A 57671-nucleotide genomic window follows, 5' to 3' on the forward strand; every position below is an offset into this window, starting at 1 on the left:
GACGCCCGCCGCAACGCGCACGACCTGCCCTGGGTGGAGCTCCACGAGGGCGCCGTCGAGGCAGCGCTCCAGGACACGGTTCCGGGCGTCGCCGACGTCGTCGTCCTCGACCCGCCGCGTTCCGGAGCCGGCCGAGCCGTCGTCGACGCCATCGCCGAGCGTCGCCCGTCGCGCATCGTCTACGTCGCGTGCGACCCGGCGGCCCTGGCCCGCGACGTCGCCTACCTGGCCGGCCACGGCTACACCCTGACCGGCCTGCGCGCCTTCGACCTCTTCCCCCACACCCACCACGTCGAGGCGGTCGCGCTGCTCACGCGCTGAGGCGTGAGGTCTCGCTTCGAGAACGCCATCCGGTATCGCCGCTGCTAGGGTTCCCGTACCCGATGGCGTCCTCGAAGCGGACGGCGGCTCAGCCCGGGTCGTGGGCGCCGGGAGCCGGGTCGTGGGCGGAGGCGGCCGGGTGAGTCTCGGCGACAAGGGTGGCGAGCTCGGCCGCCCGGGCGCGCACGGCGTCGTCGGACAGGCCTGCGGCGCTGGTCACGCCGAGCGCGACGAGGCGCTCGGCCTGCTCGGGCAGGGAGGGCAGGGTGGGGGCTGCGGACGGGGCGGACTGGGCGGGAGCGGGCGTCGTCGTCACGCGGGTCCCAACGGCCGGGCGAGGTCCGGTGTTCCCGCGGTCTCTGGATGTCGGGCAAGTATCTTGACGTCAAGATAAGTGCGCTATGCTGGCGGGAGCAGCCCGGCTTACGCTGGGCGGAGCCCCCAAGCCCCCGTGACGGCGGACGGAGCGCCCCGTTGCGCCACGTCCGCCCAAGCACATCAGCCCCGCAGAAGGAGCCGTAGTGAGCAGCGTGGACACGTTCGGATCGAAGGGAACGCTGGAGGTCGGAGGCAACTCCTACGAGATCTTCCGCCTCTCCGCCGTGGAGGGCGCCGAGCGCCTTCCCTACAGCCTCAAGATCCTCGCCGAGAACCTCCTGCGCACCGAGGACGGCGCCAACATCACGGCGGACCACGTGCGCGCCATCGCCGCGTGGGACCCCGACGCCCAGCCGGACACCGAGATCCAGTTCACGCCCGCCCGCGTGATCATGCAGGACTTCACCGGTGTGCCCTGCGTGGTCGACCTCGCCACGATGCGTGAGGCGGTGGCCGCCCTCGGTGGCGACGCCACGCGCATCAACCCGCTGGCCCCGGCCGAGATGGTCATCGACCACTCGGTGCAGATCGACGTGGCCGGGCGTGCGGACGCGTTCCAGCGCAACGTCGAGCTCGAGTACCAGCGCAACCACGAGCGCTACCAGTTCCTGCGCTGGGGCCAGACGGCGTTCGACGACTTCAAGGTCGTCCCGCCGGGCACCGGCATCGTGCACCAGGTCAACATCGAGTATCTGGCGCGCACCGTCATGACCCGTGAAGTGGACGGCGTCCTGCGTGCCTACCCCGACACCTGCGTCGGCACCGACTCGCACACCACGATGGTCAACGGCCTGGGCGTGCTCGGCTGGGGCGTCGGCGGCATCGAGGCGGAGGCGGCCATGCTCGGCCAGCCCGTGTCGATGCTCATCCCGCGTGTCGTGGGCTTCAAGCTCTCGGGCTCCATCCCGGCGGGCGTCACCGCCACCGACGTGGTGCTCACGATCACGCAGATGCTGCGCCAGCACGGCGTCGTCGGCAAGTTCGTCGAGTTCTACGGCGCCGGCGTGGCCCAGGTGCCGCTCGCGAACCGCGCCACCATCGGCAACATGTCGCCGGAGTTCGGCTCCACGGCCGCGATCTTCCCGATCGACACCGTGACGGTGGACTACCTGCGCCTGACGGGCCGGTCGGACGACCAGGTGGCCCTCGTCGAGGCGTACGCCAAGGAGCAGGGCCTCTGGCTCGACACCGACACGCCCGAGCCGGTGTTCTCGGAGTACCTCGAGCTGGACCTGTCGACGGTGGTCCCGTCGATCGCCGGCCCCAAGCGCCCGCAGGACCGCATCGAGCTGACGAACGCCAAGTCGGCGTTCATGCGCGACCTGCCCACCTACGCGCCCGAGGTCATGGACCTCGTGGACGAGGCCGAGAAGGAGTCGTTCCCCGCGTCCGACTCGCCGGCCATCACGCCCAACGGCCGCAAGCGCGTGCAGGTCACCAACAGCGAGGGCGCGGAGTTCGAGCTGTTCCACGGCGCCGTCGCCATCGCGTCGATCACGTCGTGCACCAACACCTCGAACCCGTCCGTGATGCTCGCCGCCGCGCTCCTCGCGAAGAAGGCGGTCGAGAAGGGTCTCGAGGCCAAGCCGTGGGTCAAGACCTCCATGGCGCCGGGCTCGCAGGTCGTGACCAACTACTACGAGAAGGCCGGCCTCTGGCCGTACCTCGAGAAGCTGGGCTTCCACCTGGTCGGCTACGGCTGCGGCACCTGCATCGGCAACTCCGGCCCGCTCGACGAGAAGGTGTCGGAGGCCGTCAACACGCACGACCTGGCGGTCGTCTCGGTGCTGTCGGGCAACCGCAACTTCGAGGGCCGCATCAACCCCGACGTGAAGATGAACTACCTCGCGTCGCCGCCGCTCGTCATCGCGTACGCGCTGGCCGGCACCATGGAGTTCGACTTCGACCACGACCCGCTCGGCCGGGACGATGCCGGCAACCCGGTGTTCCTCCGCGACATCTGGCCCACCGCCGAAGAGGTCGAGACCACGATCGCCTCATCGATCAACCGCGGCATGTTCGTCTCCGACTACGCCGACGTCTTCAAGGGCGACGAGCGCTGGGCCGCCCTCGAGACCCCCGAGGGCGACACGTTCGCCTGGGACCCCGAGTCGACCTACGTGCGCAAGCCCCCGTACTTCGACGGCATGGGCATCACGCCGGACCCGGTCACGGACATCGCCGGCGCCCGCGTGCTCGCGAAGCTCGGCGACTCGGTCACGACCGACCACATCAGCCCCGCCGGCTCCATCAAGGCGGACAGCCCGGCCGGCACGTACCTGGCCGAGCACGGCGTGGAGCGTCGCGACTTCAACTCCTACGGCTCGCGCCGTGGCAACCACGAGGTCATGATCCGCGGCACGTTCGCGAACATCCGACTCCGCAACCAGCTCCTGGCCGCGGAGAACGAGGGCGCCGGCGTCGAGGGCGGCTTCACGTTCAACTTCGTGAAGGGCGCGCAGGACACGATCTACGACGCCGCGCAGGACTACGCCGCCCAGGGGACCCCGCTCGTGGTGCTCGGTGGCAAGGAGTACGGCTCCGGCTCGTCCCGCGACTGGGCCGCCAAGGGCACCGCGCTCCTCGGTGTCCGGGCCGTCATCACCGAGAGCTTCGAGCGCATCCACCGCTCGAACCTCATCGGCATGGGTGTGCTGCCCCTGCAGTTCCCGGTGGGCGAGAACGCCGGGTCGCTGGGCCTGGACGGCACGGAGACCTTCGACATCAGCGGCATCACCGCGCTGAACGAGGGCACCACTCCGACGACGGTCCACGTGACCGCCGCCAAGGCGGACGGCTCCGTCGTCGAGTTCGACGCCGTGGTGCGCATCGACACCCCGGGCGAGGCGGACTACTACCGCAACGGCGGCATCCTGCAGTACGTGCTGCGGTCGCTGGTCGGCTGACCCGCTCGCGCGATCTTGTGCCCGACGCCGGTCGCTCGCCTCTCCCCGAGGCGGGCGGCCGGCGTCGGCTCGGCTCGGCTCGGCTCGGCTCGTGTCAACTCGCGGCGGCCGCCAGGGCTCCGGCCGACGTGGCGAGGAACGCCAGGCCCGTGACGACCCCGACGGTGGCGGGGCCGCGCGTGCCGACCACCTTCGCCGCCGGGCCGGCCAGGAGACCGGCCACCGTGGCCGCCAGGGCTCCCAGGCCGAGGGCGGGGAAGCTGAGCAGCTCGCCCAGCACGAAGAAGTGCGGGCTGCCGAGCACGGCCACGAGGGTGGGGACCAGGTCGGCCTTGCCGCGCTTCGACGCGAAGCCGGCGCACACCCGGACGACTGCGGCGTGCAGGGCCAGGACCACGAGGTAGACGCTCACGAGGGGGGCGGTGAGCGCCGTCGGCTCGTCCCACCGGGCGATCGTGAGGGCGATGCCGGCCACGGTAGTGGCCGCCGCGAACCCGGCGAGCGCGACGACTCCTAGCTGGCGTCTGCGGGTCGTGTGCGGCACCGCCCACGCGAGCCACAGGAAGGCCGGAAGGCCGAAAGCCGCCGCTGCCGTGGCAGCGTCACGCAGATGTTCCACCATGTCGTACCCCCTGGACGATCCCGGATGAACCGGACACAGGGTAATGGAACTCTCAAGAGACCTGCTGGTGGTTGTGATATCGCCCACGTGATCCGGGGCGGGATTCACCCGTCGTGACCGGGGCCGCGGCAACCACGTGGGCCAGGATCTCCGCGCGGACCGCCGGGGCGTCCAGGACGCGGTTGTGCCCGAGCCCCGAGGTGACCACGAGGCGGCTGCTCGGGTGCGCGGCGTGGAGGCGCCGGGCGAAGCCGAGGCTCACCTCGTGGTCGTCGGCGTCCTGGACGAACAGGGCGGGGACGTGCGCCGGGGCGGGCCGGGCGAGGAGGTCGAACCGGCGCCGGGGGTCCGGCTCGTCGGGGAACACGGCCGTGGCGATGCGCCCCGCGAGCCGCTCGTACAGCGACGTCGGCAGACCGACCGTGGCGGCGAACGTGTCGCTCAGCAGGTCGAAGCGGGCGGCGGAGGCGATACCGACGAAGCCGTGGGCGCCCAGCCCTTCGTGGAGGGCGATCCCGCCGGCGAAGGCGCCGAACGAGTGGCCCACCACGGCCTGGGGCTCGCCGGTGTCGTCGCGCAGCCGCTGCAGGATCTCGAGGAAGTCCAGGATCGTCGTGAACCGGCCGGAGGAGTCGCCGTGCGCGGGGGCGTCGAACGCGACCGGGCGGAAGCCCGCGGCCTCCAGGTCGGTGACGATCGCGGCGAGGCGCGACGCCCGCGACTGCCAGCCGTGGACCACGAGGACGGGGGGAGCGGCGGGGTCGCCCCACGCGTAGGTGGCGACGCGCTCGCCGCGCACCGCCAGCTCGCCCCGTCGCGCGCGGTCGTGCACCGGGCGGTCGGTGGAGCGGACCGGGGTGGGTGGGCCGACCCGGCGGAACGCGGCGACCGACGCCGCGAGCGCGACGGGCGGGGCCACCGTGCCGAGCGTGGCGAACGCTGTGCGGACGAGGGGGTGGACGCGTGGCATGAGGGGCCTCCTGAGGGCGCGGCGGATGCTCTCGTCGCAGAAATCTGTACGACCGTTCGCACACTATACGAACGGTCGTACACTTGTCACCATGTACCCCGAGACGACGCTCACGCCGGACCAGACCTGGGCCAAGGCCCAGGATCCGGGCCACGAGCCGGGCCACGAGCCGGGCCACGAGCCGGGCCACGAGCCGGGCCACGAGCCGGGCCAGGAGCCGGGCCACGAGCGCGAGCACGCGAGCGAGCCGGTCGACGGCCGCCGCGCCCGCGGCGACCGCACCCGCCGGGCCGTGCTGGACCGTGCGGTGCAGGAGGCGTCGGTCGCGGGGCTCGACTCGCTCTCGCTGGGGCGGCTCGCGGCCGCGACGCCGGTCAACAAGAGCGGCATCTCGGGCCTGTTCGGCTCGAAGGAGAAGCTGCAGCTGGCGACCATCCACCGGGCCCGCGAGGTCTTCGTCGAGGCCGTGGTGGTCCCGGGCATCGACTCGGCCAAGGGTCTTCCCCGGCTCTGGCGCATCCTCACGCTCTGGTTGGCGCACTCCCGGGACCGGGTCTTCGAGGGCGGCTGCTTCTTCCGCTCCGTGGCCGCCGAGTTCGACGCCCGGACGACCGGTCCGGTCCGGGACGCCGTTGCGCGCGAGGAGCGGGAGTGGGAGGGCTACCTCCGGTCACTCGTCGTCGAGGCGGTCCGGCGCGAGCACCTCGACGCCGGGACGGATCCCGACCAGGTGGTCTTCGAGGTGGCCGCGCTCTACGCGCGTGCCAACGACGCATCGCTGCTGCACCACGACGAGCTCGCCTACGACCGTGCGATGACCGCCCTCCGCACCGCCCTCACGGCCCGAGGGGCCGACCCGGCGGCCCTGGTCTGAGGGCGCGGAGCGACCGCCTCAGCCCTCCGCCGAGGAGTCCCGCGCCCGCTGTCCGAACGTCTCGGCGGTGACCGTCGCGTACGAGCGGCGCACGATCTCCTCGAGCACGGCCAGGTCGACCTGCTCCAGGTCCTTGAGGTAGAGGCAGCCCACCCCGGTGGTGTGCGGGCCGAGCCGTGCCAGGAGGTCCTCGTGCGCGCCGACGCCCTCCGCCAGGTAGACCGTCGTCGCGGCCTTGCGCGGAGAGAACCCGGCCGCGGGCGCGTGGCCCGAGTGCCCGCTCGCGTAGCGGTACCGGTACTCGCCGAACCCCACGATGGAGCCGCCGAACATGCGCGGCGCGGCGCCCGTCGCCCGCTCCATGAGGTCGAGGAGGGTCAGCGCGTCACGCCGCCGCCCGGCGTGCGCGACACCCTCGACGTAGGCCACGGGATCGCTCTCGGTCCAGTCGGTCAGGTTCGCCATCTGCCCAGTATCGGCCCGGCCGGCAAGCCCGGCGCCGGCAAGCCCGGCGTCGGCGCCCGCCCGTGGCGCCCGTCATGCGTCGGCGAGCACCTGCTCCAGCGACTCCTCGCCCATCCGGCGGATCCAGGCGTTCTCCGGCCCGGACTCGAACATCGACGTCGACATCGTGAGCGCCCAGCCGCGGGCCCGCAGCCACACCGGGTCGTCGGCCGGGTAGAGCGCGGCGAGGGCGGCCCGGAACGCCGAGCGCCCGGCGGGGCCGAGCACCAGCCACGCCGTGGCCAGGTCTGTGGCGGGGTCGCCGGACGTCAGGTCGCCGAAGTCGACGACGGCGGCCAGACCGCCGTCGTCGGACACGAGCACGTTGCCGGCGTGCAGGTCGCCGTGCAGCCACACGGCCGGGCCCGCCCAGGCGGGCGACTCCACGAGGTGCGACCACAGCGCGAGGACCCGACCGGCGTCGGGCAGCAGGCCCTGGTCCGCGCGGCGGCGCACCGCCGCGGTGCGCGTGCCGAGCGGGACCCCGCGCACCGGGTTCGCCGGGGCGTCCGCGGGCGCGGGGACGTGCAGGGCCGCGACGAACCGGGCCAGCGGCCCGGCCAGGCCGTCTCGGGACCCCAGGGGCACGTCGGCGGCGCGCCGCCCGCCGACCCACGGCACCACGCTCCACGGCCACGGGTAGCCGAGCGCGTCGCTCGGCGCACCGACCCGCACGGGGGCGGGGACCACGACCGGCAGGCGCGGGGCGAGCGACGCGAGCCACCGCTGCTCGTTCACCACGAGCTGGGCGGCCACCCCGCGCCGGGGCAGGCGCAGCGCGAGGTCGTCGCCGAGCCGCAGCATCACGTTGTCCCAGCCGTTGGCGACGACGTCCAGCGGCAGCCCGGCCAGGTCGGGGTGCTGCTCGGCCAGCAGGGCGCGCGCGAGATCGACGGTGACGTCGAGTTCGGCGGCGACCATCAGAGCTCGAGCTCCTGCTCCTGGTCCCACTCCTCGGTCCAGCGGAGCTGGTCGAACAGGGCGTCGAGGATCCCTGCGGTGAACCCCCACACGAGGTGCTCGGTCCCGTCGGCGTGCACGAGGAAGCCCGGGCCGCGGTACGTGCGCCCCGACCGCCGCAGCACCACGGTGCGCCGGTTCACCGGGTCGAGGAGGTCGGCCACCGGGGCGCGGAACACGTGCGAGGACTCGGCGACGTCGACCACGCGCACCGGGGTGGGCTTGGCCCACCAGGCCAGCACGGGCGTGACGAGGTGGTTCGAGACGGGCATCGGCAGCGGGTCGAAGGTGCCCAGCACCTCGACGCCCGCGGCGTCCAGGCCTGTCTCCTCCACGGCCTCGCGCAGGGCCGCCTGGACGGCGTCCTCGCCCGGGTCGGCGCCGCCGCCGGGGAACGCGACCTGGCCCGCGTGGCTGCGGAGCGTGGTCGCGCGGGCGAGCAGGAGCACGTCGAGGTCGTGCGACACCGCCAGGGCCTGCGCCTCGTGGGTGCTCGCCAGCCCGTCCAGCACCCCGAAGAGCACCAGGACCGACGCCGGCCGCGCCTCCCCGGTGAACGAGCCACGGGCGTGCTTCCACGGCCCCTCGAAACCCCTCGCCACCAGGTCGGCGAGCTGCGTGCGGGCGGAGAGCATCATCGCCCGACCTTAACGCGTCACCAGCTCGTGGCGACGGGCATGCCCTCCTGATATCCGGCAGCCGACTGGACGCCCACCACGGCGCGCTCGGCGAACTCGCCGAGCGTCCGCGCGCCCGCGTACGTGCAGGAGGAGCGCAGGCCGGACGTGATCTCGTCGAGCAGGTCCTCGACGCCCGGCCGGGCCGGGTCGAGGTACATCTTCCCGGTGGAGATGCCCTCCTCGTAGAGGGCCTTCCGGGCGCGCGCGAACGCGGTCCCGGCACCCGCGATGCGTGCGGCGACGGCGCGCGCGGACGCCATGCCGAACGAGTCCTTGTAGAGGCGGCCGTTGCCGTCCTCGCGCAGGTCGCCGGGCGACTCGTAGGTGCCGGCGAACCAGGAGCCGATCATCACCTGCGAGGCGCCCGCCGCCAGGGCGAGGGCGACGTCGCGAGGGTGCCGCACGCCGCCGTCGGCCCACACGTGCTTGCCGAGCTCGCGGGCCGCGGCCGCGCACTCCAGCACCGCGGAGAACTGAGGCCGGCCCACGCCCGTCTGCATGCGGGTGGTGCACATGGCGCCGGGGCCCACGCCCACCTTGAGGATGTCGGCGCCGGCCGCGACGAGGTCGCGCACGCCGTCCGCCGTGACGACGTTGCCGGCCACGACCGGGACGGCCGGGTCCACGGACCGCACGGCCTCGAGCGCCTGCAGCATCTTGGTCTGGTGACCGTGCGCGGTGTCGACGACGAGCACGTCGACCCCCGCGGCGAGCAGGTCCTTCGTCTTGGCCGCCACGTCGCCGTTGATGCCGACGGCGGCGCCTACCCGGAGCCGGCCGTCCGCGTCGAGCGCGGGGGAGTAGACCGAGGAGCGCAGCGCGCCCTTGCGGGTCAGGACGCCCGCGAGGCGGCCGTCGCGCACCACGGGCGCCACCGACAGGTGGGCGCCGTGCAGGATGTCGAACGCGCGCTCCAGGCCCTCGGCCCCGTGCCCGTCCAGCAGCTCGGCGTCGAGCACCAGCGGGTCCTCGGTCATGACCTGGCGCACCTGGGTGAAACGGTCCACGTCGCGGCAGTCGTCGGCGGTGACGATGCCCACGGGGCGGCCGTCCTCCAGCACCACGGCCGCCCCGTGCGAGCGCTTGCCCAGCAGGGTCAGCACCGTGTGCACGGTGTCGCCGGGGGCGACCACCACGGGCGTCTCGACCACGGGGTCCTTGGACTTCACGTCCCGGACCACCGCGGCCACGACGTCGACCGGGACGTCCTGCGGCAGGATCGCGATGCCGCCACGACGGGCGATGGTCTCGGCCATGCGGCGGCCGGCCACGGCGGTCATGTTGGCGACGACGACGGGGAGGGTCGCCCCCGTGCCGTCGTCGGGCGACAGGTCCACGTCGAACCGCGACGTCACGTCGGAGCGGGACGGGACGAGAAAGACGTCGCCGTAGGTGAGGTCGGTGGTGGGGGTCTGCCCCGGCAGGAAACGCACGTACTTGATGCTAAACAACTACCGGTGCAGAACCTATGGTTCCGGTCACATCGATGTGGAGGAACGATCAAGGGACCGTGATCGTGGCATCGTGGAGGGAGGCGCGCCATTAAGGTGAGCCGATGCGCCCGGGGCGAGCGATCGGCGTCGGGCACCCGTACTTGTGGAAGGACGATGGCATGGGTCTGCTGAGCGGAATCCGCTCGCCGGAGGACGTGCGGGCACTGACGCCCGGCCAGATGCCGGAGCTCGCCGAGGAGGTCCGGCGTTTCCTCGTGGACCGTGTCTCGCGCACCGGCGGCCACCTGGGCCCCAACCTCGGCGTCGTCGAGCTGACCATCGCGATGCACCGCGTCTTCGAGTCCCCGCGCGACACGTTCGTGTTCGACACGGGCCACCAGTCGTACGTGCACAAGCTGCTGACCGGGCGCCAGGACTTCTCCGCGCTCCGCAAGCGCGGCGGCCTGTCCGGCTACCCGAGCCGCGCGGAGTCCGAGCACGACGTGGTCGAGAACTCCCACGCCTCCACCGCCCTCTCCTGGGCCGACGGCATCGCCAAGGCCAACCTGGTGCAGGGCCGCGACGACCGCCACGTCGTCGCCGTCATCGGCGACGGCGCCCTGACCGGCGGCATGGCCTGGGAGGCGCTCAACAACATCGCCGAGAGCCGCGAGCGGCGCCTGGTCATCGTCGTGAACGACAACGGCCGCTCCTACTCGCCCACCATCGGCGGCCTCGCGAACCACCTCGACACCCTGCGGACCACCCGCGGCTACGAGGCGTTCCTCGACTGGGGCAAGCGCACGCTGACGCGTTCCGGGGCGCCCGGCCGGTTCGCCTACGGCTGGCTGCACGGCCTGAAGAAGGGCCTCAAGGACGTCGTCGCGCCGCAGGGCATGTTCGAGGACCTCGGCATCAAGTACATCGGCCCGGTCGACGGGCACGACGTCGCCGCGCTCGAGCACGCGCTCGGCCGCGCCCGGGCGTACGGCGCCCCCGTGATCGTGCACGCCATCACCGAGAAGGGCCGCGGCTACACGCCCGCCGAGCAGGACGTCGCCGACCGCTTCCACGCCGTGGGCGTCATCCACCCCGAGACGGGCCTGCCCGTGGCGCCGTCTCGGTTCGGCTGGACCTCCGTCTTCGCCGACGAGATCGTGAAGATCGGCCGACGGCGGCCCGACGTCGTCGCCATCACCGCCGCGATGCTGCACCCCGTGGGCCTCGCGCCGTTCGCCGAGGCGTTCCCCGAGCGCACGTTCGACGTTGGCATCGCCGAGCAGCACGCCGCCACCTCCGCGGCAGGCATGGCGTACGCCGGGCTGCACCCCGTCGTCGCCGTCTACGCGACGTTCCTCAACCGCGCGTTCGACCAGGTCCTCATGGACGTCGCCCTGCACAAGGCCGGCGTCACCTTCGTGCTCGACCGCGCCGGCATCACCGGCGAGGACGGCGCCTCCCACAACGGCATGTGGGACATGGCCATGCTGCGTATCGTCCCCGGCCTGCGCCTCGCCGCGCCGCGCGACGAGGCGACGCTCCGCACCGCGCTGCGCGCCGCCGTCGACGTCGACGACGCCCCCACCGTCGTGCGGTACCCGAAGGGCGCCCTGCGCGGGGAGATCCCGGCCGTCGAGGAGCTCGACGGCGTGGACGTCGTCGCGCGGTACGACGCCGCGCCGCGGAGTCGGGGGCGGGGTGTCGTGGCCGGGCAGGGCGCTGCGGCGGGTGCTGGTGCTGCGGCGCAGGGCGGGACGACGGCGCGGCGCGTGCTCGTGGTCGGCGTCGGCTCGATGTGCGGCACGGCGCTCGACACCGGCGAGGCGCTCGCGGCCCACGGCGTGGACGTGACCGTGGCCTCGCCCACGTGGGTGCTGCCCGTCCCGGCGGCGCTCGTGAAGCTGGCCGGGGAGCACGACCTCGTCGTCACGGTCGAGGACGGCGTGGTCGACGGCGGCATCGGCGCCATGCTGGCCCAGCGGGCCGGCGAGCAGGGCGTGCGGACGCCGCACGTGCACCTGGGGCTGTCGGTCGAGTTCCTCGACCACGCCAGCATCGACCAGATCGCCACGGCGCAGCGCATGACGGCGGCGGACGCGACCCGCGACGCGCTGAGGGCGCTGGCGCTGGTCTGACGCGCGCCCCGACCCGCCACGTGATCGGTAGTTCGTTGCATGATCGGTAGTTCGAACTGCCGATCATGCAACGTTTTGCCGATCACGCGAGGGCGCACGCGCGTGCAGGGCTCAGGCGAGGGTCTCGTCCGCGGCTCGGAGCGCCACCGCGCCCAGGTCGCCGTCGGCCGCCGCGGCCCACGCGCGCTGCCGGGCGGCCCCGTCGCCCGCAGCCCACAGGGCACCCAGCAGCTCGGTGACCGCGTCGAGGTCGCCGGCGTCGACGAGCGCGTCGCGGACGTGGTCCACGAGCGCCCCGACCACGTCGTGGGCGGGGGCGGGACGCCAGGTCCGCGGGTCCACCAGCTCGCCGGAGAGCCCTGACCGGCCCGCGCGCCAGTGCGCGGTCCGGAGGATCTCGACGGGGACGTCGGGCGCCGGGTCGTCGACGGACCGGGCAGCGGTCTCCACGAGGCCGCGGGCGAGCGCGGCGAGGAGGGTGGCGGTGTCGGCGGAGAGGCACACGTCGGCCACGCGGATCTCGACCGTGGGGTAGGTGGCCGACAGCCGCGCGTCGAAGTACACCATCGCCGGGTCCAGGATCGTGCCCGTGCCGACGAGCGCCTCGACCGCCGCGTGGTAGACCTCCGGGGTGCCGAAGAGCCGTGTCGGCCCGGCTGTCGGCCATCGCGCCCAGACCTGCGACCGGAAGCTCGCATACCCGGAGTCCACGCCCTGCCAGTAGGGCGAGTTGGCCGAGATGGCGAGCAGCGGCGCGAGCCAGGGCCCGATGCGGTCGAGCACCGCGACACCCTCCGCGTCGTCGGCCACCGCCACGTGCACGTGGCAGCCGCTCGTCAGCTGCTCGCGGGCGGTGATCCCGAACGCGGCCCGCGCCGTGAGGTACCGGAGCTTCGACACCGTGGTGCCCGCGAACGGCAGCGGCGACGTGGCGACGGCTACGACGCGGGCGTCCTCGCGGTCGGCGGCGGCCTGCGCGCCCGCTCGCCCGGCGCGGAGCGACGCCGCGATCTCGGTGAGGCTCGCGTGCGGCGGCGTCGCCGTCTCGATCTGCTCCTCCATGAACTCCGCCTCGAGGGGGCCGTCGGCGGGCTCGGCGCCGTCGAGGACCGCCTGGGCCCGCGGGACGGGCGCGCCCTCCCGGTCGACCAGCAGCAGCTCTTCCTCCACACCCATCGTCCGCGTCACGCTGGCAGTCTCACACGGACAGCCGGGCCCGGCTCGGGCCCGCCGCGAGACAGGACCGCCTGTGAGCGACGAGACAATCCGTGGTCTGGCCCCGTCGAGCCATGTGGTCTTACCTTAGAGAGGAAGGGATTTCAGCGGACAAGGAGCGGCAATGACCACGGAGACGACCCGGACCGACGGCGCCTCGCGCACCCAGGGCGACCGACCGGCGTCGGGCACCGACGCCCTGCACCCGGCCTGGGACGGCTTCGTCTCCGGGCCGTGGCAGGACCACGTCGACGTACGGGACTTCATCCAGCGCAACTACACCCCCTACGAGGGCGACGCCGCCTTCCTGGCGGGCCCGACGGCGCGCACCACCCACGTCTGGGGGACGCTGTCGGCGATGTTCCCCGAGGAGCGTGAGAAGGGGGTCTACGACGTCGACCCGCACACGCCCGCGGGCATCACCGCGCACGCGCCCGGGTACATCGACAAGGACGCCGAGCTGATCGTCGGCCTGCAGACGGACGCCCCGCTGAAGCGCGCCATCATGCCGAACGGCGGCTGGCGCATGGTCGAGACCTCGCTCGAGACGTACGGCTACGAGGTGGACCCCGTGCTGCGGGAGACCTTCTCGAAGCACCGCAAGACCCACAACCAGGGCGTGTTCGACGCCTACCCGCCCGCCGTGCGCGCCGCCCGCAGCAGCCACCTCATCACCGGCCTGCCCGACGCCTACGGCCGCGGCCGCATCATCGGCGACTATCGCCGCGTGGCGCTGTACGGCGTCGACGCCCTCATCGAGGCCAAGGAGCTCGACAAGCTCAGCCTGGACACCCGGCCGTTCAGCGAGGAGGTGGTCCGCGCCCGCGAGGAGCACGCGGAGCAGCTCCGCGCCCTGGCCGAGCTCAAGGAGATGGCCGCGTCCTACGGCTACGACATCTCCCGGCCCGCCGTCACGGCGCGGGAGGCCGTGCAGTGGCTCTACTTCGCCTACCTCGGCGCGGTCAAGGAGCAGAACGGGGCCGCCATGTCCCTGGGCCGCACGTCCACCTTCCTCGACGTGTACCTCCAGCGGGACCTGGTGGCCGGCCGCCTCACGGAGGAGCAGGCGCAGGAGCTCGTCGACGACTTCGTGATCAAGCTGCGGATCGTGCGCTTCCTGCGGACGCCCGAGTACGACGCCCTCTTCAGCGGCGACCCCACGTGGGTCACCGAGACCATCGGCGGCATGGGCGACGACGGCCGCACCCTCGTCACGAGGACGTCGTTCCGCTACCTGCAGACCCTGTACAACCTCGGCCCCGCCCCGGAGCCGAACCTGACGGTGTTCTGGAGCGCTGACCTGCCCCGCGGGTTCAAGGACTTCTGCGCGCAGGTGTCGATCGACACCTCGGCGGTGCAGTACGAGTCCGACGCCCAGATCCGGGCCGCCTGGGGCGACGACGCGGCGATCGCCTGCTGCGTGAGCCCCATGGCCGTGGGCAAGCAGATGCAGTTCTTCGGCGCCCGCGTGAACCTCGCCAAGGCGCTGCTGTACGCGATCAACGGCGGGCGGGACGAGGTGTCGGGCAAGCAGGTGTCGCCCGCGTTCCCGCCGGTCGAGCCCGGTCGCGCGCTCGACTACGACGACGTCCGGGCCCGCCTCGACACGACGATGGACTGGCTCGCCGCCACCTACGTGGAGGCGCTGAACGTCATCCACTACATGCACGACAGGTACGCCTACGAGCGGCTCGAGATGGCCCTGCACGACCGCGACGTGCTCCGGACCATGGCCTGCGGCATCGCCGGCCTGTCCGTCACCGCGGACTCGCTCTCGGCCATCCGGTACGCGACGGTCACGCCCGTGCACGACGAGCGCGGCGTCGTCGTCGACTACGTCACCGAGGGCGCCTTCCCCACCTACGGGAACGACGACGACCGGGCCGACGCCAACGCCGTCGAGCTCGTCGAGTCCTTCATGTCGAAGATCCGCAAGCACCGCACGTACCGCGACGCGCTGCCGACCCAGTCCGTGCTGACGATCACGTCGAACGTGGTCTACGGCAAGGCGACCGGCAGCACGCCCGACGGGCGCCGCGCCGGCGAGCCGTTCTCCCCGGGCGCGAACCCGATGAACGGCCGCGACACGCACGGCATGCTCGCCTCGGCCCTGTCGGTGGCGAAGCTGCCGTACGGCGAGGCGCAGGACGGCATCTCGCTGACCAGCACGGTGGTGCCGTCCGGCCTGGGCCGCACCCGTGAGGAGCAGGTGGCGAACCTGACCGGCCTGCTCGACGCGTCCGTGGGCGGCGACGGCTACCACCTGAACGTCAACGTCCTGAACCGGGAGACCCTCCTGGACGCCATGGAGCACCCGGAGAGCTACCCGCAGCTGACGATCCGGGTGTCCGGGTACGCGGTCAACTTCGTGCGCCTCACGCGCGAGCAGCAGCTCGACGTGCTGAGCCGCACGTTCCACGGGGCGGTCTGATGCCGGAGACCCTGACCCGGTCGGACACCCTCGCCCGGATGCGGAGCGGGGAGGTCGGCTCGGTCCACTCGTGGGAGCTGGTGACCGCCGTGGACGGCCCCGGGACGCGGCTCACGACGTTCCTCGCCGGTTGCCCGCTGCGGTGCCTCTACTGCCACAACCCCGACACGCTGCGGATGCGGGACGGCGAGCTGGTCACGGCCGACGACGTCCTGGCACGCGTGCGGCGGTACCTTCCGGTGTTCCGGGCGACCGGCGGCGGGCTGACCCTGTCGGGCGGCGAGGTGCTCATGCAGCCGGCCTTCGCCGCGCGGATCCTGCGCGGCGCGAAGGAGCTGGGCGTGCACACCGCGCTCGACACCTCCGGCTACCTCGGCGCCAACCTCACCGACGCCATGCTCGCCGACGCCGACCTCGTGCTGCTCGACGTGAAGAGCGGCGACGCGGACGTGTACCGCTGGGTGACCGGCCGCAAGCTGGAGCCGACCCTGGCGTTCGGCCGGCGGCTCGCCGCCGCCGTGGACGGGCCGGAGATCTGGGTGCGGTTCGTCCTGGTGCCCGGGCTGACCGACGACGCCGCCAACGTGGAGCGCGTGGCCGCGTACGCGGCGTCCCTGAACCGGATCCGTCCGGGCGCGGTCTCCCGCGTCGAGGTGCTGCCCTTCCACCAGATGGGTCGCACCAAGTGGGCGGCGCTCGGGCGACCGTACGCGCTCGAGGCGACCGTGCCGCCGTCGGCGGAGCTCACCGAGCGGGTGCGCGACCAGTTCCGCGCCCACGGGCTGACCACCTACTGACAGGATGGGGCGGTGACCACCGCCGCCCCCGCCCCGCAGCCGTCGCCGGGCCCCGCGCCCGCACCGCGCAGCACCCGCGGCGCCAAGATCCTCACGTTCGCGGGCGCCGCGGTGCTGCTCGTCGCGCTGGCCGCGGTGGTGGTGGCTGTGGTGCTCTTCCTGCGCGCTGTCCCGACGGGCATCGTCACGGCCGACGGCGGGCCCGGGTCCGCCGCGCTGGCCTCCGGCCCCGTGGGTGGCTCGGCGGAGCTCGAGGTCGCCGAGCCCGGCCGGTACACGGTGTGGCAGGTCTCGGGCGACGAGGACGAGTTCCTGGCGGCCGACGACGTCGCGGTCACCCCGGGCGGCGACGTCACGGTGTCCTCGCCGGCGGTCTCCCAGAGCTTCGGCCGGGGTGGGGCCGAGGCGATCGCCGTGGCGGACCTCGTGGTCACCACGCCGGGCGACTACGTCGTCACGGTCCTGACGCCCGACGCGCCCGCGGGCTCGACCTTCGTCGTGACGGAGGGCACCGGGTTCCGGGAGTTCTTCACCGGGCTCGGCGGCACGATCGCCGCCTGGTTCGTGGCGATCGGCGGCGGGATCGTGGGCGTCATGATGCTGACGGGCGGCATCGTCTGGTGGGCGCTGGCCCGCAGGCCGGCTCAGCCGTAGATCTTCTCCGCGTACGACGGCCCGTAGTAGTCGTCGAGGGTCTCGAGGGCGTCGTCGGGCCGCTCGAGCGACTTCGAGATGACCGCCCGGCGGGGGGCGGCGTCCGGCTCCCACGACGCGGCGTCCCAGGCCTGGGAGCGCAGGAACGCCTTGGAGCAGTGGTAGAAGACCTCGTGGACGTCCACCTCGAGGGCGACGGTGGGCACGTGCCGGCGGACCTGGAGGTCGGCGAGGTACGGGGCGTCCCGGACGACCGTCGCGGTCCCGTTGATCCGGAGGGTGTCGCCGCGTCCAGGGATCACGAAGACGAGGCCCACGTGGGGGTCGGCGAGGAGGTTGTGGAACCCGTCGGCGCGGCGGTTGCCCGGCCGCTCGGGCAGCGCGATCGTGCGGTCGTCGAGGACGCGGACGAGGGACCCGGCGGGGTCGCCCTTGGGGGAGACGTCGAGCGAGCCGTCGGCGCCCGACGTCGCGACGAAGCACAGGCGTGACGCCGCGAGCCACTGGCGGTCGATCTCGTGCAGGGAGCTGCGCGTCTTGTCGCGCGCGGGGGCGAGCGGGCGGCCCACCAGCTCCTCGAGCTCGGTGACGGACGTGACGGGGACACCACCGTGTCTGCTCATGCCGTCAAACGTACCCGCATGGTCGCCACGACGGAACGGTGGAAAACCGGAATGTCACCCCATCCCGGTACAGTGACCGGCCGATGACCGACCAGACCTGGAAGCCCGGACCTGCCCGCCGCGTCCTTGACGACGCCCACGCCCGGCTCGACGACTCACGCCTCGTCCTGACCGCCGACGCCGACCTGCGCGAGCACGTCCGCTCCGCCTACACAGCGGTCCGCGAGGTGCGTGTGCACGCCGAGCTGCGCACCGTCCCCGTCGCGGCGCTGGAGGAGCTGCGCAAGAAGCTCAAGGTGACCGTCCTGGAGAAGTCCGGGTACCGGCACGTGACCCAGGTCCTGGTGGCCGGGACCGACCGGCTCGTCGAGGAGGGCATCGGCGCGGGCACCGCCCGGCTCGCCGTCGCCGCCGCGCGCGAGCTCGCCGACCAGGTGGACGCCGGGCTCCGGTTCCGCATCGACGTGGACCCCGACGACCCCTACGCGACCGTCCTGGTGCAGGCCCTGCACGCCTTCGGCCTCGCCACCGACGCCCGCCACCGGCACACAGACACCGCCAAGCGCCTCGCCGTCGAGGCGCCGCCCTTCCTCGACCCGGCACGCCCCGCGACCAGCTGGCTGCGGCGCCTGTTCGCGCCCGCCCCCGTCCGGACCGCGTCGTTCGCGGCCGTCACGGCGCTCGCGGACCTTCTCGGCCTCCCGGAGGACGGGGTGCGCCGCACGCCGCCGACCGCCACGTCGCACTCCTCGGGCGTCCCGGGGCTGGTCGTCGCCGCGGCGGAGGTGCGCGCCGCTGTCGGGCAGCCGCTGGAGGCCGCCGCCGTCTGGGCCGACTTCGAGCAGCGCTCTGCCGAGTACTACGGGCTGCTGAGCCAGGTCGCCGACCTCGGGGACGACCACGAGGCCGCCGAGGGCTTCCTGCCCGCGGACGTGGTGCGCCGGGTCGAGGACCAGCCGCTCGACCGGACGCTGCTGCGCGCGTCCCTGCGTGGCTATCAGGCCTTCGGCGCGCGGTACGCCCTGGTGCAGCGCCGCACGATCCTGGGCGACGAGATGGGCCTGGGCAAGACGATGCAGGCTCTCGCCGTGATGGCGCACCTCACCGCCACCGCCGCGCCCGGTCCGGTGCACCACCTCGTGGTGTGCCCGGCGAGCGTGGTGACGAACTGGGAGCGGGAGGTCGGTCGGCACTCCGCGCTCACCGCCACCGTGCTGCACGGGACCGACCGGGACGCCGCGGCGTCCCGCTGGACGGAGGAGGGCGGCGTGGGCGTCACCACCTTCGAGGTGCTCGGCCGCCTCCCCTTCGACGACACGCTCCGCCCGGCGCTGCTCGTGGTCGACGAGGCGCACTACGTCAAGAACCCGGCCACGATCCGCGGGCGGACCGTGCGCGCCTGGGCCGACCGGGCGGACAGGGTGCTGTTCCTCTCGGGCACGCCGATGGAGAACAAGGTCGCCGAGTTCCGCCACATGGTGGGCTACCTCCAGCCCGAGGTGGCGCGCCAGCTCGACCCGCAGGCGGGCCTCTCCGGGGCCAAGGCGTTCCGGCGGATCGTGGCCCCGGCCTACCTCCGGCGCAACCAGGAGGACGTGCTCACCGAGCTCCCCGGGCTGGTCCAGGTCGAGGAGTGGGACCGGTTCGGCGAGCACGACGGCGCGGCGTACCGCGCCGCCGTCGAGGCGGGCAACTTCATGGCGATGCGCCGGGCGGCGTTCGACGTGGCCCACCCGGAGGACTCGGCCAAGCTGCGCCGCCTGCGGGAGCTCGTCGACGAGGCGGTCGCCAACGGTCGGCGCGTCATCGTGTTCTCGTACTTCCTGAACGTGCTCCAGCAGGTGTCCACGATGCTCGGCGACCTGGCGGTGGGGCCGCTCACCGGGTCGGTGCCCGTGGCCGACCGGCAGGAGATGGTCGACGTCCTCGCACGCCCGGACGGGCCGCGGGTCCTGGTCAGCCAGATCACCGCCGGCGGCGTGGGGCTCAACGTGCAGGCGGCCTCCGTGGTGATCTTCTGCGAGCCGCAGGTCAAGCCGACCATCGAGGCGCAGGCCGTGGCGCGGGCCCACCGCATGGGCCAGACCCGCACGGTGCAGGTGCACCGCCTGCTGGTGGAGGACTCCGTGGATCAGCGGATGATGGAGATCCTCGGCTCCAAGGCTGCCCTGTTCGAGGAGTTCGCGCGGCAGTCGGAGATCACCGACTCCGCGCCCGCTGCGGTCGACGTGTCGGAGCCGGAGCTCGCCCGGACCATCCTGGCGCAGGAGCAGGAACGCCTGGGCCGTCAGGCCGTCGCGGCGTCCGCTCCGGCCTGACCGGTACCGACATCGGGAAAATTCTTTTCATGACCCCGTATGACGGCAGGTGTGGTCGTGTCGGGCGGCCTGCGCTTGACTGGTCGGTCGTGGACATTCCCGGTTTCCTCGCGAGGCTCCGGCAGGGCCGCGGGGGAGACCCGGCGGAGCGCCCTGCGTGGCAGCCGGCCTCTGGAGGGCACAGCCCGGCGAGCCTGCTCGCGCCAGAGCGCCGCATCGTGCCGTTCGTGGGGCGTACCCAGGAGCTGGCCGCCCTCGAGTCCTGGGCACGGTCGCGCGAGCGCGTCGCCGTGCGGCTCGTCACGGGGGCGGGCGGAGTCGGCAAGACGAGGCTCGCGGCCGAGCTGACGGCTCGGCTCGCGCGGTCGGGGTGGGCCGTGGTTCCGGTCCTCGAGGGCGACGAGGCGCTGGCGGCCGCCGCGCTCGGGCCGGGCCGGACGCTCCTCGTCGTCGACGAGGCAGACGCCAGGCCGCCGCTCAGCGACCTGATCACCGCGGTGGCCGACGCCGACGCCCGCGCCGTGCGGGTGCTGCTCCTCGCCCGCGGGGCCGGCGAGTGGTGGCAGCGCCTCCTCGGAGGAGCAGCAGGGGAGGTGCTCGACCGCGCGTACCAGGGCACCGACCTCCCGGTCGCGACGCACCCCGCGCAGTCGGACGCGAGCATCCTCGTGGACGCGGCGGCCGCCTTCGCGGACGTGCTCGGCGTCGTCCCGCCGACGCTCCACGTGGCGCCGTCGGACACCGGGAACGGGCGGATCCTGGACCTGCATGCCGCGGCGCTCGCCGCGGTCCTCGGCGAGGTGCGGGGCGGGGTGCGGGGCGGGCCCGCCCACGGCTTCGGTGACGTCGGCGGGTCGGGTGGGGGCGGTGGGGCCGGAGGGGTCGGCGTGGCCGCTGCGGCCGGTGTGGCCGGCGCGCGGCCGGTGACCGTGCGGCCGTCGGCGGGGCTGGCCGACCTGCTCCGGCACGAGCGGCGGGCCTGGGCCCGGGCCGCCGGGCTCACCGCGCTGGCGCTGGGCATCCCGGCGCCGGAGAGCGAGCGGGTGCCGCACGCGGTCGCGGTCGCGACCCTCTTCGGCGCGGCCGACGCGACCGAGGCGCGCGACCTCCTGCGGGCGGTCCTCAGGGACGCGTCGGACGACGAGGTGAAGATCCTGAGCGCCTTCCTCGCCTCCACCTTCCCGCCCGCGCCCGGTGACACGCGGCCGTTCACCGGCCTCCTGCCCGACCGGCTCGCCCAGTGGCACCTGGTCGACCAGCTCGCGGGCCAGGGAGGGGTCCCGGGCACCGATCACACCGGTGGAGATCGGCTCCTGCCGCCCGGCGCGCGGATCTCCGGCACCCAGGCGGCCCGGGCCGTCATGTTCCTGGCACACACGATGGCCGACCCCCCCACGACCGGTCGGCAGGCACGACGGGAACCCTGCCGGGCGGTCCGCCGCCTTCGAGGCCGTCGTGGCGCTGCTCGACCGGGTGTGCGACCTCGTGCCCGACGACGTCCGCGTGCTGCAGCCGCTGGCCGCCGCCCTGGCGCTCCCGTCGGCCCCGGTCTCCGCCGCGCGGGCACGGCTCGCCCGCCGCGCCCTCGACCTGCTGGACGCCGACGCCGACGCCCACGCCGACGCCGACGCCGACGCGCACGACGCGGCGCGCGCCACCGCGCACGACGTCCTGGCAGCCGCCCTGGAGCAGAGCGGCCGGCCGGACGAGGCGCTCGTCCATGTCGAGGCGGCGCTCCGGCTGCGGCGCGAGCGTGCCGCGGACCGCCCCGCCCGCCCCGCCCGCCCCGCCCGCCCCGCCCGCCCGGACCCGCGCGAGCGCGCCGTCGCCCGCCCCGCCCGGTACCTGCCCGACCTCGCGGAGACGCTCGTGTCGTACGGCGTGATCGTGTGGCAGGTCGGTGACGCAGAGGGCGCGATGGCGGCCGAGCTCGAGGCGGCCGGCATCTACCGGGAGCTGGCGCAGGACCGCCCGGAGCGGTTCCGGCCGCTCCTCGCCCGGACGCTGCAGAACGTCGGGGTGACTCTCGGGGCCCTCGGCCGCCCGGCGGAGGCGGTCGACCCTGCCACCGAGGCGGTGGCGATGTTCCGGGAGCTCGAGGCGACCGACCCGGGCAAGCACCGGGCGCGGCTCGCGAAGGCGCTGTGGAACCTGGGCCGACGGCACGCCGAGCTGGGGCGTCTCGACGAGGCCTACCGCTGCACCGACGAGGCCGTGACGCACTGGCGCGCGCTGGCGGCGGACAACCCGGAGCTGCACGGGCCGGACCTGGCGAGCGCGCTGTCCAACCTCGGCGCCCGCCTCGCCGAGGTCGGTCGCACCGACGAGGCGATCGCGGCGAGCGAGGAGTCGCTGGCGATCCGGCGGAGGTTCGCGGCCGACGCCAGCGCCTACCTGCCGTACGTCGCGCTGTCGCTGTCGAACCTCGGCGCGCTCTACTCCCGCGTGGGCCGCACCCTCGACGCGCTGCCCGTGGAGCGTGAGGCCGTGGAGCTGCGGCGTCGGCTCGCCGAGGAGAGCGGGGAGCGCTACCTGCCCGACCTGGCCGCGTCGCTGTCGAACCTCGGCGTGACGCTGTCCCGGCTGGAGCGGGTCGTCGACGCGCTGCTCGTGGAGCAGGAGGCCGTGGAGATCCGGCGCACGCTCGCGGCGGGGAACCGGGCGCTGCACGAGCCGACGCTCGCCGGCTCCCTCACCAACCTCGGCGTCCGGCTCTCGGAGCTGGCCCGCCCCGCGGACGCGCTGCTCCCCACGGAGGAAGCCGTCGGGATCCTGCGGCGCCTCATGGCGGACAACGCGGAGCGGTACCTCCCGGACCTCGCGGCGTGCCTCACCAACCTGGGAGCCACCCTCCTCGACCTGGACCGGGCAGCCGACGCGGTGGAGCCCGCCGCGGAGGCGGTCCGGCTGCGGCGAGAGCTCGCGGAGGTGCGGCCCGGCTGCTACCTGCCCGACCTGGCCCAGTCCCTGACCAACCTGGCCGCCACGCTCGCCGAGCTCGGGCGGCACGGCGAGGCGCTCCCGCCGGCCCGGGAGGCGGTCCTGATCCGCGAGCAGCTCGCGCACCGCGACCCGGTCCGGTTCGAGGCGGACCATGACCGATCGCTGCACGTGCTGCGCCTGGTCCACGAGGCGCTGGCCCGCCCGGTGTGAGCCCTGCCGGCCCCCCCGAGAACAACCTCGCGCGGGCGATCCGGCCCGGATGCTGCTCCCGGCGGGCAGGAGCGGACAAGATTGTCCGGCGTGTCTTCCGTGGGCGGCGTGTCCGGGTCGCACGAGGCGCCCGAGTGGCGTTGACTTGTCCGTCATGGACGGGACGGTCGGCTCGGCGCGCTCGCAGTCGTCTGTCCGTGCCCTGCGGGGCGTCGTGAGCAGCGCCAGGGCGCGGCTGGACGCGGTCGGCGGGCTCCGGCGTCGGGCCACGAGGCGGGACGTGACGGACTCTGCGGAGCCGGCCCGGGGCCCGGCCGCCCTGCTCTCTCCCGCCCGGGCGATCGTGCCGTTCCGGGGCCGGGTCGCGGAGCTCGACGAGCTGACGACGTGGTGCTGGGCCGGGCGGGCCGGGCGCGTGCGCCTGCTGCTGGGGTCGGGCGGCGTGGGGAAGACCAGGCTCGCGGCCGAGCTGGCCCGCAGGCTCTCCTCGGACGGCTGGCTGTGCGTCGACGTGCCCGACGGTGAGGAGGCCGCTGCCGCCGAGCGGTACCTGCGTTCCGACCCGGGGGCGCGTCGCGTCCTCCTCGTCCTCGACCGCGGCGAGACCCGCCGAGGGCTCGGGACGCTCCTGGCCGCGCTGTCCGCCGTCCGCGACACGCACGTCCGCGTGCTCGTCCTCGCCCGCGAGGACGGCCCGTGGTGGTCGCGACGGGAGTCCGACAGCCCGGCGGTGCGCGCCCTCGTCGAGGACGCCGTGACCACGGACCTGGGCCCGCGGCTCACGCCGGGCCAGGACCACGCCGCGGTTGCGGAGGCGGCGGTGCGCGCGTTCGCCGCCGCGCTGGACGTCCCCGTGCCGCGCGTCCGGGTCCTGGTGCGGGGGCCCGTGCCGCGGGTGCTGGACCTGCACGCGGCGGCGCTCGTCGGTGTGCTCACAGCACCGCGGCCCGACGACGGAGCCCCCGCCGGGACGGGCGAGGCGGACGCGGTCGACCCCGCAGCGCCTGTCGACGAGATCGTCGTCGACGTGTCGGGTGCCCTCACCGACCTGCTCGCGCTGGAGCGCCGGGCGGGCGCCGCGTCCGACCCGGGGGCCGGCCCGTCGGGCCCCGACCGGATCACCGGGCGCCGCGTGATCGACGAGGTCGTGGCGGCGCCGCGCGCCGCGCGCGCCCGGCTGACCGTTCTCGACCAGCAGGACTCCTTCCACCTGGCCGCGATCCTCGCCCGCGCACTGCACGAGCTCCCTGATGACGCGGAGGCCTTCGCGCCCGTGGCCGGGCTGCTCGAGGACCTGGTCGAGCGGATGCCGGACGAGGGGGACCTGCTCGCCGCCGTCGCGGGCGCCCTGCCGGACGCCTCGCCGGCGCTCGCCGGGCTCCGCGCGGACCTCTTGGAACGGGTCCTCGACAAGGTCGACCCGGAGGACCGCACCATCGTGACGACCCTGCTCCGGGAGCTCGGCGACGCGCTGGCCGACCTCGGGCGGCGCGACGAGGCGCTCGCCGCCCGCCAGGAGGCGGCGGACATCGCCCGGGCCCTGGTGGCCGACGACGGCGACCGCCACGTGCCGGACCTCGCCGGGGCGCTCACCGATCTCGGCGCCGCCCACCACGAGCTCGGCCAGGCGGCTCCTGCCCGGGCCTGCGCCGACGAGTCGGTCGCACTCTGGCGTTCCCTGGCGACCGGCCGCCCCGGCCGGTTCCTCGCCGGGACCGTGCGGGCCGTCGACCTGCTCGCCGCGACGCTGACGGCGGCCGGGGACGGCGCCGGGTCGCTGGCGGCGCAGGAGGAGGCGCTGCAGCTCCGGCGCACCCTCGTCGCGCGCGACCGCGAGCGACACCTGCGCGGGCTGGCCGGCGCCCTGGAGCGGTTCGCGGGATCCCTGGCGGCGCACGGCCGCACGGCCGCCGCGCTCCCGGTGACGGTGCAGGCGTGCGACGCGTTCCGCGTGGCCGCCCAGGCCCACTCGGAGCGTGACGTGCCGGCGCTCGCCAGGGTCCTTGCCGAGCTCGCGTCACGGTACGTGGAGCTGGGGCGGCCGGCGGAGGCGCTCCCGCCGGCGCTGGAGGCGGTGAACCTGCGGCGCGTCCTGGTCCGGGACCATGCCGGCGACCGCTACCTGCCCGAGCTGGGGCAGGCGCTGTCCCGCCTGGGCGCGGTGTACTCGGAGCTGCGCCGCCCGCAGCAGGCGCTCCCGGTGCAGCGGGAGGCCGTGGCGATCCGGCGCACGCTGGTGGAGCAGGACCGCAAGGACGGCCTTGTCGCCGACCTGGCGGGGTCGCTGTCGAACCTGGGGGTGACCTACTCGGGCCTCGGCCGACCCGCCGAGGCGCTCCCGCTGGACCAGGAGGCCGCGGACCTGCGCCGCGACCTGGCGCGGAGGCACCCGGACCGGTACCTCGCCGACCTGGGCGACTCGCTGTCCAACCTGGGGGTGCGACTGGCCGAGCTGGGCCGGCCCCGGGACGCGGTGGGGCCCGCCCAGGAGGCGGTGCACATCCGCCGCGACCTCGCGGAGGCGGGCGGGCCGCGCGCCCGGGCGGACCTGGCGGCGGCCCTCGTCAACCTGGGAGCGACGTACGCCGATCTCGGCCGGCCCGCGGAGGCCATGACGCCGACCCGGGAGGCGGTGCGCCTCCGCCGGGACCTCGTGGGGCAGAACCCGGCGCGCTATCTGCCCGACCTCGCGAGCGCCCTGTCGAACCTCGCGGCGCAGCGTGCCGACTCGGGCGAGGCGCGCAGCGCGCTGGAGCCGGCGCTGGAGGCGGTCCGCATCCGCCGGGAGCTGGCCCGGACGAGCCCCCACCGGTACTCGGCCGACCTGAACCGGTCGCTGACGGTCCTGGCGATCGTGCACGAGGAGCTGGGGGACCGCGGCGCGGCGGTCCTCGCCCGCGCGGAGGTGGGCGCCGTCTCACATCGCGGCGCAGGTCTGGCGCCCGGCGTCACACCGGCTTAGTGTCGGGCTGATTCACCATGACCCGTCCGAGGGTGCTTACCTCGGCGGCGGGCGTCGACGCGGGTATCGCGGACGTCCCGACCTGGCCGGAGGGCCGCTGGTCGTGAGTCGTTCCCACCCGTCCCCCCGGCGTGCCCGGGGGACTCACCCGAGGAATGCTCATGACGAACACCACCTTTGCCGACCCCTTCCGCACCGGGACGGTCCTTGGCTACCCACGGATCGGCCGGCGCCGGGAGCTCAAGCGCGCGCTCGAGGCGCACTGGTCCGGCCGCAGCACGGCGGACGAGCTGGAGGCCACCGCGCGGGACCTGCGGCTCGCCGCGGCGCGCCGCCTCGTGGACCTGGGCCTCGACGCCACCTCCGGCGCCGTCCCGGGCTCGTTCAGCCTCTACGACCAGGTTCTCGACGTGGTGGCGCTGCTCGGCGCGGTCCCGTCGCGGTTCCGCGAGCCGACTGCCGGCGGCTCCGGTCGCCTCCCTCTCAGCGAGTATTTCGCCCTGGCGCGCGGCGCCGGCGACGAGCCGCCGCTGGAGATGACCAAGTGGTTCGACACGAACTACCACTACCTCGTCCCCGAGATCGGCCCCGGCACGCCCGTGAGCCTCGCCGACGACCGCGTGGTGCGCGAGTTCGTCGAGGCCCGCGACGTGGGCATCGTCACGCGGCCGGTCCTGGTGGGCCCGGTGACGTTCCTCCTCCTGAGCAAGGCGGCCGACGGCGCCGGTCCCGGGTTCCGGCCGCTGGACCGCCTCCCCGAGGTGACGGCCGTGTACGCGGAGCTGCTGCGCCGGCTCGCCGACGCTGGCGCGCCGTGGGTCCAGCTCGACGAGCCCGCGCTCGTCACCGACAACCTCGGCGTGCCGTTCGCGGACGTCGCGGAGGCGGTCCGCGCCGCGTACGGGCAGCTCGCCGGCGCGCCCGTGGCGGGCACCGCCGCGGCCGACGGCGCCGCACGGCCGGCGATCCTCGTCGCCGCCCCCTACGGCGACCTGCGCGGGCCCGACGGCGACGGGCTGGCCCTGCTGGCCGGCACCGGCGTGGAGGGCATCGCGATCGACCTCGTCCGCGGCGGGCTCCCGGCCGGACCCGTGGCAGGTCTCGGGTCCACGGTCCTGGTCGCCGGCGTGGTCGACGGCCACGGGGTGTGGCGTGGCGACCTCACCGCGAAGCTCGGCCTCCTGGAGCGGGCGGCTGAGCTCGGCGCCGCGGCGGTGGTCCCGGCCACGTCGACGTCGCTCCTGCACGTGCCGCACGACGTCGAGGACGAGCCCTACCTCTCCGCCGACCTGCGGTCCTGGCTGGCGTTCGCCGACCAGAAGGTGGGCGAGGTGGTGACGCTGGCCACCGCCCTGTCGGGCGCGGAGGGCAGGGCCGCTGCCGAGGCCGCGCTGACGTCGTCGGCCGAGGCCGTGGCGACGCGGCAGGCGGCCGAGGGCGTCGTCGTCCCGGCGGTCCGGGAGCGGCTGGCCGGGCTCGTCCCGGCAGACACCACCCGGGCGCCGTACGGGGAGCGCGCGGCCGCGCAGGAGGCGCGGCTCGGGCTGCCGGCGCTGCCGACCACGACGATCGGCTCGTTCCCGCAGACCGCCGAGATCCGGGCGGCGCGCGCCGCCGCCCGGAAGGGCGAGCTGTCCGAGGACGAGTACACGGCGGCGATGCGGGACGAGGTGGCGCGCGTGGTGCGCCTCCAGGAGGACCTCGGCCTGGACGTGCTGGTCCACGGTGAGCCGGAACGCAACGACATGGTGCAGTACTTCGCGGAGCAGCTCGACGGCTTCGCGACGACGGTGCAGGGCTGGGTCCAGTCGTACGGCTCGCGCTGCGTGCGCCCGCCGATCCTCTGGGGCGACGTGTCGCGGCCCGCGCCGATGACCGTCGAGTGGGCCACGTACGCCCAGTCGCTGACGGACCTGCCGGTCAAGGGCATGCTCACCGGGCCGGTGACGATCCTCGCCTGGTCGTTCGTGCGCGACGACCAGCCGCTCGGCGACACGGCGGCCCAGGTCGCCCTGGCACTCCGCGACGAGGTGCGGGACCTGGAGGCGGCGGGGATCGCCGTCGTGCAGGTGGACGAGCCGGCGCTGCGGGAGCTGCTGCCGCTGCGCGCCGCCGACCACCCGGCCTACCTCGACTGGTCGGTGCGCTCCTTCCGGCTGGCGACGGCGGGCGCGGCCCCGGCCACGCAGGTGCACACGCACCTCTGCTACTCCGAGTTCGGGGACGTCATCGACGCGATCGACGGGCTCGACGCCGACGTGACGTCGCTCGAGGCGGCGCGCTCCCGCATGGAGGTGGTGCCGGAGCTGGCCGAGGCGGGCTACGACCGGGGCGTCGGCCCGGGGGTGTACGACATCCACTCGCCGCGCGTGCCGTCCGTGGAGGAGATGGCGGAGCTGCTCCGGCTCGCCGTCGGCGCCGTGGACCCGCGTCTCGTGTGGGTGAACCCCGACTGCGGGCTGAAGACCCGCCGGTACGAGGAGGCCTCGCCCGCGCTGCACAACCTCGTCGAGGCGGCCCGGAAGGTGCGGGCGGAGCTCGGCTGACGCGGGTCGGCGCCGGACGCGCCGCCCGGTCCCGTGCCGAGGTAGTGCCTTCGTCCGACGAGGCCACTACCTCGGCGTCGGGTCCCTGCCGAGGTAGTGCCTTCGTCCGACAGGGGAACTACCTCGGCGGGGCCCTCCGGGGGGTGGGAGGGATTCGCTTCCGTGCGCGGGCGTGCTGTTGAATCGCGCCATGACACCAGGGGAACGTGTCGATCGAGCGGGGCCCGGGGGCACCCGCAGCAGGGAGGCGGAGCTCTCCGAGCTTCTGACCTGGGCGTCCGCCGCGGAGCGGGCGTCCGCCAGGCTGCTCACCGGCCGGGCGCGTGCGGGCAAGACGTGGCTGGCGCACGCGCTCGCCGACCGGCTCGCCGAGGACGGCTGGTCGTGCGAGTGGGTCACCCCGGCGCCGGGCGGCGCCCCGGCGGGCACCGCCGCGGCGGGCACCGCGACGGCTGGCCGGCCGGTCGGCGGCACCCGCGGGCCGGCCGGCGCCGCGGTCGACGGCTCGGCTCGCGACCGGGTGCTGATCGTCGTCGACGACGCCGAGTGGCACCACGACCTGTCCGACGTGCTCGCCGACGCCTCGGCCAGAGCAGGGGTGGTGCGGGTCCTCCTCGTCGCACGCCGGACGGGCTGGTGGTGGGACCGCCTCCTGCGGGTGACGGACCCCGAGGTCGAGAGGCTGCTCGTGGGCGCCGCGGACGCCGGCGACCTCCGCCCCCACCCCGTGCGGGACGGCGCGCCAGGTCGGCTCCCCGAGGTGGGCGAGGTGTCGGCCGACGTCGTCCGCGAGGTCGTCCGAGCCGTCGAGGAGCGGCTCGACGGCGACCCGGACGACCTCGCCGCCGCAGTCGACCTTCTCGGCGACGCGCTCGGCGCCCTGCCGGACGACGTGCGCGAGCTCACCACCATCTCCGGCGCCCTGCCGTACCCGTCGATGGCGCTCGCGGTCACGCGCCTGGAGGTTGTCGAGCGGGCGGCCCGCGCCGTCGGCCCGGAGCCCGACGAGCTGCGCGCGGCGACCTTGTGCGACCTGGGCATGGCCCTCGCCGAGACCGGCCGTGCGGAGGAGGCGCTCAGCGCGGATCGCGCCGCCGCCGCCGTCTGGCGCCGGCTGGCCGACGACGACCCGGCCAGGTACCGCGTCCGCCTCGCCACCGAGCTGGTCCACGTGGGCGCGTCGTGCTCGGACGTGGGCAGGCCCGAGGCCGCGTTCGCCGCGGAGGAGGAGGCGGTGCGGCTCTGGCGCGCTGTCGAGGAGGAGAACCCGGGACGTGCCACCGTCGAGCTGGCCAAGGCGGTCTCCAACCTGGCGGTGTCGCTCGGAGAGCTGGACCGGCCGGGTGACGCGCTCGGTCCCAGCCTGGAGGCGGTGGCGCTCTGGCGCGGGCTCGTGGCGGCGGCCCCCGGCCGGTGGGAGGGGGCGCTCGCCCGCTCGCTGACGAACCTCGGCACGCGCTACGCGGAGCTCGGGCGGGCCGACGACGCCCTGCCGCCCACCGAGGAGGCGACGGAGCTGCGCCGCGTGCTCGCGAGCCGCTCGCCGGACGAGCACCTGCCGGATCTTGCCGACTCCCTCATGCACCTCGGCGACCGCCTGGCGGAGGCGGGCCGCGAGGCCGAGGCCGCGGAGTGCTTCGCCACGGCCGTGGAGGTCCAGCGGCGCCTCGCCGAGGAGAACCCGGGCTGGTACGGCATGGAGCTCGCCCATGTGCTGATGCGAGCCGGGGCGCTCGGACGGGAGGGGGAGGAGCCGGAGCGAGCGAGGGAGGCGGCGCGCGAGGCCGTCATGCTCTACCGGCGCGAGGCCGCAGCCAACCCGGGTCGGTTCCGGCGGTCGCTGGCGAACGCCCTGCACGAGCTGGCGCTGACCCACCGGAGCTTCGGCGACCACCAGTCGGCGATCAACGCGGAGAGGGAGGCGATCCGGGTCCACCAGGAGCTTGCCGCCACGGACGGACGGGAGCGGGCGGCGCTCGCGGACTCGCTCGCCAACCTTGCGGCGATCCTCCTCGACGTCGGCATGGCGGAGGAGGCGCTGTCCTCCGCCGTCGAGGCGGCGGCGATCCTGCGCGACCTCGCGGGCGCCGACCCGGGCCGCCACAGGAGGCGTCTCGCGGGGGCTCTGCAGACCCTGGCCCTGGCGCACCACCAGCTGGCCGACTTCGAGTCGGCGCGCCGGGTCCGGGCAGAGGCTCGGAGATCGTCATGAGAGGTTCACGGCCCGATCATCAGCGACTCACCTTTGTGGCGCGTTTGTGGGCGTTATTTGGAATGGTCCGGTAAGGCGCAAGATTTCCTGTCCGCGGTCATTCTGAGCGCCAAATTACTTCGTCTCATTCCTCGAAATCGCAGCGTTTCGACTGGACTTCACCGGGTGATACGCACCACACTTGTACTTGTGACTGACTTCACAGTTCAAGACCCTGCCAGCGATCACGACGATCTCACCGCCCTGGAGGCGGCGCGGATCCTCGGGGTCTCCAAGCTGCACGTGATCGACCTCCTGGAGGCCGGCGAGCTCGACTTCCACTGGGTGGGCTCCGACCTTCGTTTCGACGTGGCTGACGTGGCCGCGTACAAGGCCGGCCGCGAGCACCGGGACACGGAGGAGCTCGTAGCAGTCTGACCCCGCAGCACCAGCGCGGAGCATCGTCGTGACCGCGCTGAGGGCCCGGCGCACTGCGCGCCGGGCGGGCCGCCGGCAGGCGGCATCTCCGACCGAGGAGCCCGTGGCACGGCTGCGAGATGCTCCCGCACCGGTCCTGCCGTCAGTTTGCTCCCGAGGCGTCCAGAAGGGTCTCGGCCGCGGCCCGCGCCTGGCGCGCCGCCTCCGGGGTTCCCGAGATCGCCGCCGTCGTCTGCGCTCCCTCTGCGAGGATCGCGATCTGCGGCGCCACGTGCGCGGGTGCGCCCGCCTCCTCGACGAGCCGCGCCACGTACTCCTGGAACGTGGCCTTCTGCTCCCGCACCGCCTCCGTCACACCGTGCGACTCGGCGCCGAGCTCGCCGAAGGCGTTGACGAACCCGCAGCCGCGGAAGTCCGGCTCGCGGAACCAGGCGTCCAGGAAGTCGAAGATCGCGAGGATGCGCTCGCGAGCCGTCGTGGCGCGCTCGGTCGCCCCCGCCAGTCCCGCGTCCCAGATGGACATGCGGTGCCGCAGCACCGCGACGATCAGCTCGTCCTTGGACGCGAAGAGCGTGTAGATCCGCTTGAGCGGCACCCCTGCGGCCGTGCGCACGGCGTCCATGCCGACGGCCTGCACACCGCGCGTGTAGAAGAGCTCGTCGGCGGTCCGCACCACGCGGTCCCGTGCTGTCTCGTCGTCGATCACGACGTTCCTCCTACCAGTTCGCCCTGAGGGCTTGCGCTGAGAACGTTCGTTCTCTACTGTAGCGGACACAGGGGAGAACGACCGTTCTCCAGGAGCGAAGGGACCAGGACCATGGGCTTCATCACCGTCGGCACCGAGAACAGCACGGACGTCGAGCTCCACTACGAGGACCACGGCTCCGGCCAGCCGGTCGTCCTCATCCACGGCTACCCGCTGGACGGCAACAGCTGGGAGCTCCAGTCCCGCGAGCTGATCGACGCCGGCTACCGCGTCATCACCTACGACCGCCGCGGCTTCGGCGGGTCCAGCAAGGTCGGCACCGGCTACGACTACGACACGTTCGCGGCCGACCTCAACACCGTCCTGGAGGCGCTCGACCTGCGCGACGTCGTCCTCGTCGGCTTCTCGATGGGTACCGGCGAGCTCGCCCGCTACGTGAAGAACCACGGGCACGAGCGGGTCGCCAAGCTGGCCTTCCTCGCGGCGCTCGAGCCCTTCCTCGTCCAGGCCGACGACAACCCGACCGGCGTGCCGCAGGCTGTCTTCGACGGCATCGCCGAGGCTGCCCGCGCGGACCGGTACTCCTGGTTCACGCAGTTCTACAACGACTTCTACAACCTGGACGAGAACCTCGGCTCGCGGATCAGCCAGGAGGTCGTGACCGCGAGCTGGAACACCGCGACGCGCAGCGCGCCGGTGGCCGCCTACGCCGTGGTCCCGGCCTGGATCGAGGACTTCCGGGCCGACGTGGAGGCGGTCCGCGCAGCGGGCAAGCCGTCGCTCATCCTGCACGGCACCGGCGACCGCATCCTCCCGATCGACGCCACGGCCCGCGTGTTCCACGCGTCCTTCCCCGAGGCCGAGTACGTCGAGATCGAGGGCGCCCCGCACGGGCTCCTGTGGACGCACGCGGCCGAGGTGAACGAGGCGCTCCTGGCCTTCGTCAAGGCCTGACCGGCTCGGTCCGCCGCGCCGGCAGTTCGCGACACGTGAACGCGCCAGACTGCTTCCAGGCCCGCCTACCGACTCGTAGGCGATCCTGGAAGCGGTCTGGCGCGTTCACCTGTCAGCGAGCTCGCGATCATGGCCACATCCCGGCACCGTGGCGATGGCGGCGCCGCCGGGTGATGATCAGCCCGTGGACCTCGTCGTCGATCTCTCCCACCGCGCCGGCCGCACCGACGCCGTCTACCGGGCTCTCCGCGTGGCCCTGGCGCAGGGCAGGGTGACGGCGGGGGAGCAGGTCCCCTCCAGCCGCGCGCTCGCCGCCGACCTGCGCGTCTCCCGCGCCACGGTCGCCACCGCGTACGAGCGGCTCGTCGCGGAGGGCTTCCTCGAGTCGCGGGTGGGGGCGGGGACCTTCGCCACCGCGGAGGCGAGCGACGCACGCGACGACGTACGCGACGGCCGGCGCACCGGCGCCACGGGCTCAGCCCGGCGCCCGCAGGAGACGCGTCGCCGCGCGCCCGGAGCTCTCAGGCCTCGACCCGGCTGGCACTGGACCCCGCACCCCGTGAGCGGCGACGCCCCCGTCCTCGCGCACGACTTCCGCGTCGGCATCCCCGACGCGAGCCTCTTCCCGTTCGATGCCTGGCGCCGCGTCCTCGCCGCCGAGTCGCGCCTGGGCGGGCACGCGCCGGGCGCGTACGCCGGTCCGGCGGGCCTCCTGCGGTTCCGCGAGGCGGTGGCCCGCTACACGGGCCACACGCGCGGCGTCCGGGCAGGGGCCGACGACGTCATCGCCACCTCCGGCGCCCAGCAGGCCCTCGACCTCGTGGCCCGGGTCCTCCTCGAGCCTGGCGACGTGGTCGCCGTGGAGGATCCCGGCTACCCCGAGGCCCGCGGCGTGTTCGCGCTGCACGGCGCCCGGGTGGTGCCCGTCCCCGTCGACGGCGAAGGGCTGGTCGTGGACGCAGTCCCCGCCGACGCCCGGCTCGTCTACACCACGCCCTCGCACCAGTTTCCGCTCGGGATGCCGCTCTCGCTGGCGCGCCGCCGGGCGCTGCTCGCGCACGCCTCCCGCCACGGGGCCGCGGTGGTCGAGGACGACTACGACAGCGAGTTCCGGCACGGCCGGCGGCCGCTGGAGTCGCTGCACGCGCTCGACCGCGACGGGCGGGTCATCTACGTGGGCACCTTCTCGAAGTCGCTGCTCCCCGGTCTGCGGGTGGGCTACCTGGTGGCGCCACCGTCGCTGCGCGACGCGCTCCTCGCGGCGAAGCAGCTCACCGACGGCCACGGACCCGTCCACGTCCAGGCCGCGCTCGCGCGGTTCATCGACGACGGCCTGCTCGCACGTCACGTCCGGCGGGCCACCGCCCGGTACGCCGAGCGCCACGAGATCCTGCTGGACGCGCTGGCCGGCCTGCCGGTCGAGCCCGTCCCGTCCGCGGCCGGCCTGCACGTCACCGCCTACCTCGCGGCGGACCCGCCCCCGGAGGGCGGCTCCCGAGGGCTGATGACCCGCGCCCGACGCCGGTCGGTCGCCCTCGAGACCCTCGGCACCTTCACGGTGGGTCACCACCGCGACGCGGTCGTGCTCGGGATCGGAGCGGCCGAGACGGCGTCGATCAGACCCGGGATCGAGAAGCTGGCACAGCTGCTGGAGGGCTGAACCGCCGGGGACGCCAGGTGGTCCACGCCAGGCCCGCGAGCGCGAGCAGGACGGGGCCGAGCATGTGCGGACCGGTCATGGCCAGCAGCCCGAGCGCGGCGACGAGCGACACGCAGGCGCACCACCAGGCCGGGCTGCGGCGGGGCAGGAGCCGGAGTGCGGCGGCCGCGGCGATCACGTAGAGCAGGGAGAACGTGCCGGTCGCCATGAGGAGCACCGCGTCGGTGGGCAGGTGCAGGAGGGCGAGCACCGCCGTCGTGCCGAGGGCCAGGACGATGATGACCGCCAGCGAGCGGCGCGGGACCTGGCCTGTCGCGGAGCCGCGGGCGAGCCAGGCGGGCAGGGCGCCGTCGCGGGCGAGCGAGGCGCCCATGCGGCTGCCCCCAGCGAAGTAGACGTTGATGGCGCCGATCGTGAGGAGGACTGCCAGGACGGCCGTGACCGGCCGGGCGGCCTCGCCGAAGCCGAGCACGAGGAGGTCGGACAGCGGTGCCGGGCCGGGCGTGCTGCCGAGCACCGCGATCGTCGCGAACGCGACGCCGAGGTAGAGCACGCCGACCACGGTGACGGCGATCGCGGTGGCGCGGGGGATGTCGCGGGAGGGGTTGCGGTACTCCGCGGACAACGAGCCCATGACCTCCCAGCCCGCGAACGCCCAGACCAGGAGGGCGGCAGCCTGGGCCACGGCGCCCCAGCCGTGCGGCGCGAACGGCACCAGGTTCGCCGGCTGGGCGTGGGGGAGCGCCACCACCACGGCGACCGTGAGGAGCAGGGCGATCGTGCCGGCGATGACGAGCTGGGCCGTGCCGGAGACCCGGAGGTCGAGCCAGCTCATGGTCGCGCAGGTGGCGACGATGCCTACGGTGGTGAGGAGCGCCGCCGTCGGCCCGCCGCCTGTGGCGTCCGCGACGTACGCGGCGGCGAACCCCGCGGCGGCGGGCGCCCCGATCGGGATCGTGAAGTAGAACGCCCAGCCCACCATCGTGGACACGCGCTGCCCGAAGGCGAGGCGGGCGTAGGTGGCGATGCCGCCGCCGTCAGGGTGCCGGGCGCCGAGCGCCGCGAAGGTGGTCGCGAGCGGGACGGAGAGCGCCACGAGCGCCGCCCAGGCGAGGAGGGACGCCGGTCCGGCCGCCTGCGCGGCGAGGGCCGGGAGCGAGATGACGCCGGTCCCGAGCAGGCCGCCGACGGTGAGAGCCGCGCCTTGGGGGACGGTGATGCCGTTGGTCATGATGTTGACGGTAGGCGCAGGGTGGACTGGTGAACGGGCCGATTCGCAGCCAGTTGTTCAGGCCATTACGCGCCGGGTCCCTGTTCGGACGGCGGTCGATTCACCCTTACGCATTCCTGCGACGGTGTGTAGCATCCCTGCTATGAGTAGTCCTGAGAATGTGACGATCCTGGAGGGCCAGGCTTCGCCGAAGGGAGACGGGGCCCACACGGTCATCGAGGTTCGCGACCTCCAGATGCGGTATGGCACCAAGGACGTGCTGCGTGGCGTGTCCTTCACGGCCCGGCGAGGCGAGGTGCTGGCGCTCCTCGGCCCCAACGGAGCGGGCAAGACGACCACGATCGAGATCCTGGAGGGCTTCCGGATGCGGTCGGCGGGCGAGGTCTCGGTGCTCGGGACGGACCCGGCGCACGGCGACGAGGCCTGGCGGGCGCGGCTCGGCGTCGTGCTCCAGTCGTGGCGCGACCACGGTCGCTGGCGGGTGCGGGAGCTCCTGAGCCACCTCGGCCGCTACTACGAGCCGTACTCGACCCCGGAGCGGGCGCGCCCGTGGGACGTCGACGAGCTGCTGCGGGTCGTCGGGCTGACCGAGCACGCCGACAAGAAGATCAACACCCTGTCGGGCGGGCAACGGCGTCGTCTGGACGTGGCGATCGGCATCGTCGGGCGGCCGGAGCTGATCTTCCTCGACGAGCCGACGGCGGGCTTCGACCCGCACGCGCGGCGCGAGTTCCACGAGCTGGTGCACCGCCTGTCCGACTTCGAGTCGGCGACGATCCTGCTCACCACCCACGACCTGGCCGAGGCGGAGAAGCTCGCCGACCGGATCCTGGTCCTCGCCGACCACCACATCATCGCGGACGGCTCGGCCGACGAGCTGGGCCGGCAGATGGCGACCGCCACCGAGGTGCGCTGGACGCAGGGCGGCGACCGCCACGTCCACGCGGTCGCCGAAGGTGATGCCACCGAGTTCGTGCGGAGCCTGCTGGCGTCCGACGACGGGGCGGTGAGCGAGCTCGAGGTGCGGCACGGCACGCTCGAGGACACGTACATGGCACTGGTGCACCGCATCGAGACTGGTCAGGGTGACCCGGGCTCCGGCGGTCCCGCCGGTGTGCCGGGGGCGGTTGTGGCGACGGAGGAGTCGGAGTGATGGCACAGGCAGGAATGTTGTCGAGCCCGCGCGGCGCGGCGGTCCGGGCGGGGCTGTCCCGCGGCTGGATCGAGACGCGGCAGTCCTTGACGAACGTGGGCGACCTGATCTGGTACGTCATGTTCCCGCTCATCTACGCGGGCGTGCTCTTCATGATGCGGGGCAGCACCGTGCCGGGCACGGACTTCGCCCTCGGGGCGATGGTGCTGCCGAGCATCGTCGGCATGAGCATCGCGTTCGGCGGGCTGGTCGGACCGTCCAGCGTGCTGGCGGTCGAGCGTGAGGACGGCACGCTCCTGCGCGCCAAGGCCACCCCGAACGGCATGCTGGGCTACCTGGTCGGCAAGATCGTGAACATCGCGCTGACCACGGCGTTCAGTCTCGTCGTGCTCGTCATCCCGGGCTGGGGCGTGCGGGACCAGCTTCGCGTGGACGAGCCGCGCGCCTGGCTGCTGATCGTTGCCATCTTCGTGCTCGGCCTGATCGCTACCGTGCCGATCGGCGCGGCGCTGGGGTCCCTGCTCACCAGCTCGGCACAGACGGGCCTGCTGATGCTGGGGTCCTCGGCGATGATCGCCGTCTCCGGGATCTTCTACCCCATCACCGCGCTGCCGGGATGGCTGCAGTGGGTCGGGCAGGCGCTGCCCTTCTACTGGCTGGGTCTGGGCGCCCGGTCGGCCCTGCTGCCGCCCGAGATGGTCGCCGCCGAGATCGGCGAGAGCTGGCGCACCGTGGAGATGGTCGGGGTGCTCGGGGTCTGGGCGGTGGCCGGGCTCGTGCTCGCGCCGATCCTGCTGCGGCGCATGGCCCAGCGGGAGTCCGGTTCGGACGTCGCCGAGCGCCGTGAGAAGGTCATGACCCGTGGTTACTGAGGCTGAGGAGCACCCCGACACCGCGGTGGCCGAGGACGGCGCGGCGACCCAGGACGCCGCGCGCGACACGGTCTTCAACCGGATCGCGATGCTGCGTGCTGAGCGCGGTATCTCCCGTCGCGAGCTTGCGGAGGCTCTCGGCGTGCACTATCAGACCATCGGATACCTCGAGCGCGGCGAGTACAGCCCGTCGCTGCACCTGGCGCTCCGGATCGCCGAGTACTTCGGCGTCACGGTCGAGGTGATCTTCTCGACGCGCCCGTTCCGGAGGCTGGGTGACCCGGACGTGTGAGGGGGGGTCAGAGCTTCGCCGCGGTTCGGTGGGCGCTCGGGCTCTTCCCGTACACCCGCTTGAAGGCCGTGCTGAACGTGAACGGGCTCTCGTAGCCCACCGTCCGCCCGACGCCGCCCACGGTGGCGGACGGGTCGAGGAGCTGGTCGGCGGCGAGCGCCATGCGCCAGCTCGTCAGGTACGTCATCGGTGGTTCGCCGGCCAGCTCGTGGAAGCGGCGGGAGAGCAGTGCGCGGGAGACCCCGACGGACCGGGCCAGGCCCTCGACGGTCCACGGCGCGGCGGGGTCGCCGTGCAGGAGGCGCAGCGCCTGGCCGACCACGGGGTCGGCGTCGGCCCGGAACCAGGCGGGCGGCTCGCCGTCGGGCCGCGCGGCCCAGGACCGGAGCGCGCTGACGAGGAGCAGGTCGAGCAGCCGGTCGAGGACCACCTGCTGGCCGGGGTCGTCGCGCGGGATCTCGGCGGCGAGGAGGTCGACGAGCGGGCTGCGGAGCGTCGCGGCGCGGGCCACGGCGAGGCGGGGGAGCGTTGCCAGCAGCCGACGGCTGACCTCGCCGTCGGTCTGGTACGTGCCGCAGAGCAGCACGGAGGAGCCGTCGGCGCTGTTGCCCCAGGTGCGGACGCCGAGCGTCCCGGACTCCATGAGGCTGTTGCCCGTCAGGTCGGTGCACTCCCCGCCGGGCTGGATGAGGACCTGTGGCGCGGTGGCCGGGTGGTCGGCGACGAGGTACGGGTCCGGACCGCGGAAGATGCCGACGTCGCCGGGCTCGAGCGCCAGCTGCTCCCCGTCGTCGAAGATCACCCAGGCGGTGCCGCGGACCACGGCGACCACGGTCAGCGGCGCCTCGTCCTGGATGCGGAGGCACCACGGCGGGTCGAGGAGCGTGCGCAGCACGAACGCGCTGCGGGCGCGGGGTCCTTCGAGGAAGGCGGAGAGGACGTCCATTCCCGCAGCCTAGACGAATTCACATGCATCCGAGCGTCAGCACTATGGAACGTCTCGATCGTGGCTGGCTTGATAGGGGCATGACAACGAACGCACCCCTCCTCGTCCTCGGCGGCACCGGCACCACGGGCCGCCGCCTCACCGACCGCCTCGTCCAGGCGGGGCACGACGTCCGGGTCGGCTCCCGCCGGGCCGACCCGCCCTTCGAGTGGAACGACCCCGGCACCTGGCCGGCCGTCGTGGCGGGCGTCCGTGCCGCGTACATCGTGTACACGCCGGACCTCGCCTTCCCCGGCGCCGTGGAGACGGTCCGCGCGTTCGCGAAGGTGGCCACGGGGGCCGGCGTCGGGCGCCTGGTCCTCCTGTCCGGACGGGGCGAGCCCGAGGCGCAGCGCGCTGAGGCCGCCCTCGCCGAGGTGGCCGACGCCGCAGGCGCCACGTGGACCGTGGTGCGCTGCGCCTGGTTCGCTCAGAACTTCAGCGAGACCTTCCTTCTCCAGCCGGTGCTCGACGGCGTCCTGGCGTTGCCGGCGGGCGAGGGCGCGGAGCCCTTCGTCGACGCCGACGACATCGCGGACGTGGCGTTCGCCGCGCTCACGGAGGACGGGCACGGCGGGCAGGTCTACGAGCTCACCGGACCGGCGGCCCTGACGTTCCGGGAGGCCGCCGGCGTGCTGAGCGCGGCGATCGGCCGGCCGGTCGAGTATGTGCCGGCCTCCACCGACGAGTTCGTCGCCGGTGCGGTGGCCGCGGGGCTCCCCGAGGACGACCCGCACGGCCTCGCGGGCATCTTCACCCTGACGCTCGACGGCCGGAACGTCGCGCCGCAGGACGGTGTCCGCCGTGCCCTCGGCCGCGAGCCGCGCCCGTTCGAGGAGTACGCCGCGACGGCGGCGGCCGCGGGGGCGTGGGCTGTCGGCGCCTGAGCCTCGGCGGAGGAACGGATGTCCGCTTCGAGAACGTCATGAGGCTCTGCTTCGAGAACTGAAGCGTTACCTCATGACGTTCTCGAAGCGGACGCTCCTTGCCAGGGCTAGGCGAGCACTCCCGGCCGGGCCTGCTCCTGGATCCGCCGCAGCCCGTCGGCGGTGGCGATCACGTACACGCGGTCGCCGCGCCGCAGGGGTCGCAGGCTCCGCCCGGGGTCGATGGTCTTGTCGCCCCCGCCGCCGTCGAGCGCGGCGGTGTGCAGGGCCAGGACCCGCAGCCTGCCTGGCTCGTCGAGGTCGCGGGCGGCGCGCTCGGCGAGCGGGCTGCCCTGCTTGACGTCGATCCCTGCCACGAGCAGCACCCGGTCGCGATAGGCCACGGTGTCGATGACCTCCTGGCCCATCGTGGCGGCGGCGAACCGCGGCGCCGCCAGGTGCGAGGCGCTGGCGCACGAGAAGTGCGGCACCTTCGCCTCCAGACGCTCCCGGAGGCCCTCGTCGAAGATCCGCAGCACCACGCGGAGGTCGTCGGTCCCGGCGTCGCGCTCCACGGCGTCGGCGGCGAAGCCGATCCCGACGGTCGTCGCCGTTCCGCTCGTCGCCACCACGACCGCCCGGGCGCTGCCCGCCTGGGCGGTGCGCAGGGTCGCTGCCTGGCGGGCGTCGCCGATCACGACGGGCACGGTCAGCTCGCGGGCGACGGCGACGCCGCGGGCCTGCTCGTCGCGGTCCACGGCCACCACGTCCACGCCCCGGTCCACGAGAGTCTTGACCACGCGGGTCCCGAGGTCGCCGAGCCCCACGACGACCACGTGGCCGGACATCGGCTCGATGAGCACCCCGCGGTCGAGCAGGAGGCGGGTGCGCACCACGCCGTCGACCAGCGCGGCCGTGACCAGGGGGATCACGGCGACGCTGACGATCGTCAGCACCACCCGGGTGGCGCGCTCCGCCGCGCCGAGGTCCACGTCCGGGTCGCCGCCGCCGAGCGCCGTCACGACCGCCATGTACAGGGCGGTCGCGAGGTCGTGCGGCGTGGTGGCGACGATGGTCGCCGCGGCGACCGCGATGAGACCCACCACGACGAGGAGCGCGATGCGGAGGTTCCGCCCCGCGACCATCCCGATGGTCCGCAGGGTGGTGCGGGGCGGCCGTCGCTTCGTCGCTGCCCGCGGGGGCGGCGGGGGCGCCGACGCCAGCACGCGCACCACGTCCTTGTTCTGCTCGGGCCTGCCCGCCGGGAGCGGGCGCACCGGCTCGTCGTCGTGCCCGGCGAACAGGACCTGGCGCACCGGCAGCTCCGTGCCCGGCTCCGCGACCACGAGGTGGCGGTCGGGCACGTGGAGCCGCATGGGCTCGCCCAGCGCGGCGGCGACGAGCTCCGGCGCGGCGAAGGCCGACGACGACATCGCCTGCCCCCGCTCGACGTGCTGCTCGAGCGACGCGCCGAGGTCGTCGTCGAAGATCCGGACCACCTGCCGCACCTCGGGCCAGTGCTCGTCGACGAGGAGCGCCGTGTCCACGTTGGCGCCGTCGTCCTGGTCGAGCAGGGCCACCGCCTCGGCGCGTCCGGCGCCCGCCCGCCTGAGTGCGTCGGCGTCAGGCGCCGCGGACTGGACGAGCTCCACGCCCCGCAGCGCTGCCATGAGGGCGGCATACCGGCCGGTGACGTCCGGGACGACCACGGCGACGGTGCCCTCGTACCTCGTGGAGAGCGCGTACGAGACCCGGTACGCCAGGGGGTTGTCGCCGCAGACGACGAAGTGCCGCTGTCCGGTCGACCGCTCGGTGGGCATGACCGGGAGCGTAGCGCCAGGCACCCACATCGGCGGCCGAACCGGTCCGGGACGTCAGGATGATTCGCGGACGACCAGCTCGGTGGGGAGGATCAGCGCCGGCTCGACGGGCTCGCCGGCGGCGAGCCGGAGCACCTGGCGGGCGAGCTGCCGGCCGATCTCGGTGATCGGCTGGCGGACCGTCGTCAGCGGGGGCTCGGTGTAGCGGGCGATCTCGACGTCGTCGAAGCCGACCACCGCCACGTCGTCGGGCACCCGGCGACCGGCCTGGCGCAGGGCGCGGAGGGCGCCGTCGGCCATGAGGTCGGAGGCGACGAAGACGGCGTCGAGCCCGGGGTCGTCCTCGAGGAGTCGTTCCATGGCCGCTCGGCCCGACTCGCGCGTGAAGTCGCCGACGGCGACCAGCGAGCGCAGCCCGGTGCCCTCCAGGGCCTCCTGGTAGCCGGTGAGCCGCTCGATCCCGGCGACCATGTCGGCCGGGCCGGTGATGGTCGCGATGCGCCGCCTGCCCCGGGCGATCAGGTGCTCGACGGCGGCCCGGACTCCGCCCGCGTGGTCCACGTCGATGTACGGCACGGCGGAGCGGCCCAGCGGCCGGCCGCTGGCCACGACGGGGATGCCGCTGCGCGCCAGGTCGAGGGGGAGGGGGTCGGCGCCGTGCAGCGAGGCGAGGATGACGCCGTCGACGGTGCGGCCGTGGACGTACCGCATGATCCGGTCGTGGCTCGACGGGGTCGACGCGAGGAGCAGGACGAGCTGCTTGTCGGCGGCCTCGAGCTCCTCGCCGACGCCGCGCAGCATGCTGGAGAAGAAGGCGTCGTCGGAGAAGACGCGCGTGGCGGGCTCGGGGACCACGAGCGCCACGGAGTCGGTGCGCTGGGTGACGAGGCTGCGGGCGGCAGGGTTGGGCACGTACCCGAGCTGCTGGACGGCGCGCACGACGACGTCGCGCACCTCCGGCGTGACCGACGGGGAGCCGTTGACGACGCGGGACACCGTCGCCCGCGAGACTCCCGCGAGCCGGGCCACCGTCTCCAGCGTCGGCCGCCCACCGGCCTGGAGGTCGCGCATCAGTACTCCGTCGTCCGGGGTGGCGTGGCTGCCACCGGTTGTGTCGCAGCGTAGCGCAGTAGAGCGCTCTCCCTGTGATCGCGGAAGGGCGCCGAGGGAGTGCGTCCGTCCGCTCGGATCGCCCCGATCAGGGCGATCCGGGCGGACGGACGCACTCCCTCGGCGTCAGGCTGCTGCTCCGCCGCGGCCGGGGTCAGCGCGTGAAGGTGAGCCAGTTGACGTTGACGAAGTCGGCCGGCTGGCCGCTCGTGAAGCGGAGGAAGACGGTGTGCGTGCCCGTCACCTGCGCCATGTTGGCGGGGATGGTCCGCCAGCTCTGCCAGCCGCCCGTGTTCCCCACGGCGAAGCTGCCGACCGGTGCGTTGTTGACGTCGTCCAGCCGGACCTCGACCAGGCCGCTCACGCCCGAGGCCGCGCCGGAGGCGACCCGCGCCGAGAAGCCGCGGGCCGGCGTCGACCCGAAGTTCACCCCGTCGAACCGCACCCAGTCGCCGTTGCCGATCCAGCCGATGTTCTGGCCGCCGCCCGCGTCGGTGGTGGTCTCGGTCGAGACGCCGGACTGGGCGTTGTAGGACTCGGCCTGGATGGTCGAGTAGGCGTCCCGGCTGCCCGACGGCGGCGGCGTGGTCGGCGGGGGCGTCGTCGTCCCGCCTCCCCGCTGCCAGACCCCGACGTAGTCGACGAGCATCGGCACGCCGGAGACGGTCTGCGCCGTCGGGCCGCCCGGCCAGCCCCCGCCGATCGCGACGTTGAGGATGATGAAGTAGCCGTGGTTGGTGGCGTTGGCCCAGGTGGTGGCGTCGACCTGGTCCTGCCGCACGGTGTGGAAGAGGCTGCCGTCCAGGTAGAAGCGCATCTGGTTCGGCGTGACGCTGCGGTCCCACTCCATGCGATAGGTGTGGAACCCCGTCTGGCAGCCGTTGCAGGCCGTGGACCCGCCGAGGCCGATGGTCTCGTTGCACGGCCCGCCCGGGTTGGTGCCGCAGTGCAGCGTGGCCCACACCTGGGCGGCGCCGTTGACGTTCTCCATGATGTCGATCTCGCCGACGCCCGGCCAGTTCCAGTAGTTCCCCCGGAACGGCTCGCCCAGCATCCAGAACGCCGGCCAGTAGCCCTGGGCGGCGGCGCCCGTGACGTTGGGCATCTGGATGCGCGCCTCGACGCGCAGGGTGCCGCCCGCCGGGGGCTGGAAGTCGGTGCGCTGCGTCTCGATGCGGCCGGACGTCCAGTTGCCGGCCGAGTCGCGGATCGGCTTGATGGCGAGGTTGCCGTTGCCGTCCTGGTAGACGTTCTGCGTGCTGTTCGTGTGGTAGGCGATCTCGCCGGTGCCCCAGTTGGCGGCGCCGCCGGGGTACGAGTGCCCGATGTCGTAGATCCAGTTCGCCGTGTTCAGCCCGGTGCCCGCGGCGCCGGTGAAGTCGTCGCTCCACACGTGGCTCCAGCCCGCGGGGGTCGGCGGGACGGCGGCCTGCGTGGTGACCGCGGCGAGGGGGACGGCGGTGACGGCGAGCGCGCCGACCACGGCCGCAAGGGTCCTGAGTCGCTTCCTCATGTGGTTCTCACTTCCAGTGGGGGAGTTGCGTCGTTGCAAAGCGTGAGAACGCTCTCAGGAACAGTTATAGCGCCGCCGCTACGCTTGGTCAACAGCCCGCAAAGTAGGGGGAGAGCGATTACAGGCGCAGGCTCGGCGGAGCCGTCATCTCCTGCAGCCGCTCGAGCCCCTGGCGGGTGCTCACCACCACGAGGCGGTCCCCGGGGGCCATCTCGTGGTCGTCGTCGGCTGGCAGCAGCGGCGCGTCGAGGTCCTGCTCGCCGTCGTGCCGCGGCGGGTTGCGGCGCAGGCCGAGGACCCGCACGTAGCTGAGCCTGTGCAGCGCGCGGAGCGGCTGCCCCACCGCCTCCGAGCCCTGGCGCACCGGCAGCTCCGCGACGAGCAGCACCCGGTCGCCGTAGTGCACGGCGTCGATCACCCACGGCCCGAGCATCGCGGCGGCGAACGCCGGCGCCGCGTGGAACGTGGCGCTCCGCGACCGCGACGCCGGGATGAACCGCTCCATCCGGCGCGCGAAGTCGTCCTCGAAGAGTCGCATCACCACGCGGCCGCGGAAGTTCCCCGGCTCCTCCACCGGGTTCGGCAGGAGCTGGCGGGCGCTCGCGGCGGAGGCGATGTTGACGAGGTCGTCGCCGGTGAGGGCGAGCACGGCGCGGGCGTGTCCCACCCGCGCCTGGTCCAGCGTGGTGAGGCGGCGGCCGTCGCCGACCACCACGGGGACGTGCAGGTCACGCGCGACCCCGACCCCGCGGGCGTCGCGCGCGTGGTCCACCGCGACCACCTCGATCCCACGGTCGTGCAGCTCCCGGAGCACCCGGGTGCCGAGCTCGCCCAGCCCGACCACCACGACGTGGTCGGTGACGGGCAGCACGGGCCCGCCCACGGCGGTCTCGAGCCGTGCCCGCACGATGGAGTCGACGACGCCCGCGGTGACGGCGGGGATCACCGCGACGCTCACGATGGTGAGCGCCACCTGGACCGCGTGCACCCGCTCGGTGGCCTTGTCGTCCGGGTCTGCCCCGCCGAGCCCGAACAGCAGAGCCGAGTAGAGGGCGGTGGCCCAGCCCGTCTGGGGGTCCAGCGCGAGCACCGTCGCGCCCGCCGCGATGAGGACGGTGAGCACGGCGAGCGAGATCAGGAGGCTCGGCCCGATACCGCGCAGGACCACGCCGACGATGCGTCGCACCCGGCGGTCCGAGGTGGGCGGGTCGGGGTCCCGGGTGGCCAGGACGAGGGTCGGCGTCGCGGGCCGGCCGGCGTCCGGCGGGTAGTCGGGCAGGGCGCGGACCGAGGGTTCGCCGTCGACGTCCCGGACGCCGAACAGGGGGAAGAGCACCCCGTCCTGGACGGCCCGAGGATGCCCGGCCACCAGGTCGAGGCCACGGAGGTTCAGCCGGGACGGCTCGCCGAGGGCCGTGGCGACGAGGGCCGGCGCGGCGAGCTTGGCGTCCGACAGCACCTCGCAGTTGTCGAGGTGCGGCGCGATGCCCCGGCGGAGCCAGTTGTCGAAGACGCGGATCACCAGGCGGATGCCCGGAGTCACCTCGCGCGCCACGAGGGCGGCCTCGAGGTTGCCCGCGTCGTCGTCGGAGACCAGGGCCAGGGCGTCCGCCTCGGCGAGCCGCACCTTCTCGCGGAAGGTCCGTTCGCCCGGGCGGGCGGCGTGGACCACGTCGACCACGTGGGGGAGCCGGGCCATCTTCCGGCTGTACTTGGCGTCGGGGTCCGGGGTGATCACCACGACGTCGCCCTCGTACCGCGTGGTGAGCGCCAGGACCAGGCGGTAGGGGAGAGGCCCGTCGCCCATCACGACGAACCGGCGGCGGGACGGGTCGGTCCTGACACCTGGTGACATACCAGACACAGTACCCATGTCGACTATGCCTTGACCGGAACCAGCGCCGGGCGCGGAGCTGTCAAAAGCTCCCCGGTCTCTTCACCGGGGAGCTTCTGACAACCGGGCCGATCTCGCGAGATCAGCCCACGCGCGTGCCCGCCGGGACGTTCGCCACACCGTCCGGCAGGAAGCGCCGGCCCAGCACGCGCTCGGAGTAGCCCGTGCGGTCCAGGTACGGCGTGATGCCGCCCGTGTGGAAGCCCCAGCCCGCGCCGAGGATCATGCACAGGTCGATCTGCTCCGGCCCGGCGACCACACCCTCGTCGAGCATGAGCCCGATCTCCGTGGCCAGGGCGGTGCGCACCGAGTCGAGGACGCCGTCGGCGTCGAGCACGCCCGGCTCGCCGGGACGAGCCGGACCGAACGCGTCCTGCACCGCGGGGTTGACCGGCTTCGGCAGGCCCTTGGGCCCGTCGAGCACCACCTTGGTGCCCTCCGCGACGATCTTCTCCAGCCCCTTCGAGACCGGGATGCGCTCGCCCAGGTCCTCGCGCAGCGAGGTGAGGACGTGCAGGCCCACCGCGGGGCCCACCAGGTCGAACAGCTCGAAGGTGGGCATCGGGAAGCCGAGCGGTGAGAGCGCGGTGTCGGCGACCTCGGCCGCCGTGCCGTTCTCGATGGACTCGACGACCTTGCCCATCACGAGGATGAGCAGACGGTTCACCACGAAGCCCGGGCGGTCCGCGGCGAGGACCGCGGTCTTGCGGAGCTTCTTCGTCACGGCGAAGGCGGTGGCGAGGGCCTCGGGCGAGGTCTTCTCGGCGTGGACGACCTCGACCAGCGGCATCTGCGCCACGGGGTTGAAGAAGTGGATGCCGACGACCCGCTCGGGGTGCTGCAGGTCGCGCGCCATCTCGGTGATCGACAGGGCGGACGTGTTCGTCGCGAGGATCGTCTCCGGGGTGACGATGCCCTCGAGCTCCGCGAAGACCTTCTTCTTCAGGCCCATGACCTCGGTGACGGCCTCGATCACGAAGTCGCAGGACGCGAAGTCCTGGATGTCGGTCGTGCCGTGCACCGAGGCCACGATGCGGGCCGCGACGTCCTGGGACATCCGTCCGCGCGACACCAGCTTGGTCACCGTGTCCCGGACGAAGCCGAGGCCCTTGTCCACGCGCTCCTGGTCGAGGTCGCGCATGACCACGGGGACCTGCAGGCGCTGGGCGAACAGCAGCGCGATCTGCGCCGCCATGAGGCCCGCGCCCACGATCCCGACCCGGGTCACGGGCCGGGCGATCTTGGGGTCCGGCGCACCGGCCGGCTTCTTGCCGCCGGAGACCAGACCGAACGCGTACACGCTCGCGCGCATCTCGTCGGTCATGATCAGGTCGGCCAGCGCCACGTCCTCGGCCCCGAAGGCCTCGTCGCGCGTGGCGGTGCGGGCCGCGGCGAGCAGGTCGAGGGCGCGGTACGGCGCCGGGCGCGAGCCGTGGATCGTGGCGTCGAGGCGCTGGCGCGTGGCGGCCACCACCGCGTCCCACACCGGCTGCGGGTCGAGCTCCCGGCGGGGGACCTCGACCTGGCCGGCCACGACCTTCGCGGCCCAGGCGATGGACTGCTCCAGGAAGTCGGCGGCCTCGAACAGCGCGTCGACGAGGCCGATCTCCAGCGCCTCCGCCGGCTTGTACGGCTTCTGCGCGGCCGGGCGGGCCAGGAGGACGTCCACGGCCTTCTCGATGCCGACCAGACGCGGCACCAGGTACGCGCCGCCCCAGCCGGGGACCAGGCCGAGGCCGGTCTCGGGGAGGCCGAGCGCCGCGGCGTCGGACGCCACGGTGCGGTAGTCGCAGTTCAGCGCTACCTCGAGGCCGCCGCCGAGGGCGAGGCCGTTGACGAAGGCGAACGTCGGGACGCCGGTCTGCTCGCGCAGGTCGCCCAGGACCGAGTACGCCCGGTGGCCCATGCGGCCCAGCTCGAGCGCCTCGTCGTAGGAGGTCACCTGGGCGACGCCCAGGAGGTCCGCGCCCGCGGCGAGGAAGTACGGCTTGCCGGTGACGGCCACGGCCGCGAGCTCGCCGGCGGCGGCGCGCTCGCGGACGCCCTCGAGGGTCGTGAGCAGCTCGGCCATGCCCTGCGGGCCGAACGTGTTCGGCTTGGTGTGGTCGAGCCCGTTGTCGAGGGTGATCAGCGCCAGGGTCCCGGCGCCGCCCGGCAGGGCCACGTCGCGGACCAGGGCGTGGGTGACGCGCTCGGCGCGCGCAGAGGTATCGGTCACGGTTCAGTTCTCCCCGTCGGCGCTCGTGTGGCCGGAGTAGTCGGCGTGGTGCGGGTTCTCCCAGATGACGGTGCCACCCTGGCCCAGGCCCACGCACATCGTGGTGATGCCGTAGCGCACCTCGGGGTGCTGCTCGAACTGGCGCGCGAGCTGCGTCATGAGGCGGACGCCCGACGACGCCAGCGGGTGGCCCACCGCGATGGCGCCGCCGTAGGGGTTCACCCGCGGGTCGTCGTCGGCGATGCCGTAGTGGTCGAGGAAGGAGAGCACCTGGACGGCGAAGGCCTCGTTGATCTCGAACAGGCCGATGTCGTCGATCGTGAGCCCGGCGTGCGCCAGCGCGCGGTCGGTCGCCGGGACCGGGCCGAAGCCCATGATCTCCGGGGCCACGCCCGCGAAGGCCGACGAGACCATGCGCATGCGCACGGGCAGGCCGAGCTCCTCCGCGACGTCGCCCGCGGCGAGGACGCAGCCCGTGGCGCCGTCGGTCAGCGGGGACGCGTTGCCCGCGGTGACGCGGCCGCCCGGGCGGAACGGCGTCTTCAGGTCCTTGATGCCCTCCGCGGTGGTGGACGGGCGGGGCAGCTCGTCGGCGGTCGCCAGGCCCCAGCCCAGCTCGGCGGAGCGGATCGCCACGGGGACCAGCTCCGGGCCGACGTCGCCGTTGGCCAGGGCCTTGGCGTACTTGGCCTGGGAGTCCACGGCGTAGGCGTCCGCGCGCTCCTTGGTGAGGTGCGGGAACTTGTCGTGCAGGTTCTCGGCCGTCACCCCCATGTTCAGGGCCTGCGCGTCGACGAGCCTCTCCGAGACGAAGCGGGGGTTCACGTCGGCGTCGAAGCCCATGGGGTGGCGCCCCATGTGCTCCACGCCGCCGGCGATCGTGATGTCGGCGGTGCCGGTGGCGATCCCGGCCGCGGTGGTGGTCACGGCGGTCATGGCGCCGGCGCACATGCGGTCGATGGCGAAGCCCGGCACGGACTGGGGGAGGCCCGCGAGGACGCCGACGGTGCGGCCGAGCGTGAGGCCCTGGTCACCCTGCTGCGTGGTGGCCGCGATCGCCACCTCGTCGATGCGCTCGGGCGGCAGCTCGGGGTGGCGGCGTAGCAGCTCGCGCACCACCTTGACCATCAGGTCGTCGGCGCGCGTCTCGGCGTACAGGCCGTCGGGCCTGGCCTTGCCGAAGGGCGTGCGAACGCCCTCGACGAAGACGACGTCACGGACGGTACGCCGCTTCGGCGCCCGGGGCGTGGGCGCTGGGGTTTCCGTGGCCACGGTCATGGCAGCTCCTGGGTCGGGACGGCGGCGTCCTTCTTGAGCGACGCCGCTCTGAACGCGTTACACGCTACCCCGAGTACCGGTAAAAAGCACGCACGACGTGAGACGGAGTTTGTGACTTTCGTCCTGTCGGACGATACTCCGTCTCACGCCGTGCCGGGGTGGGGCGAGGGTCAGCGGCCCCGGAGCTTGCGGACGACCTTCTTGGCTGTCGGCAGCGCGCTGTTCCAGGTGGTGTACCACCGTGAGAACGGCACGTCGATGGAGCCTACGAGCTCGTCGGTGTGCTGCGCGAAGCTCTTCTTGAACTCGCTGATCCCGTCGTTGAGCAGGCCGTTCATGTCGTAGCGGACCAGGCCGGCCCGCTGGGCCAGCTCGATCGCGTGCCACTTGACGGGAGCGTTGGCGCGGGCCTTGCGGCCGGTGTCGTTGATGCCGCCATAGAGCTCGAACGACGTCGACGACGACGCGACGCACCACACGAACGCGCACGGGGCGCCGTCCGCGAAGGCGGCCACGAGGACGGAGTGCTCGCCCAGCTCGCGGTGGATGTCGAGGTAGTACGTGTCGGAGTGCAGCGCGAAGCCCGCGCGCTCGGCGGTCTCCTTGTAGACCTCCAGCACCGCGCGCACCTCGTCCTCCGTGGTGACCCGGCGGACCTCGAGCCCGCTGCGCCCGGCCTTGCGGATGTCGTAGCGGGTGGACTTGCCCATGGCGGCCTGGAGCTGGTCCGCAGACTTCGTCAGGTCCAGGATCAGCGTGGACGGGTACAGGATCGTGTTCGGCGCGTAGCGGCGGCCCGGCAGGTCGATGCGGGTGCCGGCCGGCCAGTCGGGCTCGAGCGTGAGGCCGACACCGCCCACGTGGGTGCGGCACCACTCGGTCACGGCCTGCGTCACGGCCGCACGCGACTCGTCGTCGCCCACGCCGTAGACCACGGTCCTGGTGTCGTCGGCGTCCCTGTGCGCCACGACAGGGCCGCGAGGGACGTACGAGAGAGCCTTGAACTGTGCGGGGAGCGGGCGCACGAGCACCTGCGCCAGACCGGCGGCCCGGCCGTCCGGGGCGGTGAGCCGCAGGCGGTGCGCACGCCACGCCCCGGCGGCCTTGACCTCGCCCCAGCCCCAGAGCTGGAGGGGGTGCCCACCCAGCGCGAGGACCTCACGGTCCCAGGCGGCGGGGTCGGTCACCACGTCGACGGTGAGGGGCCCGGCGAGGGGGCCGGAGGGCAGCACGGGGGGCAGAACGGACATGGGATGACTCTATCGGGACCGGGTGAACGCCTCCGCGAGGCGAGAGCTCCTGGGTCTCCCGGGCCGGTCCGCCGAACGGCCACGTAGGATGCGAGATGTCGCCTTTGGTCTAGATCGTGACGGTGTGGCGAGCGGGCTGCCAGGGGAGGCGCGGACGTTGTGAGAGCAGGTGGACGAACCCCTCAGAGGCTCGCCGTCGTGGGCGTGGCCCTGGTCCTCGCGGTGCTGAGCCTCGGCCTCCACAGCTGGCGTATCGCCACGGCAGTCGCCGGGCCCGTGGACACGTTCATCGGGCTGCTCGGACTTCTGCCGCTGGTGCTCGCGGTCTTCCCGTGGGGGCACCGGCCGGCTGGGCCCACGGCGACCGGTGACTGGACAGAGGCACTCCGGAGCGCAGAGCTCGAACGGCTCGAGACCAGCCTCAGGGACCGGGGGGTCGAGGTGGCTCCGACCGACGTCCTGGGCGAGATCGTCGAGCCGAAGGGATCCGGGGACCTGCCACCCCCGGTGGTCGCCGGGATGACCGGGCTGGTACGGCTCTGGGACCGGGGCGACCCGCCCCGTCTCGTCGTGGTGGGCGCACCGGGAGCGGGCAAGACGGTGGTCCTGGAACGCCTGGCGCGGGACCTCATCAGGGCCGGAGGCGCGAGCGCACCGGTGCCGGTGATCCTGTCGGTCGCAGGGTGGGACCCCGGCCTGCCGTTCGACCGCTGGCTCGTGGGCCAGCTCGCGGAGATGTACCCCGCCATCACGGGACCAGGCTCGGCGGTCATGGAGAGCGACGTTCTCAGGGCGTTCCGGTGGGACGAACGGATCGTGCCGTTCCTCGACGGGTTCGACGAGGTGGTGGGCGTGCGGCGTGCCGCCCTGCTGGAAGCCCTGAACCGGACGCTCGGGGCTCGTCGTCCCGTCGTGCTGGCGTCGCGCGAGGCGGAGCTGACCGCCGCGGCCGCTGAGGTCGGGCCCGTTCGCGGCTCTGTCGTCGTCCGGCTCCGTCCTGTTGGGGTCGAGCAGCTCGACGCGTACCTCGCGGCCACCCGGCCCGCAGCGTACGCACGCTGGGCGCCTGTGCTCGCGTCGATGCGATCGGATCCTGGATCGGTCCTGCTGCGCGCGCTGAGCACACCGCTCATGCAGTGGCTCGCTGTCGAGGTCTACGCGAGGCCCGCCACCCGGCCCGGGGAGCTGCTCGACCTCGCGCGGTTCCCGGACGTGCAGGCTGTGGGAAGGCACCTCCTGACCTCGCTTGTCGGCTCTGCGTTCGACGCTACGGCGATCCTGGGGCCGGGCGAGCGCCGGTGGGACTCGCGTCGGGCAGGAGCCTGGCTCGCCAACGTCGCCAGGGCAGCGAACGACGACGAGCGCGGGCGGATCAGGTGGTGGGCCCTTCACGAGTCGCTCCTGCCGCGGCTCGGCGCCGTGCTGGCTGCCGGGGGCTTCCTGGGAGTCGTGGCGGTCGCCCAGTGGTCCGTCGCGGCCGCAGCGGCCCTGACCGCGGCGGTGTTCTGGGCGGTCGTGTGTGGTGACCTCTTCGTGTGGGCCTACGGCGCCGTCCGGGTCGTCGAGAGGGGTGGGGAGCCGACCCCTGCCGAGTTTCGTGCGGGCCGTGGGGCGCCGGTTCTCTCCCGGGCGACGGTTCGCCTCGTCGTCCCCACGGCAGCGCTCGCTGTCCTGGCGGTCTGGGCGACAGCGCGTGCCGGGGGGAGCAGCGCCGGCCTCTCAGCGGCAGACACGGCCCTGCTCGCCGCGCAGGGCACGGTCCTCGCCGCTCTGCTCGGAACCTTCGGCGGCGCCGCAGCCGCGGTGATCCTCATCCGTTGGGGTTCGCTGGACGCGGCCGTCTCTCCCGAGCACTCTCTGGACCCCCAGGACCTCCTGCGACGCGACGCGCGGGCGACGGCGGCGGTGGCGGGCGCCTTCGCGGCGGGCCTGGCGGTCGTCACCCTGGTGTCGTGGCGGCTGCTCGGCACGGACGAGGCCGTCCCCGACGGGCTGGTAGCGGCCGCCGTCGCGGCGGGCGCCGTCGTCTCACCGTGCAGGTTCACGGCGTGGCCGACGTTCCGGGTCGCCCACCTCTGTCTCGCGGTGCGCGGTCGGCTGCCCTTCCGCTACTCGGCGTTCCTCAAGGGCGCGACGGCCAGGGGCATCCTCCGGGCGGACGGAGCGGCCTACCAGTTCCGCCACACGCTCTTACGGGAGGTCCTCGTGCCGGGGGACGGCTGACCGGTCCGTCCGGGACCGGGTGAACGCCTCCGCGAGGCGGCCCGCGGCGAGACCCACCTGCCACTCACGCGCGCCGCGCCCGCGCAGGAACTCCGCGATGCTCGCCGCGTCGGCGGGCTCCGGCGGCGTCCAGCACAGGCGGCGCAGGGCGTCCGGCTGGAGCAGGTTCTCAGCGGGCACCGCGTGCTCCTCGGAGAGCGCGGTGATGACCTCCCGGGCGAAGGTCAGGCGCCGCGCCGCCTCGGGGTCGCGGTCGCCCCAGCTGCGGGGCGGGGGTGGGCCGTCCGTGCGCGGGCCGCGGACGGACGGCAGCGCCGAGGCGGGCAGCGCGAGCGCCTGGTCGATGGCGTGCTGCCAGTACGGGGCACGACGGCGGGTCCCCTTCCCGGCGAACTCCGGGATGGTCACGAGCTGCGGCACCGTGCGCGGGAGCGCCTTCGCCGCGGCGACGATCGCGCGGTCGGGCAGCACCCGGCCCGGCGACACGTCTCGTGCGCGGGCGTTGGCGTCGCGTGCCTGCCAGAGGCTGCGGACGACGGCCATCTGCCGCGCCTCGCGCAGCACGTGCATGCCCGACGTGCGGCGCCACGGGTCGATGCGCGGAGCCGGCAGGGGAGCGAGGCGGACCGCCTCGAACTCCTGCGCGGCCCACTCGGTCTTGCCGGCGGCCTCCAGCCGCTCCGCCAGCCGGTCGCGGAGCTCCACCAGCACCTCGACGTCGAGCGCCGCGTAGCGCAGCCAGTCCTCGGGCAGCGGCCGCGTGGACCAGTCCACGGCGGAGTGCTCCTTGGCGAGGCCGAGCCCGAGGACCTCCGCCACGACGGCGGCGAGCCCCACGCGCTCCAGGCCCAGCAGACGGGCCGCGAGCTCGGTGTCGAAGACGCGGGCCGGGCGCAGGCCGTGCTCGGCGAGCCCCGGCAGGTCCTGGGACGCGGCGTGCAGCACGTGCTCGGCGTCCCCGACCGCCTCGCCCAGGGGCGCGAGGTCGGGGATCGCCACGGGGTCGATGAGGGCGGTGCCCGCGCCGGCCCGGCGCACCTGCACGAGGTACGTGGCCTGCCCGTACCGGTAGCCGGAGGCCCGCTCGGCGTCCGCGGCGACGGGACCGGTGCCGACGGCGAAGGCCTCGACCACCTTCCGGAACGCCGCCGGGCTGTCGATGACGGGCGGCAGACCCTCTGACGGTTCGGTCAGCGGGACCACGTCACCCAGGGGTCCGGCCTCCACGTCGCCCGCGGACTGGGGGGGCTCGGACACGGCGGGTGGGGTGGTGCTCATGGACCCACCGTAGGGTGCCTCGGGGAACGGCTCGTAAACCGCCTGGTCAGGGACGCGACGCCGGCCCAGGCCGGGGGCAGGCCGGCGGCGGTGGCGAGGAGCGCCCCCCAGGCGGCGAGGTGGGGGCCGAGGTTCAGGTCGGTCGGGGTCCATGACGCGCGGATCTCCAGGTCCACCGCGTCCGGCGTACCAGCGAGGGCGCCGTAGGAGTGGGAGAGCACCCGCGTGATCGTGCCCCCTTCGGCCACCAGGTTGACGCCCGGTTCCAGGCCGGCGTCGGTCAGGCTCTCCTGGACCCAGGACCAGGCGACGTCCGCGAGGACCGGGTCCGCCGCCATCTCCGGGTCGGTGGTGCCACGTACGAGCGTGACCACGCGGAAGGTGCCGTGCCACGCCTCCTGGCCGGCCGGGTCGTGCAGGAGGACGAAGCGCCCGGTGGCGAGGGCCTCGTCGTCGTCATGGCCGTGGGTCCCTGGGGGCGCACCCGGGATCACGTCCGCGCTGAGGGCCACGCTCCAGGGCGCGACCCGCACGGGCGCGGGGATCTCCGTGAGGTGTACCTCGGGGCGCAGCGCCTGACCTCGCAGGGCGTCGAGCGCGGCTGCGAAGTCAGGGGGGACGCCGGTGGGCGGGCCACTGGTCACGTCCAGAAACTTACGCGTGCGGCGCGTCGCGTCGACACACCACGCGCCGGTGTCGCCGGATTGTGATTTTGCGCTCGACGGCGCCGGTGCACACCTGGGTGCGCACCGGCGCCGTCGAGCGCCTCATCGGCGTGACCTGCGCGAGCGTCAGGGCTGGGCTCAGACGGCCGCAGCCACCTCGGCCTTGGGGTCCGGGCCGAACTGGTTGTCGCCGGCGGTGCCGGCCGTGGCGGCCCAGACGATCAGCATGATCGGGCCGACGATCGGGACCAGGACGAAGAAGTACCAGAAGCCGGAGCGGCCGGTGTCGTGCAGGCGGCGGACGATCGCGGCGAGCGACGGCAGGAACAGCGCCAGGCTCACGAGGCCGTAGATCGACATGCCGAGGGAGTACGACGCGGGCGCGGCGGGCACCACACCGGTCTCCGCAGCCGCCGTCATCGAGGTCATGTACTCGGTGAGGCCAGGCGCGACCGCGACCGCGTAGACGACGGACATGACGACGGCGACGGCCAGGGCGAACCACCAGTACTCGGAGCGCCGGGCACGCCCCTTGAAGTCCACGAACTTGCTCAGGCAGGTGCGGATCGACTCGACGAACGACATTTCAGCAGCCCTCTCGGATGGTGCAGACCACCTGTGTGATGGTCTCGTGCGCGCACAGTGTGCTGTGTGTGAGGTATGGGTGACAAGTCGCTTGCTTCCGCCATTTCCGAAGCAGGGGATAAGTGCTGGTCAGAGCGGTGCCATCGGGACGATGGACGTCCCAGGCGGGACCTGTGTGCTGCGCACTAGGCTGACGGCGGGCCACGGGCGCGGCCGCGCCCGGTTCCCGTCCCGACCGAAGGAGCAGGCAAGTCATGTCAGCACGCGCACAGATCGGCGTCACCGGACTTGCGGTCATGGGCCGCAACCTCGCCCGGAACTTCGCGCGCCATGGGTACACGGTCGCGGTGCACAACCGCTCGTACGCGAAGACCGAGTCCCTCGTCGCGGAGGCAGGCCACGAGGGCGACTTCGTGCCGTCCGAGTCGATGGCCGACTTCGTGGCGTCGCTCGAGCGTCCCCGCAAGGTCGTCATCATGGTCAAGGCCGGTGCGGCCACGGACGCCGTGATCGACGAGCTGGTGCCCCTCCTCGAGGAGGGCGACATCGTGGTGGACGCGGGCAACGCGCACTTCCCCGACACGATCCGGCGCGAGGCCGCGCTCAAGGAGCACGGCCTCCACTTCGTCGGGACCGGTGTGTCCGGCGGCGAGGAGGGTGCGCTGCTCGGCCCGTCGATCATGCCGGGCGGCACGCGGGAGTCGTACGAGTCGCTGGGCCCCATCCTCGAGGACATCTCCGCCAAGGTCGACGGCACGCCGTGCTGCACCTACGTGGGTCCCGACGGCGCCGGGCACTTCGTCAAGATGGTGCACAACGGCATCGAGTACGCCGACATGCAGCTCATCGCGGAGGCGTACGACCTGCTCAAGCAGGGGCTGGGCGCCTCGGCCGCGGAGATCGGCGAGATCTTCGCGCAGTGGAACACCGGCGACCTCGAGTCGTTCCTCATCGAGATCACGGCGGACGTGCTCCAGCACGTCGATGCGGCGACGGGCCAGGCGTTCGTCGACGTCGTGCTCGACCAGGCCGAGCAGAAGGGCACGGGCCGCTGGACCGTGCAGAACGGTCTCGACCTGGGCGTGCCGATCACCGGCATCGCCGAGGCCACGTTCGCCCGCGCGCTGTCCGGCTCGGTGCCGCAGCGCGAGGCAGGTCGCTCCGCGCTGCCCGCCCACGCGCAGGAGTGGGAGGTCAAGGACCGCGACGCGTTCATCGAGGACGTGCGCCTCGCGCTGTACGCCTCCAAGGTCGTGGCGTACTCGCAGGGCTTCGACCAGATCGCGGCGGCGTCCCTCGAGAACGGCTGGGACATCGACCGCGGAGCCATGGCGCGCATCTGGCGCGGTGGCTGCATCATCCGGGCGCGGTTCCTCAACCGCATCACCGAGGCGTACGAGCGCGACGCGGCCCTGCCGCTGCTCCTCGCCGACCCCTACTTCACCGACGCGGTGGGCAACGGGCTCTCGGCCTGGCGTCGCATCGTGGCCGGTGCCGCGCAGAACGGCGTGCCCACGCCGGCGTTCTCCTCGTCGCTCGCCTACTACGACGGCGTGCGGGCCGAGCGCCTGCCGGCCGCCCTCATCCAGGCGCAGCGCGACTTCTTCGGCGCGCACACCTACCGGCGCGTGGACCGCGACGGTACCTTCCACACCCAGTGGTCGGGCGACCGCGCGGAGGTCGAGGCGTGAGGGGTCTCCCCGGCGGCGCCGGTCCCGGCGCCGGAGGGTCCGGCAGCGGCCTGCCCGCGGGCAGGGTCGACGACCTGATGGTCGTGGGTGTCGGCGGGGACATCGGCATGTACGCACTGTGCCGTGCCTTCCACGAGCAGTACGGCGCCCCGGCGGTCGTCCTGTCCACGGTCGCGACGCGAGCCATGCAGGACTCGGCGATCGTGACCAACCTCGTGGACCCGGGCCTCGACGACACGGAGACGTTCCTCCGGTCGCTCGAGGGCGTCGCCGCCGAGCACCCCACCCGTCGCAAGATCCTGCTCACCAACGCGGA

Annotated in this window: 45 protein-coding genes (2 of these 45 only partly in view); 23 read left to right on the forward strand and 22 right to left on the reverse strand. The window is 73.9% G+C overall.

From position 1 onward, the window contains the following. A protein-coding gene (locus D1350_RS19790; protein WP_125777774.1) for a class I SAM-dependent RNA methyltransferase crosses the window boundary here: on the forward strand, positions 1–321 show its end. 954 nt of this gene lie to the left of the window's left edge; 321 of the gene's 1275 nt are visible here — the last part of the coding sequence; the start codon falls outside the window, past its left edge; it ends in the stop codon at positions 319–321. Between the two features lie 88 nt (positions 322–409). Here D1350_RS19790 and D1350_RS19795 read toward each other — a convergent pair whose 3' ends face one another. Then, positions 410–637, reverse strand: coding sequence for a hypothetical protein (locus tag D1350_RS19795; protein ID WP_125777775.1), 228 nt, complete (start codon positions 635–637; stop codon positions 410–412). 205 nt (positions 638–842) lie between these two features. On the opposite strand from D1350_RS19795, the gene acnA reads away from it, so the two are divergent. After that, positions 843–3605 (forward strand): aconitate hydratase AcnA, encoded by a 2763-nt coding sequence (gene acnA, locus D1350_RS19800; RefSeq protein ID WP_125777776.1) that lies wholly within the window; start codon positions 843–845, stop codon positions 3603–3605. A gap of 94 nt (positions 3606–3699) precedes the next feature. On the opposite strand, the gene D1350_RS19805 is transcribed toward acnA, so the two are convergent. Then, positions 3700–4227, reverse strand: coding sequence for a hypothetical protein (locus D1350_RS19805; protein WP_125777777.1), 528 nt, complete (start codon positions 4225–4227; stop codon positions 3700–3702). Positions 4228–4279: 52 nt separating this feature from the next. Beyond that, positions 4280–5197 carry an alpha/beta fold hydrolase gene (locus tag D1350_RS19810; RefSeq protein WP_125777778.1) on the reverse strand — a complete coding sequence of 306 codons (918 nt, stop codon included), beginning with the start codon at positions 5195–5197 and terminating at the stop codon, positions 4280–4282. Positions 5198–5288: 91 nt separating this feature from the next. On the opposite strand from D1350_RS19810, the gene D1350_RS19815 reads away from it, so the two are divergent. Next, a complete protein-coding gene (locus D1350_RS19815; RefSeq protein ID WP_206074613.1) occupies positions 5289–6071 on the forward strand; it encodes a TetR/AcrR family transcriptional regulator in 783 nt (260 codons plus the stop codon). 18 nt (positions 6072–6089) lie between these two features. On the opposite strand, the gene D1350_RS19820 is transcribed toward D1350_RS19815, so the two are convergent. The 4 genes from D1350_RS19820 to D1350_RS19835 all read right to left on the reverse strand — a co-directional run bounded on the left by D1350_RS19820 (position 6090) and on the right by D1350_RS19835 (position 9648). Further along, the gene (locus tag D1350_RS19820; RefSeq protein ID WP_125777779.1) at positions 6090–6536 is read right to left on the reverse strand and encodes a DUF1801 domain-containing protein; all 447 of its coding nucleotides are present in this window, start codon (positions 6534–6536) and stop codon (positions 6090–6092) included. Between the two features lie 72 nt (positions 6537–6608). After that, on the reverse strand, positions 6609–7496 hold the full coding sequence (locus D1350_RS19825) for an aminoglycoside phosphotransferase family protein (protein WP_125777780.1): 888 nt from the start codon (positions 7494–7496) through the stop codon (positions 6609–6611). Further along, complete coding sequence (locus D1350_RS19830) at positions 7496–8173, reverse strand: NUDIX hydrolase (protein WP_420807827.1); 678 nt, start codon at positions 8171–8173, stop codon at positions 7496–7498. The genes D1350_RS19825 and D1350_RS19830 overlap by 1 nt, the downstream gene beginning before the upstream one ends. A gap of 17 nt (positions 8174–8190) precedes the next feature. Then, positions 8191–9648, reverse strand: coding sequence for a GuaB1 family IMP dehydrogenase-related protein (locus tag D1350_RS19835; protein WP_125777781.1), 1458 nt, complete (start codon positions 9646–9648; stop codon positions 8191–8193). Positions 9649–9827: 179 nt separating this feature from the next. Here D1350_RS19835 and dxs point away from each other — a divergent pair, with 179 nt between their 5' ends. Beyond that, positions 9828–11783, forward strand: a complete 1956-nt coding sequence (gene dxs, locus D1350_RS19840; protein WP_125777782.1) for a 1-deoxy-D-xylulose-5-phosphate synthase — start codon at positions 9828–9830, stop codon at positions 11781–11783. 111 nt (positions 11784–11894) lie between these two features. Here dxs and D1350_RS19845 read toward each other — a convergent pair whose 3' ends face one another. Beyond that, positions 11895–12959, reverse strand: a complete 1065-nt coding sequence (locus tag D1350_RS19845) for a carboxylate-amine ligase (protein ID WP_125777844.1) — start codon at positions 12957–12959, stop codon at positions 11895–11897. 163 nt (positions 12960–13122) lie between these two features. Between D1350_RS19845 and pflB the strand changes: the two genes are divergently transcribed. Genes pflB through D1350_RS19860 form a run of 3 tightly spaced genes read left to right on the forward strand, consistent with a single transcriptional unit; the run spans position 13123 to position 16880 of the window. Then, the gene (pflB, locus tag D1350_RS19850) at positions 13123–15429 is read left to right on the forward strand and encodes a formate C-acetyltransferase (RefSeq protein ID WP_125777783.1); all 2307 of its coding nucleotides are present in this window, start codon (positions 13123–13125) and stop codon (positions 15427–15429) included. After that, positions 15429–16226 (forward strand): pyruvate formate-lyase-activating protein, encoded by a 798-nt coding sequence (pflA, locus tag D1350_RS19855; protein WP_125777784.1) that lies wholly within the window; start codon positions 15429–15431, stop codon positions 16224–16226. Before pflB ends, pflA begins: the two co-directional genes overlap by 1 nt. A gap of 12 nt (positions 16227–16238) precedes the next feature. Then, the gene (locus D1350_RS19860) at positions 16239–16880 is read left to right on the forward strand and encodes a hypothetical protein (RefSeq protein WP_125777785.1); all 642 of its coding nucleotides are present in this window, start codon (positions 16239–16241) and stop codon (positions 16878–16880) included. On the opposite strand, the gene D1350_RS19865 is transcribed toward D1350_RS19860, so the two are convergent. After that, positions 16871–17503, reverse strand: a complete 633-nt coding sequence (locus D1350_RS19865) for an MSMEG_1061 family FMN-dependent PPOX-type flavoprotein (RefSeq protein WP_125777786.1) — start codon at positions 17501–17503, stop codon at positions 16871–16873. The genes D1350_RS19860 and D1350_RS19865 overlap by 10 nt on opposite strands. A gap of 83 nt (positions 17504–17586) precedes the next feature. Between D1350_RS19865 and D1350_RS19870 the strand changes: the two genes are divergently transcribed. The 7 genes from D1350_RS19870 to D1350_RS23865 all read left to right on the forward strand — a co-directional run bounded on the left by D1350_RS19870 (position 17587) and on the right by D1350_RS23865 (position 31111). Further along, on the forward strand, positions 17587–19821 hold the full coding sequence (locus tag D1350_RS19870; protein WP_125777787.1) for a DEAD/DEAH box helicase: 2235 nt from the start codon (positions 17587–17589) through the stop codon (positions 19819–19821). A 227-nt stretch (positions 19822–20048) separates the two neighbouring features. After that, positions 20049–21725, forward strand: coding sequence for an ATP-binding protein (locus D1350_RS24565; protein WP_240644234.1), 1677 nt, complete (start codon positions 20049–20051; stop codon positions 21723–21725). Between the two features lie 13 nt (positions 21726–21738). Next, positions 21739–22974: a tetratricopeptide repeat protein gene (locus D1350_RS24570; protein WP_276313777.1), complete on the forward strand. Its 1236-nt coding sequence runs from the start codon at positions 21739–21741 to the stop codon at positions 22972–22974. A 154-nt stretch (positions 22975–23128) separates the two neighbouring features. Beyond that, positions 23129–25936 carry a tetratricopeptide repeat protein gene (locus D1350_RS19885; protein WP_164545243.1) on the forward strand — a complete coding sequence of 936 codons (2808 nt, stop codon included), beginning with the start codon at positions 23129–23131 and terminating at the stop codon, positions 25934–25936. 161 nt (positions 25937–26097) lie between these two features. Further along, positions 26098–28482 (forward strand): 5-methyltetrahydropteroyltriglutamate--homocysteine S-methyltransferase, encoded by a 2385-nt coding sequence (gene metE / locus D1350_RS19890; protein WP_125777791.1) that lies wholly within the window; start codon positions 26098–26100, stop codon positions 28480–28482. 190 nt (positions 28483–28672) lie between these two features. Beyond that, positions 28673–30694: a tetratricopeptide repeat protein gene (locus tag D1350_RS19895; protein WP_125777792.1), complete on the forward strand. Its 2022-nt coding sequence runs from the start codon at positions 28673–28675 to the stop codon at positions 30692–30694. 189 nt (positions 30695–30883) lie between these two features. After that, entirely contained in the window at positions 30884–31111 is a 228-nt protein-coding gene (locus D1350_RS23865; RefSeq protein WP_164545244.1) for a helix-turn-helix domain-containing protein, read from the forward strand. A gap of 142 nt (positions 31112–31253) precedes the next feature. Here D1350_RS23865 and D1350_RS19905 read toward each other — a convergent pair whose 3' ends face one another. Beyond that, positions 31254–31814 (reverse strand): TetR/AcrR family transcriptional regulator, encoded by a 561-nt coding sequence (locus tag D1350_RS19905; RefSeq protein ID WP_420807829.1) that lies wholly within the window; start codon positions 31812–31814, stop codon positions 31254–31256. A gap of 114 nt (positions 31815–31928) precedes the next feature. Here D1350_RS19905 and D1350_RS19910 point away from each other — a divergent pair, with 114 nt between their 5' ends. Then, the gene (locus D1350_RS19910) at positions 31929–32771 is read left to right on the forward strand and encodes an alpha/beta fold hydrolase (RefSeq protein ID WP_125777795.1); all 843 of its coding nucleotides are present in this window, start codon (positions 31929–31931) and stop codon (positions 32769–32771) included. A gap of 184 nt (positions 32772–32955) precedes the next feature. Continuing rightward, positions 32956–34431, forward strand: a complete 1476-nt coding sequence (pdxR, locus tag D1350_RS19915; protein ID WP_125777796.1) for a MocR-like pyridoxine biosynthesis transcription factor PdxR — start codon at positions 32956–32958, stop codon at positions 34429–34431. On the opposite strand, the gene D1350_RS19920 is transcribed toward pdxR, so the two are convergent. Further along, entirely contained in the window at positions 34388–35662 is a 1275-nt protein-coding gene (locus tag D1350_RS19920) for an APC family permease (RefSeq protein ID WP_125777797.1), read from the reverse strand. The genes pdxR and D1350_RS19920 overlap by 44 nt on opposite strands. A gap of 142 nt (positions 35663–35804) precedes the next feature. On the opposite strand from D1350_RS19920, the gene D1350_RS19925 reads away from it, so the two are divergent. The 3 genes from D1350_RS19925 to D1350_RS19935 are packed head-to-tail and all read left to right on the forward strand — an operon-like array spanning position 35805 to position 37979. Beyond that, positions 35805–36815, forward strand: a complete 1011-nt coding sequence (locus D1350_RS19925) for an ATP-binding cassette domain-containing protein (RefSeq protein ID WP_125777798.1) — start codon at positions 35805–35807, stop codon at positions 36813–36815. Then, positions 36815–37687, forward strand: coding sequence for an ABC transporter permease (locus D1350_RS19930; RefSeq protein ID WP_240644235.1), 873 nt, complete (start codon positions 36815–36817; stop codon positions 37685–37687). Before D1350_RS19925 ends, D1350_RS19930 begins: the two co-directional genes overlap by 1 nt. Continuing rightward, positions 37677–37979 carry a helix-turn-helix transcriptional regulator gene (locus tag D1350_RS19935; protein WP_276313776.1) on the forward strand — a complete coding sequence of 101 codons (303 nt, stop codon included), beginning with the start codon at positions 37677–37679 and terminating at the stop codon, positions 37977–37979. Before D1350_RS19930 ends, D1350_RS19935 begins: the two co-directional genes overlap by 11 nt. A 7-nt stretch (positions 37980–37986) precedes the next feature. On the opposite strand, the gene D1350_RS19940 is transcribed toward D1350_RS19935, so the two are convergent. After that, on the reverse strand, positions 37987–38925 hold the full coding sequence (locus tag D1350_RS19940) for an AraC family transcriptional regulator (protein ID WP_125777799.1): 939 nt from the start codon (positions 38923–38925) through the stop codon (positions 37987–37989). 80 nt (positions 38926–39005) lie between these two features. Here D1350_RS19940 and D1350_RS19945 point away from each other — a divergent pair, with 80 nt between their 5' ends. Beyond that, positions 39006–39851, forward strand: coding sequence for a Rossmann-fold NAD(P)-binding domain-containing protein (locus D1350_RS19945; protein WP_125777800.1), 846 nt, complete (start codon positions 39006–39008; stop codon positions 39849–39851). Between the two features lie 107 nt (positions 39852–39958). On the opposite strand, the gene D1350_RS19950 is transcribed toward D1350_RS19945, so the two are convergent. From D1350_RS19950 to D1350_RS19980, 7 genes are all read right to left on the reverse strand, one after another. Beyond that, positions 39959–41650, reverse strand: coding sequence for a potassium channel protein (locus tag D1350_RS19950; RefSeq protein WP_164545245.1), 1692 nt, complete (start codon positions 41648–41650; stop codon positions 39959–39961). Between the two features lie 54 nt (positions 41651–41704). Then, a complete protein-coding gene (locus D1350_RS19955) occupies positions 41705–42721 on the reverse strand; it encodes a LacI family DNA-binding transcriptional regulator (RefSeq protein WP_125777802.1) in 1017 nt (338 codons plus the stop codon). A gap of 193 nt (positions 42722–42914) precedes the next feature. Next, positions 42915–44273 (reverse strand): glycoside hydrolase family 16 protein, encoded by a 1359-nt coding sequence (locus D1350_RS19960; protein WP_125777803.1) that lies wholly within the window; start codon positions 44271–44273, stop codon positions 42915–42917. Between the two features lie 118 nt (positions 44274–44391). Beyond that, positions 44392–46128 (reverse strand): NAD-binding protein, encoded by a 1737-nt coding sequence (locus D1350_RS19965; RefSeq protein WP_164545246.1) that lies wholly within the window; start codon positions 46126–46128, stop codon positions 44392–44394. A 121-nt stretch (positions 46129–46249) separates the two neighbouring features. Then, a complete protein-coding gene (locus D1350_RS19970) occupies positions 46250–48385 on the reverse strand; it encodes a 3-hydroxyacyl-CoA dehydrogenase NAD-binding domain-containing protein (RefSeq protein ID WP_125777805.1) in 2136 nt (711 codons plus the stop codon). A 3-nt stretch (positions 48386–48388) separates the two neighbouring features. After that, positions 48389–49663, reverse strand: coding sequence for a thiolase family protein (locus D1350_RS19975; RefSeq protein WP_125777806.1), 1275 nt, complete (start codon positions 49661–49663; stop codon positions 48389–48391). A gap of 170 nt (positions 49664–49833) precedes the next feature. Then, positions 49834–50913, reverse strand: a complete 1080-nt coding sequence (locus D1350_RS19980; RefSeq protein ID WP_164545247.1) for a lipid II:glycine glycyltransferase FemX — start codon at positions 50911–50913, stop codon at positions 49834–49836. A gap of 198 nt (positions 50914–51111) precedes the next feature. On the opposite strand from D1350_RS19980, the gene D1350_RS19985 reads away from it, so the two are divergent. Then, the gene (locus D1350_RS19985) at positions 51112–53136 is read left to right on the forward strand and encodes an NACHT domain-containing protein (RefSeq protein WP_125777807.1); all 2025 of its coding nucleotides are present in this window, start codon (positions 51112–51114) and stop codon (positions 53134–53136) included. Here D1350_RS19985 and D1350_RS19990 read toward each other — a convergent pair. From D1350_RS19990 to D1350_RS20000, 3 genes are all read right to left on the reverse strand, one after another. Further along, positions 53104–54414 (reverse strand): HRDC domain-containing protein, encoded by a 1311-nt coding sequence (locus D1350_RS19990; protein ID WP_125777808.1) that lies wholly within the window; start codon positions 54412–54414, stop codon positions 53104–53106. The two genes, D1350_RS19985 and D1350_RS19990, sit on opposite strands and share 33 nt — an antisense overlap. Then, positions 54411–55058, reverse strand: coding sequence for a DUF3000 domain-containing protein (locus tag D1350_RS19995; RefSeq protein WP_125777809.1), 648 nt, complete (start codon positions 55056–55058; stop codon positions 54411–54413). Before D1350_RS19995 ends, D1350_RS19990 begins: the two co-directional genes overlap by 4 nt. A gap of 159 nt (positions 55059–55217) precedes the next feature. Beyond that, complete coding sequence (locus D1350_RS20000) at positions 55218–55664, reverse strand: DUF805 domain-containing protein (protein WP_125777810.1); 447 nt, start codon at positions 55662–55664, stop codon at positions 55218–55220. Positions 55665–55918: 254 nt separating this feature from the next. On the opposite strand from D1350_RS20000, the gene gndA reads away from it, so the two are divergent. Then, on the forward strand, positions 55919–57355 hold the full coding sequence (gene gndA / locus D1350_RS20005; RefSeq protein WP_125777811.1) for an NADP-dependent phosphogluconate dehydrogenase: 1437 nt from the start codon (positions 55919–55921) through the stop codon (positions 57353–57355). Continuing rightward, positions 57352–57671, forward strand: partial view of a carboxylate--amine ligase gene (locus D1350_RS20010; protein WP_240644236.1) — the start only. The gene runs 1000 nt beyond the window's last position; the window shows 320 of its 1320 coding nt (coding positions 1–320); it begins with the start codon at positions 57352–57354; its stop codon lies beyond the right edge, outside the window. The genes gndA and D1350_RS20010 overlap by 4 nt, the downstream gene beginning before the upstream one ends.

The organism is Antribacter gilvus (assembly GCF_003946865.1).
Lineage (GTDB): Bacteria > Actinomycetota > Actinomycetes > Actinomycetales > Cellulomonadaceae > Antribacter > Antribacter gilvus.

What these genes read in the sequence shown, in the direction of transcription:
- D1350_RS19805 (WP_125777777.1), bottom strand. Translation starts at nt 4,227, where the DNA reads ATGGTGGAACATCTGCGTGACGCTGCCACGGCAGCGGCGGCTTTCGGC.
- D1350_RS19810 (WP_125777778.1), bottom strand. Translation starts at nt 5,197, where the DNA reads ATGCCACGCGTCCACCCCCTCGTCCGCACAGCGTTCGCCACGCTCGGC.
- D1350_RS19815 (WP_206074613.1), top strand. Translation starts at nt 5,289, where the DNA reads ATGTACCCCGAGACGACGCTCACGCCGGACCAGACCTGGGCCAAGGCC.
- D1350_RS19820 (WP_125777779.1), bottom strand. Translation starts at nt 6,536, where the DNA reads ATGGCGAACCTGACCGACTGGACCGAGAGCGATCCCGTGGCCTACGTC.
- D1350_RS19825 (WP_125777780.1), bottom strand. Translation starts at nt 7,496, where the DNA reads ATGGTCGCCGCCGAACTCGACGTCACCGTCGATCTCGCGCGCGCCCTG.
- D1350_RS19830 (WP_420807827.1), bottom strand. Translation starts at nt 8,173, where the DNA reads ATGATGCTCTCCGCCCGCACGCAGCTCGCCGACCTGGTGGCGAGGGGT.
- dxs (WP_125777782.1), top strand. Translation starts at nt 9,828, where the DNA reads ATGGGTCTGCTGAGCGGAATCCGCTCGCCGGAGGACGTGCGGGCACTG.
- D1350_RS19845 (WP_125777844.1), bottom strand. Translation starts at nt 12,959, where the DNA reads ATGGGTGTGGAGGAAGAGCTGCTGCTGGTCGACCGGGAGGGCGCGCCC.
- pflB (WP_125777783.1), top strand. Translation starts at nt 13,123, where the DNA reads ATGACCACGGAGACGACCCGGACCGACGGCGCCTCGCGCACCCAGGGC.
- pflA (WP_125777784.1), top strand. Translation starts at nt 15,429, where the DNA reads ATGCCGGAGACCCTGACCCGGTCGGACACCCTCGCCCGGATGCGGAGC.
- D1350_RS19865 (WP_125777786.1), bottom strand. Translation starts at nt 17,503, where the DNA reads ATGAGCAGACACGGTGGTGTCCCCGTCACGTCCGTCACCGAGCTCGAG.
- D1350_RS19870 (WP_125777787.1), top strand. Translation starts at nt 17,587, where the DNA reads ATGACCGACCAGACCTGGAAGCCCGGACCTGCCCGCCGCGTCCTTGAC.
- D1350_RS24570 (WP_276313777.1), top strand. Translation starts at nt 21,739, where the DNA reads ATGGCGGCCGAGCTCGAGGCGGCCGGCATCTACCGGGAGCTGGCGCAG.
- D1350_RS19885 (WP_164545243.1), top strand. Translation starts at nt 23,129, where the DNA reads ATGGACGGGACGGTCGGCTCGGCGCGCTCGCAGTCGTCTGTCCGTGCC.
- metE (WP_125777791.1), top strand. Translation starts at nt 26,098, where the DNA reads ATGACGAACACCACCTTTGCCGACCCCTTCCGCACCGGGACGGTCCTT.
- D1350_RS19895 (WP_125777792.1), top strand. Translation starts at nt 28,673, where the DNA reads ATGACACCAGGGGAACGTGTCGATCGAGCGGGGCCCGGGGGCACCCGC.
- D1350_RS19910 (WP_125777795.1), top strand. Translation starts at nt 31,929, where the DNA reads ATGGGCTTCATCACCGTCGGCACCGAGAACAGCACGGACGTCGAGCTC.
- D1350_RS19920 (WP_125777797.1), bottom strand. Translation starts at nt 35,662, where the DNA reads ATGACCAACGGCATCACCGTCCCCCAAGGCGCGGCTCTCACCGTCGGC.
- D1350_RS19925 (WP_125777798.1), top strand. Translation starts at nt 35,805, where the DNA reads ATGAGTAGTCCTGAGAATGTGACGATCCTGGAGGGCCAGGCTTCGCCG.
- D1350_RS19930 (WP_240644235.1), top strand. Translation starts at nt 36,815, where the DNA reads ATGGCACAGGCAGGAATGTTGTCGAGCCCGCGCGGCGCGGCGGTCCGG.
- D1350_RS19940 (WP_125777799.1), bottom strand. Translation starts at nt 38,925, where the DNA reads ATGGACGTCCTCTCCGCCTTCCTCGAAGGACCCCGCGCCCGCAGCGCG.
- D1350_RS19945 (WP_125777800.1), top strand. Translation starts at nt 39,006, where the DNA reads ATGACAACGAACGCACCCCTCCTCGTCCTCGGCGGCACCGGCACCACG.
- D1350_RS19950 (WP_164545245.1), bottom strand. Translation starts at nt 41,650, where the DNA reads ATGCCCACCGAGCGGTCGACCGGACAGCGGCACTTCGTCGTCTGCGGC.
- D1350_RS19955 (WP_125777802.1), bottom strand. Translation starts at nt 42,721, where the DNA reads ATGCGCGACCTCCAGGCCGGTGGGCGGCCGACGCTGGAGACGGTGGCC.
- D1350_RS19960 (WP_125777803.1), bottom strand. Translation starts at nt 44,273, where the DNA reads ATGAGGAAGCGACTCAGGACCCTTGCGGCCGTGGTCGGCGCGCTCGCC.
- D1350_RS19965 (WP_164545246.1), bottom strand. Translation starts at nt 46,128, where the DNA reads ATGTCACCAGGTGTCAGGACCGACCCGTCCCGCCGCCGGTTCGTCGTG.
- D1350_RS19975 (WP_125777806.1), bottom strand. Translation starts at nt 49,663, where the DNA reads ATGACCGTGGCCACGGAAACCCCAGCGCCCACGCCCCGGGCGCCGAAG.
- D1350_RS19980 (WP_164545247.1), bottom strand. Translation starts at nt 50,913, where the DNA reads ATGTCCGTTCTGCCCCCCGTGCTGCCCTCCGGCCCCCTCGCCGGGCCC.
- D1350_RS19990 (WP_125777808.1), bottom strand. Translation starts at nt 54,414, where the DNA reads ATGAGCACCACCCCACCCGCCGTGTCCGAGCCCCCCCAGTCCGCGGGC.
- D1350_RS20000 (WP_125777810.1), bottom strand. Translation starts at nt 55,664, where the DNA reads ATGTCGTTCGTCGAGTCGATCCGCACCTGCCTGAGCAAGTTCGTGGAC.
- gndA (WP_125777811.1), top strand. Translation starts at nt 55,919, where the DNA reads ATGTCAGCACGCGCACAGATCGGCGTCACCGGACTTGCGGTCATGGGC.